The organism is Paenibacillus albidus, assembly GCF_014644435.1.
In the GTDB taxonomy this organism is placed as follows: Bacteria; Bacillota; Bacilli; order Paenibacillales; family Paenibacillaceae; genus Paenibacillus_AQ; species Paenibacillus_AQ albidus.
Genome location: NZ_BMKR01000047.1, coordinates 1 through 48,458, shown reverse-complemented (window position 1 = coordinate 48,458; position 48,458 = coordinate 1). Strand labels below are relative to the sequence as shown.

At 51.8% G+C, this 48,458-nt stretch carries 45 protein-coding genes; 6 read left to right on the top strand and 39 right to left on the bottom strand.

Annotated features, from left to right (window positions below):
- Window positions 1-56 precede the first annotated feature (56 nt).
- The 5 genes from IEY53_RS31070 to IEY53_RS31050 form a co-directional block, all read right to left on the bottom strand.
- Window positions 57-911, bottom strand: coding sequence for a P-loop NTPase family protein (locus IEY53_RS31070; protein WP_189031740.1), 855 nt, complete (start codon window positions 909-911; stop codon window positions 57-59).
- 48 nt (window positions 912-959) lie between these two features.
- Window positions 960-1,412 carry a GNAT family N-acetyltransferase gene (locus IEY53_RS31065; protein ID WP_189031744.1) on the bottom strand — a complete coding sequence of 151 codons (453 nt, stop codon included), beginning with the start codon at window positions 1,410-1,412 and terminating at the stop codon, window positions 960-962.
- 165 nt (window positions 1,413-1,577) lie between these two features.
- Window positions 1,578-3,053 (bottom strand): protein adenylyltransferase SelO, encoded by a 1,476-nt coding sequence (locus IEY53_RS31060; protein ID WP_189031739.1) that lies wholly within the window; start codon window positions 3,051-3,053, stop codon window positions 1,578-1,580.
- Window positions 3,054-3,168: 115 nt separating this feature from the next.
- Window positions 3,169-3,957, bottom strand: a complete 789-nt coding sequence (locus IEY53_RS31055) for a class I SAM-dependent methyltransferase (protein WP_189031737.1) — start codon at window positions 3,955-3,957, stop codon at window positions 3,169-3,171.
- Between the two features lie 47 nt (window positions 3,958-4,004).
- Entirely contained in the window at window positions 4,005-4,670 is a 666-nt protein-coding gene (locus IEY53_RS31050) for an SGNH/GDSL hydrolase family protein (protein ID WP_189031735.1), read from the bottom strand.
- Between the two features lie 94 nt (window positions 4,671-4,764).
- Between IEY53_RS31050 and IEY53_RS31045 the strand changes: the two genes are divergently transcribed.
- The 3 genes from IEY53_RS31045 to IEY53_RS31035 all read left to right on the top strand — a co-directional run bounded on the left by IEY53_RS31045 (window position 4,765) and on the right by IEY53_RS31035 (window position 6,822).
- On the top strand, window positions 4,765-5,739 hold the full coding sequence (locus IEY53_RS31045; protein ID WP_189031733.1) for an aldo/keto reductase family protein: 975 nt from the start codon (window positions 4,765-4,767) through the stop codon (window positions 5,737-5,739).
- A gap of 43 nt (window positions 5,740-5,782) precedes the next feature.
- Window positions 5,783-5,986, top strand: coding sequence for a hypothetical protein (locus IEY53_RS31040; protein ID WP_189031731.1), 204 nt, complete (start codon window positions 5,783-5,785; stop codon window positions 5,984-5,986).
- Window positions 5,987-6,294: 308 nt separating this feature from the next.
- Entirely contained in the window at window positions 6,295-6,822 is a 528-nt protein-coding gene (locus IEY53_RS31035; protein WP_189031729.1) for a hypothetical protein, read from the top strand.
- A 101-nt stretch (window positions 6,823-6,923) separates the two neighbouring features.
- Here the strand turns inward: IEY53_RS31035 and IEY53_RS31030 are convergent, their stop codons facing one another.
- The 6 genes from IEY53_RS31030 to arfA form a co-directional block, all read right to left on the bottom strand.
- Window positions 6,924-7,889 (bottom strand): glycoside hydrolase family 43 protein, encoded by a 966-nt coding sequence (locus tag IEY53_RS31030; protein WP_189031727.1) that lies wholly within the window; start codon window positions 7,887-7,889, stop codon window positions 6,924-6,926.
- Window positions 7,890-8,021: 132 nt separating this feature from the next.
- Window positions 8,022-9,488, bottom strand: a complete 1,467-nt coding sequence (locus tag IEY53_RS31025) for an alpha-N-arabinofuranosidase (RefSeq protein WP_373293964.1) — start codon at window positions 9,486-9,488, stop codon at window positions 8,022-8,024.
- A 44-nt stretch (window positions 9,489-9,532) separates the two neighbouring features.
- Entirely contained in the window at window positions 9,533-10,435 is a 903-nt protein-coding gene (locus tag IEY53_RS31020; RefSeq protein ID WP_189031724.1) for a carbohydrate ABC transporter permease, read from the bottom strand.
- A gap of 54 nt (window positions 10,436-10,489) precedes the next feature.
- Complete coding sequence (locus IEY53_RS31015) at window positions 10,490-11,368, bottom strand: carbohydrate ABC transporter permease (RefSeq protein ID WP_189031722.1); 879 nt, start codon at window positions 11,366-11,368, stop codon at window positions 10,490-10,492.
- Window positions 11,369-11,449: 81 nt separating this feature from the next.
- On the bottom strand, window positions 11,450-12,691 hold the full coding sequence (locus tag IEY53_RS31010) for an extracellular solute-binding protein (protein ID WP_189031720.1): 1,242 nt from the start codon (window positions 12,689-12,691) through the stop codon (window positions 11,450-11,452).
- 58 nt (window positions 12,692-12,749) lie between these two features.
- Complete coding sequence (gene arfA, locus IEY53_RS31005) at window positions 12,750-14,279, bottom strand: arabinosylfuranosidase ArfA (RefSeq protein WP_189031718.1); 1,530 nt, start codon at window positions 14,277-14,279, stop codon at window positions 12,750-12,752.
- Between the two features lie 360 nt (window positions 14,280-14,639).
- Between arfA and IEY53_RS31000 the strand changes: the two genes are divergently transcribed.
- Window positions 14,640-15,596 (top strand): ArsR/SmtB family transcription factor, encoded by a 957-nt coding sequence (locus IEY53_RS31000; RefSeq protein WP_189031717.1) that lies wholly within the window; start codon window positions 14,640-14,642, stop codon window positions 15,594-15,596.
- A gap of 103 nt (window positions 15,597-15,699) precedes the next feature.
- On the opposite strand, the gene IEY53_RS30995 is transcribed toward IEY53_RS31000, so the two are convergent.
- The 3 genes from IEY53_RS30995 to IEY53_RS30985 form a co-directional block, all read right to left on the bottom strand.
- Window positions 15,700-16,533, bottom strand: coding sequence for a carbohydrate ABC transporter permease (locus tag IEY53_RS30995; RefSeq protein ID WP_189031716.1), 834 nt, complete (start codon window positions 16,531-16,533; stop codon window positions 15,700-15,702).
- Window positions 16,534-16,538: 5 nt separating this feature from the next.
- Complete coding sequence (locus tag IEY53_RS30990) at window positions 16,539-17,432, bottom strand: carbohydrate ABC transporter permease (RefSeq protein WP_189031715.1); 894 nt, start codon at window positions 17,430-17,432, stop codon at window positions 16,539-16,541.
- A 71-nt stretch (window positions 17,433-17,503) separates the two neighbouring features.
- The gene (locus tag IEY53_RS30985) at window positions 17,504-18,838 is read right to left on the bottom strand and encodes an ABC transporter substrate-binding protein (RefSeq protein ID WP_189031714.1); all 1,335 of its coding nucleotides are present in this window, start codon (window positions 18,836-18,838) and stop codon (window positions 17,504-17,506) included.
- 222 nt (window positions 18,839-19,060) lie between these two features.
- Between IEY53_RS30985 and IEY53_RS30980 the strand changes: the two genes are divergently transcribed.
- Window positions 19,061-19,219, top strand: coding sequence for an asparagine synthase (locus IEY53_RS30980; protein ID WP_189031713.1), 159 nt, complete (start codon window positions 19,061-19,063; stop codon window positions 19,217-19,219).
- A 621-nt stretch (window positions 19,220-19,840) separates the two neighbouring features.
- On the opposite strand, the gene IEY53_RS30975 is transcribed toward IEY53_RS30980, so the two are convergent.
- From IEY53_RS30975 to IEY53_RS30885, 19 genes are all read right to left on the bottom strand, one after another.
- On the bottom strand, window positions 19,841-20,611 hold the full coding sequence (locus IEY53_RS30975) for a class I SAM-dependent DNA methyltransferase (protein WP_189031743.1): 771 nt from the start codon (window positions 20,609-20,611) through the stop codon (window positions 19,841-19,843).
- 63 nt (window positions 20,612-20,674) lie between these two features.
- A complete protein-coding gene (locus tag IEY53_RS30970) occupies window positions 20,675-21,601 on the bottom strand; it encodes a CvfB family protein (RefSeq protein ID WP_189031712.1) in 927 nt (308 codons plus the stop codon).
- Window positions 21,598-21,945 carry a ribosome silencing factor gene (rsfS, locus tag IEY53_RS30965; RefSeq protein WP_189031711.1) on the bottom strand — a complete coding sequence of 116 codons (348 nt, stop codon included), beginning with the start codon at window positions 21,943-21,945 and terminating at the stop codon, window positions 21,598-21,600. Before rsfS ends, IEY53_RS30970 begins: the two co-directional genes overlap by 4 nt.
- Complete coding sequence (gene yqeK, locus IEY53_RS30960) at window positions 21,942-22,520, bottom strand: bis(5'-nucleosyl)-tetraphosphatase (symmetrical) YqeK (RefSeq protein ID WP_189031709.1); 579 nt, start codon at window positions 22,518-22,520, stop codon at window positions 21,942-21,944. Before yqeK ends, rsfS begins: the two co-directional genes overlap by 4 nt.
- Complete coding sequence (locus IEY53_RS30955; protein WP_189031707.1) at window positions 22,492-23,094, bottom strand: nicotinate-nucleotide adenylyltransferase; 603 nt, start codon at window positions 23,092-23,094, stop codon at window positions 22,492-22,494. The genes yqeK and IEY53_RS30955 overlap by 29 nt, the downstream gene beginning before the upstream one ends.
- Window positions 23,095-23,161: 67 nt before the next feature.
- Window positions 23,162-23,455: a ribosome assembly RNA-binding protein YhbY gene (yhbY, locus tag IEY53_RS30950; RefSeq protein ID WP_189031705.1), complete on the bottom strand. Its 294-nt coding sequence runs from the start codon at window positions 23,453-23,455 to the stop codon at window positions 23,162-23,164.
- 65 nt (window positions 23,456-23,520) lie between these two features.
- Entirely contained in the window at window positions 23,521-24,378 is an 858-nt protein-coding gene (aroE, locus tag IEY53_RS30945) for a shikimate dehydrogenase (RefSeq protein WP_189031703.1), read from the bottom strand.
- Between the two features lie 18 nt (window positions 24,379-24,396).
- The gene (gene yqeH, locus IEY53_RS30940; protein WP_189031701.1) at window positions 24,397-25,524 is read right to left on the bottom strand and encodes a ribosome biogenesis GTPase YqeH; all 1,128 of its coding nucleotides are present in this window, start codon (window positions 25,522-25,524) and stop codon (window positions 24,397-24,399) included.
- Window positions 25,524-26,048 carry a YqeG family HAD IIIA-type phosphatase gene (locus IEY53_RS30935; RefSeq protein ID WP_189031742.1) on the bottom strand — a complete coding sequence of 175 codons (525 nt, stop codon included), beginning with the start codon at window positions 26,046-26,048 and terminating at the stop codon, window positions 25,524-25,526. The genes yqeH and IEY53_RS30935 overlap by 1 nt, the downstream gene beginning before the upstream one ends.
- 35 nt (window positions 26,049-26,083) lie before the next feature.
- Window positions 26,084-28,330 carry a DUF4129 domain-containing transglutaminase family protein gene (locus IEY53_RS30930; RefSeq protein WP_189031700.1) on the bottom strand — a complete coding sequence of 749 codons (2,247 nt, stop codon included), beginning with the start codon at window positions 28,328-28,330 and terminating at the stop codon, window positions 26,084-26,086.
- Window position 28,331: 1 nt separating this feature from the next.
- Window positions 28,332-29,576 carry a DUF58 domain-containing protein gene (locus IEY53_RS30925; protein WP_189031698.1) on the bottom strand — a complete coding sequence of 415 codons (1,245 nt, stop codon included), beginning with the start codon at window positions 29,574-29,576 and terminating at the stop codon, window positions 28,332-28,334.
- 1 nt (window position 29,577) lies between these two features.
- Window positions 29,578-30,534 (bottom strand): AAA family ATPase, encoded by a 957-nt coding sequence (locus IEY53_RS30920; protein WP_189031697.1) that lies wholly within the window; start codon window positions 30,532-30,534, stop codon window positions 29,578-29,580.
- A 653-nt stretch (window positions 30,535-31,187) separates the two neighbouring features.
- Complete coding sequence (locus tag IEY53_RS35800; RefSeq protein ID WP_189031696.1) at window positions 31,188-34,295, bottom strand: S-layer homology domain-containing protein; 3,108 nt, start codon at window positions 34,293-34,295, stop codon at window positions 31,188-31,190.
- Window positions 34,259-37,408 carry a phosphodiester glycosidase family protein gene (locus IEY53_RS30910; RefSeq protein WP_189031695.1) on the bottom strand — a complete coding sequence of 1,050 codons (3,150 nt, stop codon included), beginning with the start codon at window positions 37,406-37,408 and terminating at the stop codon, window positions 34,259-34,261. Before IEY53_RS30910 ends, IEY53_RS35800 begins: the two co-directional genes overlap by 37 nt.
- Window positions 37,409-37,433: 25 nt before the next feature.
- Entirely contained in the window at window positions 37,434-37,634 is a 201-nt protein-coding gene (locus IEY53_RS30905) for a hypothetical protein (RefSeq protein ID WP_189031694.1), read from the bottom strand.
- Window positions 37,635-37,853: 219 nt separating this feature from the next.
- A complete protein-coding gene (spoVAE, locus tag IEY53_RS30900; RefSeq protein WP_189031741.1) occupies window positions 37,854-38,204 on the bottom strand; it encodes a stage V sporulation protein AE in 351 nt (116 codons plus the stop codon).
- Entirely contained in the window at window positions 38,204-39,238 is a 1,035-nt protein-coding gene (spoVAD, locus tag IEY53_RS30895; RefSeq protein ID WP_189031693.1) for a stage V sporulation protein AD, read from the bottom strand. Before spoVAD ends, spoVAE begins: the two co-directional genes overlap by 1 nt.
- The gene (gene spoVAC, locus IEY53_RS30890; RefSeq protein WP_189031692.1) at window positions 39,235-39,738 is read right to left on the bottom strand and encodes a stage V sporulation protein AC; all 504 of its coding nucleotides are present in this window, start codon (window positions 39,736-39,738) and stop codon (window positions 39,235-39,237) included. The genes spoVAD and spoVAC overlap by 4 nt, the downstream gene beginning before the upstream one ends.
- Before the next feature lie 161 nt (window positions 39,739-39,899).
- Window positions 39,900-40,073 carry a hypothetical protein gene (locus IEY53_RS30885; RefSeq protein WP_189031691.1) on the bottom strand — a complete coding sequence of 58 codons (174 nt, stop codon included), beginning with the start codon at window positions 40,071-40,073 and terminating at the stop codon, window positions 39,900-39,902.
- 164 nt (window positions 40,074-40,237) lie between these two features.
- Between IEY53_RS30885 and IEY53_RS30880 the strand changes: the two genes are divergently transcribed.
- The gene (locus IEY53_RS30880) at window positions 40,238-41,311 is read left to right on the top strand and encodes a M42 family metallopeptidase (protein ID WP_189031689.1); all 1,074 of its coding nucleotides are present in this window, start codon (window positions 40,238-40,240) and stop codon (window positions 41,309-41,311) included.
- A gap of 104 nt (window positions 41,312-41,415) precedes the next feature.
- Here IEY53_RS30880 and IEY53_RS30875 read toward each other — a convergent pair whose 3' ends face one another.
- The 6 genes from IEY53_RS30875 to IEY53_RS30850 all read right to left on the bottom strand — a co-directional run bounded on the left by IEY53_RS30875 (window position 41,416) and on the right by IEY53_RS30850 (window position 48,091).
- Window positions 41,416-42,564 (bottom strand): mannitol-1-phosphate 5-dehydrogenase, encoded by a 1,149-nt coding sequence (locus IEY53_RS30875; protein WP_189031687.1) that lies wholly within the window; start codon window positions 42,562-42,564, stop codon window positions 41,416-41,418.
- Window positions 42,564-42,998 (bottom strand): PTS mannitol transporter subunit IIA, encoded by a 435-nt coding sequence (locus IEY53_RS30870; RefSeq protein WP_189031685.1) that lies wholly within the window; start codon window positions 42,996-42,998, stop codon window positions 42,564-42,566. Before IEY53_RS30870 ends, IEY53_RS30875 begins: the two co-directional genes overlap by 1 nt.
- Window positions 42,999-43,014: 16 nt before the next feature.
- Entirely contained in the window at window positions 43,015-45,084 is a 2,070-nt protein-coding gene (locus IEY53_RS30865) for a BglG family transcription antiterminator (RefSeq protein ID WP_189031683.1), read from the bottom strand.
- Window positions 45,085-45,168: 84 nt separating this feature from the next.
- Entirely contained in the window at window positions 45,169-46,629 is a 1,461-nt protein-coding gene (locus IEY53_RS30860; RefSeq protein WP_189031681.1) for a PTS mannitol transporter subunit IIBC, read from the bottom strand.
- Between the two features lie 106 nt (window positions 46,630-46,735).
- Window positions 46,736-46,885: a hypothetical protein gene (locus tag IEY53_RS30855; RefSeq protein ID WP_189031680.1), complete on the bottom strand. Its 150-nt coding sequence runs from the start codon at window positions 46,883-46,885 to the stop codon at window positions 46,736-46,738.
- 306 nt (window positions 46,886-47,191) lie between these two features.
- Window positions 47,192-48,091: an aldo/keto reductase gene (locus IEY53_RS30850; protein WP_189031679.1), complete on the bottom strand. Its 900-nt coding sequence runs from the start codon at window positions 48,089-48,091 to the stop codon at window positions 47,192-47,194.
- Window positions 48,092-48,458 lie beyond the last annotated feature (367 nt).

Below are 48,458 nucleotides of genomic sequence, written 5' to 3'. Positions count from 1 at the left end.
GCAGGCCAGAGGCAAATTGAAACATTTGTACCCTGAAATTTGATGCAGTCAAGGTACTAGCTTGTAGTCCCTAGATATTCTGATAATATCCCCCATAAAAGTTGCTTATAATTATCTATATGAGCCGGGGAGTTGTTCACTTTTTGCTTTGTTATTTTAATGCCGTTTAATATTTCTTCTTCCAACATCCTCCTTGCCTTAAGAACCTGCAGAGTTCCTTCTAATCCTTTGTAACCCTGCTCTTTCCCATACCCTTGGTTTGTATAATATTCAATAAATCCCTTTGACCATTCTTCAGGTCTTTCTTTAACTGCTTTTCTAAAAGAAAGCTCAAGATCATCCTTGTCTACGTAAAGTAACAATGGATTTAATCGCTCCACAATCGCTGCAAGTTCATTAACATAACTTAGTACCTCTTCTTTGGCTGCATTATATTTAATCATCCCGATGGTTACAGGGTTCTGTATAAAACAACAATCAAAGATAAAGAGATCCGTACCATTCGAAGCACTCCCGGTAAACTTTTCCCATCTCTTTGTTATTAGCTCCCTGTTTTGATCCAGCGGCAACTCATATATATCCTTTTTGACAATTGCACGCATCAGTTCATCCGGAAAAATCAGCTTATTTCCAGTTATTATTTTCCGGTAATGCAGGATGTATTTGTTACCCTCTTTAATAATATAAGTTCTCAATAAATCACTAAACTGTTCATGGGTTCTCAATAGTTCATCGAATTCATTTTTCTCAAAACAGGCGACCCCATCATAATCAGCAGGATGTTCCAAATCCCCCTCTAAAAACAATTGAGAGTTTATGTTCATTTCCGTAATAATTTCATGAACTAGTTGAGCAGTAGTTGTTTTCCCGAATCCCGGTAATCCCTCAATTAATACTAACTTCGGTCTCATATTAAAGTTCCTCCATTCGTAATATGAGCAGCTGGACCATATATTCACTTATAAGTCTTGTGACAGCCGTATCATATCCACAACTTGTATTCCGTTCTCAAATATCGCTTCACTATAGTGTCTTATAAAGAAGTCACGGTCAACTCCGGTTATTCTGAACCCACATTTCTGATAAAGCGCAAGTTGTCCTACACCTGAATTACCGGTGCCGATTTCAATGGTTTTGAAACCAAGTTGCTTTGCATTTTGAGTAGCATGGTTTACCAACTGTTTCCCTATCCCTTGGCCTTGGTGGTTTTCATCAACAGCTAGATTTACTAATTCTACTGTCTCAGGTCTTGTTCGAAGTAAGACATACACACCTACTATGCAATCATCCATTTCAGCGACCAAACATTGACCTCTTTGAATATATTCTTCGACAAGTTTCCGGGAAGGGTCCGCTAATAAAAGCAATTCCATAGGGGGTTGTTCATCTGCATTTAATTTTCTTATTTCCATATTTACATCTCCTTGATGAAACCGTATATTTACATATTCAGTGATAACTTGAATATCTCCTCTTTTCACACAAAAACGACAACCGTACGAACCGGCTGCCGTTTCTGGTATTGATGGAGTTCTGTGTCTTGTTGTACTGATCGACATCCTCTTTAATGTATCAAATCAGGTTCCGCAAAAGGTTCGGTAAGGCTGGTTGCACGCTTCAGGCAGTGTAGTGAAATCATCCTGTTCTGGCGAATACGTGTAAGGGTTCGACAGCGCTTCAAGCAGCCGTTCCATGACCTGGTAATCTTCTTGATTTACCGCAGCCGCAAGCGCTTCTTCTACCCGGTGATTCCGCGGGATTACAGCAGGATTACTGCTGCGCATCCGCTCTTGCACGGAAGCTTGTGATTCCTGCTGCCTGCCCAGCCTCTCCTGCCACTTCTGCTTCCACTCGGCAAATTCGGGGGTACCGGACAGAGACGTAACCTCCGGCTGACCCAAAGTTAAGGCACGGAAGGTATTGGTGTAGTCCGCCCCGTTCTTCTGCATCAGTCCCAGAAGGTCATCAATGAGGGTTTCGTCCTCCTGTTCCTCATTAAAGAGACCCAGCTTCGCTCTCATTCCGGTCAGCCAGTTCTGCTGATACAAATCATAAAAGCCGGAAATGGCAGTCTCAGCCAACTTTATAGCCTGTGTCTCATCTGCATCGAGCAGCGGCAAAAGTGTTTCTGCAAATCTCGCCAAATTCCATGCGGCAATATTCGGCTGATTGCCATAGGCATAACGGCCATTCATGTCAATCGAACTGAATACTGTCCCCGGGTCATAGGCATCCATAAAGGCGCAAGGTCCATAGTCAATAGTTTCCCCGCTCAGGGCCATGTTGTCGGTATTCATTACCCCGTGAACGAAACCAACCAGCTGCCATTTGGCAATCAGCCCGGCTTGCCGTTTGATTACTTCCTCCAGCAAACGAAGATAGCGATTCCCGTCCGCCTTAACTTCCGGATAATGTCTTTGCAGGGTGTACTCGGCCAGGGCCCGCAGATCCTCGACCGTGCCCCATGCCGCAACATATTGGAACGTGCCGACACGCAGATGACTGGCCGCCACACGGGTCAGAACCGCACCCGGCTGCTCGGTTTCCCGGATTAACAGCTCTCCGGTGGCTGCCACGGCCAGACTGCGGGTGGTGGCGATACCCAGCGCAAACATAGCTTCGCTGATGATGTATTCGCGCAGCATAGGTCCAAGTGCCGCCCACCCATCTCCCCGGCGGGAGTATGGCGTCCGGCCTGAGCCTTTGAGCTGAATATCCACCCGCTCCCCCTGCGGAGTAAGCTGCTCGCCAAGCAGCACAGCCCGGCCATCCCCCAACATAGTGAAATGCCCGAATTGGTGCCCTGCATACGCCTGGGCAAGCGGTACTGCTCCTTCGGGAACCTGGTTGCCGGCAAATACCGCTGCCCCTTCACTGCCCCGCAGTGCTTGATTATTTAGTCCCAGGGAGATTGCCAAGGGCTCATTAAATACGATCATTTTTGGTGAGCGAACAGGAGTTGGACCGAGCTTTGTAAACAATGATTCCGGCAGACGAGAATAACTGTTGTCGAAGTTCCACCCTGTATCTGTCGTTTCTTTGTTCTCCGTCATAATCTCTCCTTTGTCCTTCTCTTGGTTTTTCTTTTAGTATTTGCTGCTGCCTGTTTATTATCCCTTTTTCACCATTCGCTCATCTCCGTTAGCCCAACAACGAACATTTCTCTTCTCAGGGAAGCAATGGAGATAACTCCGTATTTATTTTATCGGTAATTAACGTGTAGAACTCCGGAAATCTCGGATCCGTGGGGCTGGGTATTTCTTCAAAGGTCCGTATAAATAATCCGGCCGTTCCAAGTGCTGTTATGATCTCGCCAACCGTCCAATTCCGCCCTAAAACCTTGCCTAGTCCAATTCGTTCCTCTTCGGGCAGCAACTTGGCAAAGGCAACTTCGCCTGCCTTAATACTGACATCAAAGTAGTTGCCGGTTGGCTGGTTCAGGTTGCGGGTATTCATCCAGGTGCGTGCGAAGGGATGGAAGTCAGTCAAGATAAACCGGCCATTCATACCTAACCTGCGGCGAACCAGAGAAAAAATGGAGTTCAGGTCCGTAAAATAATGCAAAATGCCAAACTCCATCAGCACAATATCAAATTCGCCCAAAGTTTCTTCATGGGGGATATTCAGGACGTCAGAACAGATATAGTCAAGATCTACACCCGCTGCGGTGGCGACCTGTGTCGCGTACAACCGATTTTCTGCAGAAATGTCCACCACAGTAACATCAGCACCCAGCAGAGCCAGTAAAACCGCCTTCCTTCCATTTGAACCAAGAAGGTTAATGATTCGCTTCCCGGCCGGATCACCAATGTACTTCAGCCAATAACGCAGATGATGACTGGATTTCAGCTTCAACTCTTCCGCGAGTTCATCTGGTGTTCCATATTCCCGAACCCAGGCCTGATAGGCTTTCGTTTCCCATGCAACCTTGTTTGCACTGGCCAATTTTTCTTGCATACGTAAACCTCCCCCCGGTCTCATTCTGTCCGGAACAATACAACCCTTTACCCCAGCAGCCCGCTTTTCTCCACAGCCTGCAGCCACTCTCCCGCGATGAGATCATGTCCCGCCGCAGTCGGGTGCACGCCGTCCCAGAGCCAATAAGACGCCTCAGCCCGTTCAGCGGCCGCTTCAAAAGCGCCTTGCAGAGCAACGTGAACGGCACCGAATTCTTCCGCCAGCTGTCTTACTACCTGCTGATAATGCTTGATCTTCTGCTCCCAATTCTCCCACTGCTCCGCTGGCGCTCCGGTCCGCAGGATAAACGGCTCACACAGGATCAGCTGAGTATTAGGCATGACTTCGCGGGTTTCTTCCAGGACATGGCGGTAGGCACGTTCAAAACGGTCCGTCACACCACTCGGCTCCCCTTTCATCATGCGCCAGATATCATTCACTCCGATCAGGATGCTGATTATGTCAGGCTGGAGGCTGATCGCATCCTCGTTCCAGCGTGCATAAAGATCGGACATCCGGTCGCCGCTGATGCCGCGGTTATAGAATGTTGGCTGCTGTCCAGCCAGCAGGCGCCCAAGCTTCCCCGCAAGAATAAAGGCATAGCTGTGGCCCAATATATGATTCGGGTCTTCGTTGCGCCCGCGGTTGCCATCGGTAATGGAATCCCCCTGAAATAGAATAACCTTGTTTGTTTTGGAAGCGGAAGTTGCCATGTCTTTTCATCCCTTTGAATTATAATTTTGGTTGAACGTTTCCTATAATACCAGTAAAGTTACCATATACGACCTATAGAAGGGAAGGGAAAATATGAAATACAGAAGACTTGGAAATACGGGACTTAAAATCAGCGAAATCGGCCTGGGGAGCTGGCTGACTTACGGTACGGCAGCAGAAAAGAAAGCGGCGGACACCTGTATCAGCGCTGCTTTTGAATGCGGTATCAATTTCTTCGACACAGCTAATGCGTACAACCGGGGTGAAGGGGAAAAAGCGATAGGCGCCGCACTCCGCTCCTATGAGCGTTCCTCTTATGTGCTCAGCACAAAGGTGTTTTTTCCAATGGGCGAAGGGGTCAACGACCGCGGTCTGTCCCGCAAGCATATTATAGAGCAGTGCGACGCCAGCCTGCGACGTCTCGGAACCGATTACATTGATATTTATTTCTGCCACCGCTTCGATCCTGAGACCCCGGTAGAGGAAACACTCCGTGCACTGGATGACCTGACAGCCCAAGGCAAAATCCTCTATTCAGCCGTCAGCGAATGGAGCGCGGCGCAGATTACCGATGCGGCCGGGATCGCCCGCCGCCTGAATCTTCGACCGCTCGCCGCAAACCAGCCGATCTATAATATGTTCGAGCGTTATATCGAACAGGAAGTGCTTCCGGTTTCACAGCAGCATGGCTTGGGGCAGGTTGTGTTCTCGCCGCTTGCGCAGGGAATTCTAACCGGCAAATACAAAGCGGGCCAGCAGCCTCCAGCAGGAACACGCGCCGCCGACGATTCCGTCAACGGTGTCATCCGCAGCTACTTGCGTGATGATGTGCTGGACGTGGTTGGACAATTGGACAGGCTGGCCGGAAGCCTTGAGCTCAAACTCTCCCAGCTGGCCTTGGCCTGGGTGCTGCGTCAGCCGGGTGTAAGCTCGGCGATTATCGGAGCCACCAAGCCGGAGCAGGTTCTGGAGAATGCCAAGGCGGTGGATACGGTATTGTCCCCTGATACCCTGCAGCAGATCGAAGAGATCCTGAAACCGGTAGCTGATTTTGCACCGGCCAGGTAAGCTCCGGCAGTAACGCAGCCGTACCTTTATTCCCCGGGCTGAAATGCAAGAAAAACCTCTGAAGACGGCGTTTATGGCCGGGTCAGGGGTTTTTTTACAGAATATTATCCGCTTATCCGCTTCACGCTGGGTGGGTGTGGTGAATTCCAGTGCATTTACTGCATTAGAATTGCTCCATACCCGCTTGAAACTGTCTTCTGATGCATTTAGTGCAGCAGATTATCTTGGAGTGACCACTTTGAGATGATTTCTTGTCATCCTGATGCACTAAATGCAGTCAAACCGCCGAATAACCTCATTTTCTCACATTCCGCTGCACCAAATGCACTCAAATCGCCCTACCTTCAGTTACCCGCCCTATAGAGAAGCCTTATGATTCGATTCGATGATCCGTCAAAAAGGTTGGAAGCTCTGACTCAAAAAAATAGGTGAAACATTTTCAGTTTTTTTTCGTTTATAGTGCTATAACGCGCGTTTGAGAGCTGGTCCATAGGGTAATTAACCCTATACCATGCTTTACATACTGTGCTTTACAATTGCCAAGGGGGAATGAAGATGTTGAAGAAAAAGTCAGCTTATGTATGGCCCGTTGTTGTTCTGTTGGTCTTTTCCCTGATTTTGACGGCAAGCACAGTCGGGACCCGTGCAGACGCACAAAGCGTTAGCAACACCCGGCATTTCACGGCCTACATTCATAATTTCGATTCTGCAAATGGAACGCTAAACCTCACTGCCGATGAAATGGAATGGTATGAAGGCGGGGCGGCCGATCAGGTCTTTGCAGAGAGAGAACCGGAAGCGGCGGCAGAACTGGGCGGCACACCGGACGGATACTACATTGTGAACGACAGTGATGTGCTGACGACCTATCCGGTAGCAGATAATGCTACAGTATACATGCAAATCTATGACCATACCGGGCAGCCGGAGGATATCGATATTGAGTGGAACGAAAGCATCAGCCTGGAGAAATTAATGGCCCAGTTCTCAAATACGAATCTCCTGGATATCAGCGAGTTCCCTTACCATATTACCACCCAGGATGGTGTCATCACTTCGATTGTGCAGCAATACCTGCCTTAATCTATCTTAATAACAGCAACAACGTTCAGGGGCTTTCCCATAACCATGACAATGGCTATTGGGAAAGCCCCTCTTAGGTTCAGGCCTATTCCACACGGTGATTATTTCTTCAAGGCATCCTTGACAGGAACGCCAAAATCCGGAGTGCCATCTTCGTTCCAATGGAAGACCTGAGCCCGGGTATGACGGTTCGGATCGTACAAGGGATCACCCGTAATTTCCTTGTAGCCCCGGGCATGGTAGATGAGCACATCCTCGCCCTCCTTATTCACGGTGAAGCTGTTGTGGCCCGGCCCATATTGGCCGTTCTCTTCGTTGGTCTTAAAAACAGGACCCGGCAGCTTTGTCCAGGAGACGGCGTCCAGCAGATCGCTGTTCTCATCGGCGGCAAGCAGCCCCATACAGTAGTTGTAATCGGTCGCGCTCCCCGAATAACTGATGAAGATCCGTCCGTTGCGCTTCAGGACGGCTGCTCCTTCATTTACACTGAAGCCGACGATCTCCCACTGATGCTCGGGTCTGGCAATCATCGTCTGCCGTCCGGTCAATGTCCAGGGATTGCTCATTTCAGAAATATAAAGGTTTGAATTACCCGGAATTTCCGGGTCCTTCTGCGCCCATACATAATACAGCACCCCATTGTGCTGAAACGTGGTGGCATCCAGAGCGAAGGATTCCCAGGCTGTCTTGACCTGGCCTTTTTCTACCCATGTGCCCTCCAGCGGATTGGCAGACTCGTTCTCCAGCACATACATGCGGTGGTCGAACAAACCCTCATTTGTTTCGGTTGTGCGGGCAGCAGCGAAATAGATATACCATTTGCCATGGATATAATGGATTTCCGGCGCCCAGATGTTGGCGCTCAGCGGCCCGCTATCGTATTTGCGCCACGCTACAACAGGTTCAGCCTCGGCCAGCCCCTCAATCGTTGCCGCTCTCCGTACCTCAATACGGTCGTATTCCGGCACGGAAGCGGTGAAATAATAATAGCCGTCTGTATGAAGATATACCCAAGGATCTGCACGTTGTTCGATCAGCGGATTGTTGTACTCTCTATTTGTATTCATGAAGGTTTCTCCTTTGGTCTGTTTGCAAAAATGCTTTAGTTACACTGGCTCCGTAAGTAACAATCCCAGCTATTCCAGCCCGTCGAGGGCGTCGCTGCAACTACTTGGTGTGTACTGTTCTCCACCTCTTTCCTATTCCAGCGTCAGCACTACCACCGAAGCCGGCGGAAGGCAACACTCCAGCATGCCGTCCTTCAATTCAGCCCCATGGTAGGCAGAGGGAGCCACGGTATCCGGAGCCTGGAAGGTGTTATGTGCCCCCAGCTCCGTATGGGTCAGGATTTGTCCGGTAACCTGACTTGGAGACATTCCCCGGATGTCGATACGAAGACTCGCTTCATCCTTGTGGCTCAAGTTGCAGACAGATACATAGACCTTGCCCGCTCCGTCACGGGAAGCGGATACGCTGAGCTGCGTTATGGATTGTTCGCCTTGGGTATATTGCGGACTCTCAAAGGCAACTTCTAGCAGTTCATTATCCATATGCACTTTATACATCTGAAAGACGTGAAATGTTGGCGTCAGCAGCAGCTTGTCGCCTTCGGTCAGAATCAGCGCCTGCAGTACGTTGACCATCTGGGCCAGATTAGCCATATGAACCCGCCGGCTGTGATTCTGGAAGATATTCAAATGGATGCCTGCAACAAGCGCATCCCGCAAGGTATTCTGCTGGTACAGGAAGCCCGGATTGGTACCCGGCTCACTGAGGAACCAGGTGCCCCACTCATCTATAATCAATCCTACCCGCTGCTCCGGATCATATTTATCCATGATGGCGGAATGACGGGTAATCAACTCATTCATGTGAAGTGATTTCTGCATCGTTTCGAACCATTCTTCAGCATCGAAACCAAGCGCGTAACGTTTCTCTTCCCAACTGCCGGGAATGGTATAAGAGTGCAGACTCAGCCCGTCCATGAAACGTCCGGCTTCCCGCATCAATACCTCTGTCCAGTTGTAGTCATCCACGTTCGCTCCGCCGGCAATCTTATACAGCTTGTTGTCGCCATAGTTTCTGGAATAGGTCTGATAGCGGCGGTACAGATCCGCATAATATTCAGGACGCATATTGCCGCCGCAGCCCCAGTTCTCATTGCCGACGCCGAAGTATTTCAGCCGCCAAGGCTGCTCTTGTCCATTGTCCCGCCGCCAGCCGGCCATGGGTGATTCGCCGTCAAAGGTCATGTACTCTACCCATTCCGACATCTCCTGCACAGTGCCGCTGCCGATATTGCCGCAAATATACGGCTCGCACTCCAGCAGCTCGCACAGGCGGAAGAATTCATGGGTGCCAAAGTGGTTGTTCTCCACTACCCCGCCCCAGTGCGTATTGACCATACGTTTGCGTGTTTCCTTTGGCCCAATGCCATCTTTCCAGTGATATTCATCGGCGAAGCAACCTCCCGGCCAACGCAAGATGGGAATATCCAGTTGCTTGAGCGCTGCCAGCACATCGTTACGAATGCCATCTGTGTTCGGAATCTCCGAGTCTTCACCGACCCAGAGTCCCTCATAGATGCATCTGCCGAGATGCTCGGCGAAATGCCCATAAATATTTCTGTTGATTACACCTTTGGGAAGATCCGTATTTAAAATCATATAATCAGTCACAGTTCTCTCTCCCTTATAAATCTATATATGGGTTAACCTTTAATACCGGAATTCAAATTAATAGATTGCACAAAATATTTCTGCGCAAACAAGAACAACAGCATCGTTGGGATAATCGCAAGAATCGCCGACCCCATTAATTGTCCAATCATACGGTAGTTTCCATAAATATCTTGTAACAGGAGCAGTCCGGCAGTAACCGGCATTTTATCAACATCGGTATAAACAATTACCGGCCAGAGGAAATCATTCCATGATCCAGTAAAAGAAAAGAGTGCACAGACAATTAATATGGGCTTAATCAAAGGTACGATAATCGACAAATAGATTCTAAAATCACTGGCACCATCTACACGGGCAGACTCATCCAGTTCCTTGGGCAGGCCGTTCATGAATTGTCTGACCAGAAAGATATTGCCCATACCCGCTAAACCGGGAATAATCATAGCCCAAGAGGTGTTTACCCATCCCAGTGCATCGATAATTTTATAGGAAGGAATTAAATTCACCACGCCCGGAAAAAAGGAGATCCCCAGCAAAGTGAAAAACAAAGTGTCTCTTCCTTTAAAATTCATCCGGGAATACCCGTACCCGGTAATCGATATAACAATTACCACCAGAAAGGTATGCGTAGTTGCAATGAATAAGGAGTTCATCAGCCAACGCAGAATAGGTGCTGTTGATGTATTGTTCAATATCGCAACATAGTTTTCGAAGATCCATTGTTCAGGGAATAGTCTAAAACCCGAAGAAACCACTTCCGTTTGCGATCTGAAAGATGTAGAAATTCCGAATATGACTGGAATAACCCAAACTACACAAAGACTAAGTAAAAATAGATATGATATATATTTTGATATGCTTCTGTCAGAAGCACCTTTTCTTTTGCCTGTTCGATTTTGAAGGGGCTGATCCAACTGAACCTGGTTTGACATTGTGGCCACCTACCTTTTCCGTTTCCATTCTTGGCAGACTTTATTTCATGCAACTCAAGCTGCATTTCGATTCATCACATAATATTGCAATGCAGAGATCACCAATATAATCAACCCTAGCAACACTGCCATAGCAGATGCCATTCCCGCAATGGATTCCCCGTTGCCAAAAGCCAGCTGGCGAATGTACATCATTAACACATGTGTGCTTTGTCTGGGCCCGCCATCGGTCATCATTAACGGTTGGCCAAAGACATTAAAGGCACCGGCAGTTGTCATAACAAATGTGTAAATTAGCGGAAAACGAATAGAAGGCAGTGTAATACTGGCGAATCTCCGGATAGATCCTGCACCGTCAAGCTCTGCCGACTCGTATAATTCTTTCGCTACACCACTGATGGAAGCACGGTATATAATCATATTCCCGCCAACTCCACCCCACACCGTAATGACAATAATGATCAGCCAGGCATAAGGCTGATTGGTCGGCCAAGCGATTTGTGAACCGAAGATATTCCCGGTAATCCCCAGCTGCTTGTTAAAGATCAGTAGCCAGATCAGCGCAGCTGCGGATATTGAAATCAATCCCGGAATATAGAGGATCGACTGGATAACGTTTTTCATTTTTACCTTTTTATGTTCCAAGGCTACAGCAATCATCAACGGGATCACGATCAACAACGGAACACTAAGCCCAACAAAGATGAAGGTGTTCTTCAGACCATTCTGAAATTGCGTATGAAAAGTAGATTCGGTGTTGAATAGAATCGTTTTATAATTATCAAGTCCTACCCACACCGGCTCATTCATTAAATTCCATTTTGTAAATGAAGCGTATATCCCATAAATAGTCGGTAATAACACGAAGACAGCGAATAAAATAACATGGGGACCCACAAAGAAAACAGGTGCCAAATTCAGTTTCTTTTTCATAGGCAATCATTTCTCCTTTTGAACAAAGTAATGTGCCCCAGTCTTTCGCACATTACTTCGTTCAATCTATTCGGTTCAGGGTTACTTAGCGCCACTGCTGCCTTCGGCAATTTTATCTTCTACAAATTTCTGCATAGTCTGCAAAGTTTCATCGATATCCACATTACCGCGAACAATATCCCCGCAATAAGTGTCTACTGCTTCCGCAATATATGGATAATACTCATAGGTGTAAATGTAAAGCGATTGAATTTCTTTTTCATTGGATGTAAAGAAGGATTGCATATAATCTTTGTATTCAGGACTTTCATTGACTTGCTTACTGGCTACAATTTGTCCGGCTTTGGCCCATTCCAGAGAGTTTGTCCGAATAAATTCCAGGAAATTGCCGATACCCGCTACCTTTGCTTCTGTTCTATCCTTATTCTTCAGCATAGTGAACAAGTGTGATGAGGATCTGTTCGTAAACTTATCCGGTGCAGCAGAATAAACATTGGTTACTCCAAAGTTCAATCCTTCCACGCCCGCATGCGCCGTAGAGCTCCAGGTTCCGTCCGTAGAGAACAGGACATTTCCTGATTGGAACATTAAATATCCGTCTTCACCAAATGGCGTCATCAGTCCCGCATCGGCAACTTTTTTAACGCTTTCCAAAGCCTGCTTCATTACCGGTGTATTAACAGCCGGCTTGCCATTCTCCTGAATGTCTCCGCCAAGGTTCTGAATCTGGGCCAGAATTACCCAACCTAGCAAGGCGTCATTGACAATATAATCGCCCTCGTCTAATTTGCCTTGTAAAGAAAGCATTTCATCAATCGTTACCACATTATCGTCAAGGAAAGATTCCGCATTGTATTTTTTAAGCAAATCCTTGTTGTAGTACATTACATTACTATGAATGTCCAGAGGAATTGTATATTGTGTTCCATCTACAGTCCCGGTTGACCAGGCTTGCGGCAGGTAATTGTCTTGTTTTAGTTCAGGCTGCGCCTTTATCAAATCTGTCATAGGCTCCAATACACCTTGTTTAACAAAGCCCGGAACACGGTCAGCATGGATGATCGCCAAATCCGGTACACCTTTGCCGGAGTTCAACACAGTAGAGACTTTGGTATACATATCTGCTGTGATTACATGCTTGACCTTCACTTCAGGATTCGTAGCATTGTAATCTTTCACAAGTTGATCCATATAAGCGCCGTCATCCCCGGTTAAGGGCGTCCAGAATGTAATCATATTCTTGTCTTCATTACTGCATCCAGCCAACACCGTCGTTAATGACAATACAAGTACCAAAGATGAAAACAACGTCTTTTTCTTCAAGACCTATTCCCCCAATATGAATTTATTTAGAAAGCCATCTATTTAAAAATGTACTTTTCTAACAATTTGAACTGTTTGTCCGTCCCAAACGAATGACATTCCAGGATGCCTTGGACAAAAGAGTCTCTACAAACCCGTCTTTGCATACGGTGCCGGAGGCTTGACGGGGTTTCACTTGCTCATCCCGCGCTGTATTTATCGCTTTCAAATCCTCATGATGCAGCACAATATGCTCAATCAGCCGGTAGCCTTCAAATCCGCGGACGTCGCACGTGAGCTGCAAACCTTCCTCCAAATGGCGGTTCACCGCAAAGATGGTCAGCTCCTCACTCTCTTCGTTGTAGACCAGAGCGCTATCCAGATAAGGAACATCCGTATAATCCTGGGCATCGTATTTCGGCGAGTTCACAATCGGTTGAAGCGAAATGCCGCGTCCGTAGGCGGAAGCATGTTGATAAGGATAAAAAATCGTCTGCTTCCAGGCCGCACCGCCGGCTTCCGTCATAATCGGAGCTATCACATTCACCAATTGGGCCAGACAGGCTATCTTGACCCGGTCCGCATGTCTCAGGAACGTAATCAGCATGCTGCCGACAAGCAGCGCATCCTCGAAATTATAGTGGTCCTCCAACTGTGGCGGTCCTACACTCCAGGGCTCCAGGCGGCTGTCTGCATCATTGGAGTGGTACCAGACGTTCCACTCGTCGAAGCTGAGATACATCGTCTTTTTGCTGCGTTTCTTGGCTTTGATATAATCGCAGGTCGAGGTGACTGTCTTGATAAAATGCTCCATGTCCATCGTCCGGGCCAGGAAATTGGCCGAGTCGTTGTCACGGTTGCCGTAATACTGATGCAGAGACACATAATCGGCTACATCATAGGTATGGTCGAGTGTAACTGCTTCCCATTCCGGGAAAGTCGGCATTGCGCTGCTTGAGCTGCCGCAGGAGACCAGTTCAATCTCCGGATCAATCAGACGCATAGCCTTGCCGGTCTCATAGGCGAGTCTTCCGTATTCCACCGCTGTCTTTTGCCCGATCTGCCAAGGTCCGTCCATTTCATTGCCAAGACACCAGGTCTTGATCCGGTGGGGCTGCTCAACGCCATGTTTGCGCCTAAGGTCGCTCCAGTACGTTACACCGGGATGATTGCAGTATTCCAGCAGGTTGCGGGCTGCATCGACCCCACGGGTACCCAAATTGACCGCCATCATGACCTCGGAGCCGACTTCCTTGGCCCAATCCATGAATTCATTGGTACCCACTTCATTTGGCTCCACCGTTCTCCAGGCCAGCTCAAGACGTTTGGGCCTGAGCTCCAGCGGACCTACACCATCCTCCCAGTTGTATGCGGATACAAAGTTGCCGCCGGGATAGCGGATAATTGGCACATTCAAGGCCTGGACCAGAGCTTGCACATCTCCTCTGAATCCTGCAGCATTCGCTTCGGGATGGCCCGGCTCGTAAATCCCTCCGTATACGGCCCGTCCCAGATGTTCAATAAAGGAGCCGTAAATCCGCTTGTCTACTTCAGCAATTACAAATGACTTATCCGCTACAAGGGTCGCTTTTAATGTGTCTGATGCCATGATTTCTCACCATCCATTTTATATATTTATAAATAGTTTAAAAATAGTTTGAATGTATTCGCTTTCAGATATAAAATAACATATATAAACCTTGTTGTAAATATAAAAGATTAAAACTATTCAGCTTTATATAAAACTAAAGGCATAAACGATTGTTTTTCTATAAAAATAGACTGATTTTCTGAAATATTCATGAATTAATGTTTATTATTAGTTAAATCAAAAGCAGATTTTCTTTAAATATTACCTTAATATTAAGTGGATTCTACAAAATTAGGAAGTTTGCTTTATTTTACAGCTCAATTAGTTTATAATTTTATAAAATAGTTTTTACTTTCGTTACGGAAGAAGGTTATAGGCATGATTTATATTAAAGATCTAATGAGTGGAATCGATATTTTCAAGGCATTAAGCTCGGAAATCCGCATCCAGATCCTGGAGCTCCTGGCGACCAACCAGGCTCTGAACCTGAATGAAATCGCCAAGAAGCTGAATCTCAGCAACGGTGCCATCACCATGCATATCAAGAAGCTGGAAGAAAGCGGACTGATCGAGATCAATACTTCAGTAGGCAAACACGGCATCCAGAAGGTCTGCTATCTCAATAAGGATAAGCTGATGGTGGATTTACGGAGCAAGGATGTCGATAACCTCTATGAAGTGGAGATCCAGGTGGGCCACTACAGCAACTATCAGGCCGTGCCTACCTGCGGACTTGCGACCAAGGACAGCATTATCGGAGACTTTGACGAACCCCGTTATTTCGCTGATCCCCAGCGGATCGATTCCGAGATCATTTGGCTGAGCGAGGGGTTTCTCGAATACCGGATTCCCAATTACCTCAAAGCCAACCAGACCTTCCGTGAGATCCAGTTCTCCATGGAGATCGGCTCCGAGGCTCCCGGCTTCAATGACAATTATCCTTCGAACTTGTATTTCTATGTCAACGGGATCGAGATTGGCTTCTGGACCAGTCCCGGTGACTTCGGGGATGCCCGGGGCACCTTCAATCCCGACTGGTGGCCGCCCCACCTGAACCAATACGGGATGCTCAAACTGATCCGGATCAACAATGAAGGCAGCTTCATCGACGGCTGCCGAATCTCGGATGTAACTCTGGACGACATTCAGCTGGATTACAAAAGCGAGCTGACCTTCCGCATTGCGGTCACCGACAAGCCGGTCAACAAGCGCGGGTTGACCATCTACGGCAAGCACTTCGGCAATTACAGCCAAGACCTGCTGGCGCGTGTGCTCTATAACGTGCATGAAGTCGGGGAAACGTCCCAAAGTACATCTGTCAAAGCTAAAGTATAAGCCCATCCGAGAAAGAGGGTGCCCATCAGCCATTTGTGTGAACCTGGCTGGATCGGCACCCTCATTTTTTGTTGCTTTAGCAGCTTCGGAAACATTTAGCCCCTTAACCTTTTACCGCGCCTGCCGTCATTCCTTCAATAAAATATTTTTGAAAAGCCATAAACAAAGCAAAGATCGGCAGGATGGAGAAAAAGGAACCTACGATAAGCAGATCATAATTGTTCCCATAGGGGGTAAGTAGCGTCTTAAGGCCTATCGGGAGAGTATATTTGTTCTCATCGCTGAGCACCATAAACGGCCACAGGAAGTTATTCCAGCTGTTCATTCCGTTCAGAATAGCCATCGCCCCAAACGAGGGCTTCATAATGGGCAGGATCAGCCGGAGGTAGACTCCGTATTCAGTAGCCCCGTCCACTCTGCCGGCAGCGATAATCTCCCTGGGAATGCCGCTTAAATACTGCCGGAAAAAGAAGATGGTCGCGGCACTGGCCACTCCGGGCAGAATAATGGCCGAATAGCTGTTCATCAGGCCGAGATTAAAGGTCAACGTATATAAAGGGAGCAGCAGAATTTCAAAAGGAACCATCATGATCAGCAGTACACACAGAAACAGCAGGTTTTTCCCTCTGAAATCATAGGCGGCAAAGCCGTAGGCAACCATGGCACTCACGAACAGGGTTAAGGTGACCTGAACGAGCGTCAGCAGCAATGAATTGAAGAACCAGGTGAAATAAGCATGCTCCCCCGTGAACAGATAGACAAAGTTATCCAAATTCATGACCGAGAAATCAAACCGCAGGTTGAGCCCATATCGGATCAAATCCTCGCCGGGTTTAAACGAAGCCACAGTAACTGCGTAGAACGGGATCAGAATCAAGATGCACAACACGGCAAAGAAAACGAATAGGATGATTCGGGCAGCAGCTTCTTTTGTCATCTTGATTAATCCTCCTTCTTGAACAGTCCGCTGAGCGCCAGCTGGGTCAGGTTGATCGCCATTGCAATGATCAGCAGTACAATGCCTACGGCAGCCGCATACCCCAGGTTGTTCTTCTCAATCCCCTGCCTGTACAAATAACCGACAATGGTCAGACCGATATTCTTGGGAGAGTTATTCCCGTTCCAGAGCATCATACTTTCGATAAACATAGCCAGACCTGCATAGATACTGATTGTTAATACATAAATAGTAGTGGGCTTTAATAAAGGCATGGTAATCCTTGTGAACTTCTGAACAGCGGAAGCGCCGTCGATGGAGGCCGCCTCATAATAGTCTTTGGGGATATTTTGCAGGCCGGAGAGAAAATACAGCATATTCACTCCGAGCCAGCGCCAGGATGCCAGCGCGATTAAGGCAATGAAGCCGGTGGTCTGCCCTTTCAGAAATTTGATCGGCTCCACGCCAAAGGTGCCCAGAATACTGTTGATCAGCGAGCCCTCCATTTCCCCGAACATCAATCTGAAGACCGTACCCGCCACAACCACCGAAGTCAAAGCAGGGAAAAAGAAAGCGGACTTGAACCATTCCCTGCCCCACATGAATTTATTATTCATCCACACGGCAAACAGCATGGGAAAGGGAATCAGGATCACCAGGGTCAATACCATATAAAGAGCACTGTTGCCGACCGCTTTAAAAAATACGGTATCCCCCATTAGCTTCGTGTAATTATCTATCCCCACCCAGGCCGCTTCCTGCCCCAGCGTTACTTTCTGAAAGCTCATGCCAAAGGAGCTGGCCAGGGGATAAACCCAGAAGATCACAAAAACAAGCACAAAGGGCAGGACGAACACGTAAGGAGCAACCTTTTGTGAATATAGAAAGTTTTTTAACATGGCGAATGACTCCTCTTTTGGCAAAAGCCGCCCGGCCGTCATGAGCGGCTCAGCACATTTGTACGGTTTATTTACTTTAGTTCCTGCTCAATCTGCGCCTGGGCATCGTCCAGGGCTTGCTGAACATCTTTGCCGTCTTCAAAAATCTCGTTAAGCGTAACCGTACTGAGCACATTGTTCAGGGTTGGCGAAGTCGAAGTGGATTTGATAAGCTGAATCTCCTCTTTAATGCTGTTCAGCACATCAAACGGGTTGTTGACAAAATACTTCACAAATTGATTCTCCGGATTATGGGTCACCTCTTTCATATCCCAGACACTCATGTTGATCGGGTCAAACCCCAGCGTATTCCAGATCTCGACATTGGCATCCAGCGACAGCTTGGCATAAGCGATAAAGTCTTTGGCCAGCTTGATATCTTTGGCTTTTTGGGTGACAACCGTTCCGGTGCCTCCGCCTCCGTAGGATCTTGGCATCCCTTCTTCAAAGACGGGAAGCGGCGCCAGCGCGATTTTGCCTGACAAGTCCGTCATATAATTCGTGTACCGGGACATCTGCCACAGGGGCATAAAGGCGGTAGCATAATTCCCGGCATTGAATTCCCCATAGGCTTCTTCCGTGTCCGGCTGCCCTCCGGCAATGGTCGCGATGACCTCATTCTCCTGCAGATCCTTCAGCATGCTCAGACCTTTGACCAGCTCGGGGGAGTTGACCTTTGGCTGTCCATTCTCATCTGTAAAATCGGCTCCTTGCTGCGCGAGCAGCAGGGAGGCCTGCCAGGAAGCGCTGGTATCTGCGGTGCCCATGTATTTCCCGGTTTTTTCATGAACCTGTATGCCTGCCTGCTTGAAGTCCTCCCAGGTCTTAATCTGTTTATAATCCACCCCCGCCTGCTCCAGGATCTCTGTGTTGTAGAAGGCGACGGTCGCTCCAACATGCGTGGACAGTCCGTAAATGTTGCCTTCTTTGCTGTAAAGATCCAGCTGGGACTGGACAACAGTCCCTTTATACGGCTCGGCGACATCATTCAGCGGCTCCAACTGCGGAGTCCCTGCCAGAAAGTCCGGAAATTTGCCCAGCTCAATATCTGCAATGTCCGGGGCGCCGACCCCGGTCTGAACGGCAATGGACAACTTATTGTGCATATCATCATAGGGCATGACCGAAACATTCAATTTAATCTGGCGGTCCGGATTCGCCGAATTCCATTTCTCCAGCATTTTCTCAAAATGCTGCCCATGCAGCTCCACAAACGTCCAGTACGACAACTCCGTCGCCTTCTCTCCTGCCCCGCCTTCAAGTACCGAAGTTTCCCCTCCACTGTTGCCCTTTGAAGCTCCACCACAACCGGCCAGTATCAGCACCAAACACAGCATTGTTAAAGTGATCAACCTCTTTCTGCTCATTGTTGCCCCTCCCCTAATTTCAAAACTATGTTAATCAGTTTAAAAACTTATAAATATGTATCCGTTTTCTTAGTAACTTATGCCTTTTTCGTGGAAAAAATTACGTATGTTCTTTACCAATCCGTAAAGTAAATAAGCAGTAACAAGGTACTTCTGTATATTTGTCCACCTTTTGACTCACACTATCTTCGTCTCCCAAACCACCGAGAAGGAGTGTTTCGAATGCGTGAAGGTATGATACCCGCCGTACTAGGAGCCGTAGTCACCGCTTCCGGCGCCGCTTTTCTTGGAAGCAAGTATAAGCTGGCCGCGACAGGCGTTCTTGGATTTGGTCTAGCGCACATGGTTCTGGGTGCGATCGATCTCTTTGAGCATCGGTAAGGATTGGAAGATACCGGGCAGCGCGGACAAAGGTCCCTGCCCGGTTTTTTTTGATCCAGAACAAAATCACCCCTGGCGGGTGAATAACAACCCGGAGCTTAACTAGGCCCGGATTATTGTACAATAGGCAAGATTATCGTCATTTGGCTTGAATAGACTCACATTGTTGTACAACGTGCACATCTCTCGCCAATATGGCGTAGTTAAGACAATTGTTGACTGTGCGATTTGGCGTGGGTCCCTCTGCGGACACGATGAGGTCCCTTTTCACGATCTATCCGCGGCTGATGCGGACAGGAAATCCGTTAATTGGAGAGGATTCGTCTATTCAGCAGGACAAACGGACTGAGATTCCGCTAATTGTCCCATCTCCCCTCATTCTAGGCTCAAACGTACGATATAACGGCTCCTGAGTCCGAATTCGCCAGGAAAGCACACTTTTTCGCAAAATAGGGTCTTCTCTGTCCGCTTCATCCGCTGATGAAGCCCACCTTCCTGCACCGCCTATTTCATCTGAAGCTTCCAAGATATCCACATTTTTTGGCAATGCATAATTTCCAAAACGACAAAAAAAAGGCCCACACCCGCTTCCGGGTCCGGACCGCTACAATTATGATTATTTCATTTCACTGCTACATAGAAAAGCCGTTCGGCATCCTCGCCCGCTTCCATCCACTCAAAATCGGCGTAGATCAACACCTCGCTGAAGCCCGCCTTCCGCAGTTCCTCAGCGAGCCATTCAGGTTCATAAGCACGCTGGATATGCGTTTCTTCAAAACGGCGGTACAGACCTCCCTGGCCCTCATCACACGCAAAAATGGACAGGTGATGTTCAATCTCACGGCGCGGGACATCCACTTGACAAGTCCAGATATAAGAGACGGAGGGTTCATCCAGAATAAACGGCTGCTCTTCCTCATAGCGGATCAGGGTATTCGGATGATGCACATCAAACAGAAAAACACCACCCGGCTTAAGCCCGGCATAGGTCCGGGCAAATGCCGCCTGGATGTCTTTTTCCTCAAGCAGATAGTTCAGGCAGTCACAGAATGAAATCACCGAATCCACCGGCTCCGGCAGCTCCCATTCCGTCATATTCTGCATGATCCAGCGGACACTGCCTTCCCGCATAAAACGGCGGCCCTGCGGCTGCTCTTCCATCTTGCGCTGCGCCACCGACAGCATGTCCGAAGACAGGTCGATTCCCGTCATATGATAACCTGCCGCAGCAAGCGGAATGGTAATGCTGCCCGTTCCGCAGCCAAGCTCTGCCACCGTTGTTGGCTTGCCGTATTTCTGCCAGGCGCCCTCGGCAAAGGCCAGCCAGTCCGAATAAGGCATATCGGCCATCAGCTCATCGTACACATAAGCAAATTTCCCGTAGGATGACACTACGCACACCGCACTTTCTGTCACAGCATTTAGTAATTTTCACTTCGGGGCCATGATCCCCGGTTAATCCCGGGACTCTCCTTCATGGCCGTCTGCCGGCACTTCGCCTTCCGGGCGGGCCAGATAGGTCCAGTTCTCCTTCTGGGTCACCAGACCTTCCTTCAAGAGCTTGCCAAGTGCACGCTTGAAGGCAGACTTGCTGATGCCAAAACGCTGCTTGATGATCTCCGGCGGTGTGGCATCGGAGTAAGGCATTCCCCCACCAGGCCGTTCATTAAGGAAATCCAGCAAAGCGGCAGAATCGACATCCCGCCCGACTTCCTTCCGATGGGACATCGACAGGTTCACACGTCCATCCTCACGGATATGCGTCACACGCGCTTCAAACTGCTCGCCCAGCCGCAGCAGGCGGTTGCGTTCGGAGGAATGGACCATGCCAATGATCCCAAATCCAAGCACACCGGCATCAACAAGGACAAAAGTCCCCATCTGCAGCGGCTTGTATACCCGCGCCGTCACAGCCTGGCCCATCCATGAGGAGGGTGCAGGAATTGCAAGCGGAGCGAGCTCCTGTTCACCGGCCAGCTTGGCGCGCAGACGTCCCTGCTTGTCATGCTCCATGATGACAAAAACCTTGTCCCCAACCTGTGGCTTCAGCTCCATAAGCTCCGGAAGCTCACGTATCGGCAGCAGCAGCTGGCGCCCCAGACCCATTTCCAGAAAGCAGCCCAGCCGCGGGTGAATATCGGCTACTTCGAGCAGCGCCATTTCGCCGAGGGTCAGATAAGGTTTTTTCATGGTTGCGGCCAAACGGTCCTCGGTGTCAAAAAAAATGAAGACTTCCACCTTATCGCCCGGCTTTATTTTCTTCTCGGTCAGCTCCGTGTAATGCAGCATGACATCCTGGTCACCCGCACTCAGGAAAAAGCCGTAAGGAGATACCTCCCGCACCACATCAAGCGTTACAACCGTGCCTGCAATCAGACTCATACAGACTCCACAACCTTGGCGTCAGACCACAGACGCTCAATGTTGTAGTATTCACGTTCATCACGATGGAAGATATGAACGATAACATCGCCCAGATCCATCAGAACCCAGCGTGCGGCGTCCATTCCCTCGATACCGCGGATTAAACCGCCGGCTTCGTGGACAACCTTGCGGACTTCAGTCGCAATGGACTGTACCTGTGTATCCGAATTACCATGGCAGATTACAAAAAAATCACTGATCGGTGAAACATTGCGCAGATCCAGCGCGACAACATTCATCGCTTTTTTATCTTCAACCGCTTTTAAAGCCATTTGCAAAAGCTTATCTGATTGTACACTCATATTTTATCCTCCAGTATTCGAACAAGATCATTACGTGCCAGCACGGTCAGCGGGAACACGATCCGCCGCTTCGCAAGCAGCAGGCTGATTGTGGAATCAAATCCGGCAATCAGCCCTTCTTCCAGGCTGTTCAGGGCCTTCTGGCGGATATGCTCCACCCCGGGAAAATCCCGGCCAGGCTCGATATAATCGGCCAGACAGACCACTTTCTCCAAGAGGCCCATGCCTTCCCGGCCGGAGGTATGGAAGCGGATCGCATCCAGCACCTCAGCATCGGTAATACCATAGTCCCTCTCCGCTACAAAAGCCCCTACTTCAGCATGCCACAGCTGTTTGTCATGCTTCAGCAATTCAAGAGACAGTCCATTCTGCTCGATCACCTCGCGCATTCGATCGACCGGCCAATATTTGGCTACATCATGGAGGATGGCCGCCGTCTCCGCACGGACAGGATCAGCGCCATATCGTTCCGCGAGTGTTATGGATGACTCCATGACACCCAAAGTATGCTTCCAGCGCTTGTCGGGCATCTGTGCCGAGACCGCTTCAATCAGCTGCTCGCGGCTGTACGCCATATAATCCACCCCTCTGCACATAATCGAACACGGCGTCAGGCACCATATACCGTATGGATTTCCCTTCGGCAGCCCGCTCTCTCAGCATCGTCGAAGAGATGTCCACCTGCGGCATATCCGCCAGCATTACCCCCTGCGCAATGGCTGCGGGCAAGGCCCCCAAATCAAGCGGTGTCCCCGGACGGCCTACACCGATGAACGTAAGAATCTCTACGAGCTCTTCAATCCCTTCCCATTTGGGCAGGTACTCCACCATATCCGCTCCGATGATAAAGTAAAATTCAATTTGCGGATACTTCTCTTTCAATTCCCTAACGGTATCTATCGTATAAGAGACACCGCCTCTGTTAACTTCCCAATCCAGTGTGCGGAAAGCTTCATGTGTCCGCACCGCTTCTTCCACCATGGCCAGTCTTTGCGCACCCGACACTCCTGCCTCATGTTTGTGAGGCGGGATATGCGAAGGCATAAACCACACTTCCGCAAGCCCGTAGGCATCGCGCGCAGCTTCAGCCGCCATCATATGGCCGATATGAAGAGGATCAAAGGTTCCGCCCATTATTCCGACTTTCAAGAGGTCCACCTCCCCCGAGTCCTGCCTGATGTCCTGACAAGGCAGGGAATGTTGTGTCATCCCGGTCTTAACGGGGCAGCTCGATAGTCTTGTTATCACGGGATTCCTTGTACAGGATCAGGGTCTTGCCGATGACCTGTACCAGCTCGGAACCAGATTGCTCAGCCAGTGCCGCGCCGATTTCTTTGGGATCATCAGCATTGTTATTCAATATGCTGATCTTCATCAGTTCACGCTTCTCAATGGCTTCTTCAATGTGACGGACGAGATGATCGTTCACCCCGCCTTTGCCAACCTGAAAGACCGGGTCCAGATGATGTGCCAAAGAGCGAAGGTAGCGTTTTTGTTTTCCAGTTAACATAAATGAACAAACTCCTTAATTAACATATATTATTACCCTAAATTCCCGAATCCATTTGCCATCCATTAAGTGCTGAGGGAATCCAGAATGGTCTGCCGCATCAGTTCTACCGGTGCAGGCCGTCCCGTCCAGTATTCCAGTGCATACGCTCCCTGATACACGAACATGCCAAGCCCGCCATGAATGGTACAGCCGCGTTCCTGCGCCTCCAGCAGCAGACGGGTATGCAGCGGATTGTAAATCAGATCGCTGACTACCATACGCTCATGCAGAAGCAGGGGGTCCAGAGGGGAGGCTTCCATGTGGGGATACATCCCCACAGAGGTTGTATTAATCAGCACATCCACATCCTCTGTCTTGCCGGGCATTTCATCCAGACTGATACCGCTGACTCGGCCTTTGTCCCTGCATTGCTCCGCCAGCTCCTGGGCTTTGTCCCTGGTGCGGTTAGCGATCAGAATCGAAGCGGGATTCTCCCGCAGCAAGGCGGCAATAATCCCTCTGGCCGCACCGCCGGCCCCAATGACCAATATTCTTGCACCGGATAGCTCGGATATGGCTTCCGCTTTCAGTGAACGCACATACCCGATGCCATCCGTATTATAACCGGTAAGTCTGCCCTCATCGTTGACAATCGTATTGACTGCACCTACAGCCACTGCACTTTCATCCAGCCGGTCAAGATATTCCATCACCGCCACCTTATGCGGAATGGTCACGTTCACCCCACGGAAGCCGAGTGTACGAATGGCTTGTATGGCGTCTCCAAGCTTATCGGGAGTCACGTGCAGCGGCACATAGGCTCCGGGAATCCCCAGCGCTTGCAGAGCTACACCATGCATCAGCGGCGACTTGGATTGTGCGATTGGATCACCCATTACGCCAAGCAGAAGTTCCCCCGTGTTGTTAACAGCTTCAGTCATTTGTGAAACCCTCCTTCGTCAGATCAGCGAAGGACGGGTAAGTACCTTCACCCCACGCGGCACATGAATCGCCAGGACCGCACCTTCGGTTCCGTTCACCTTGATCCATCCCAGTCCCGAGATGAACAGGTCGGTTTGACTGCCGCGGCTGACCCGGAATTCATGACGCTGCCACTGCGGCAGCTTATCCATCCGGTCCGTTCCCGGCGGCGACAACATCTCGCCGCGATGCTCCGCATACAGGGAATCCGCACGTTCGAGCTTTGTTCTGTGAATCTTGAGTGTACCACTGACGAAGCAGGTAAAGGATTGGCGTTCGCCCTGCACAAAATCAAATCTTCCCAATCCGCCGAAGAAAAGAGTCTGTCCTTCGTTCAGCTGATACACCGCCGGCTTCAGGGGATTGGAAGGCATCACGGCCTCCAGATCCTGACGTTCCACCAGTTCGCTGTAGCGCCAAGGATAGACAATCCCCGGGGTATCGATGATATAGTGTCCGTCATCCAAAGGAATTCTGACGGTATCAAGCGTGGTTCCCGGATAACGTGATGTGGTCAGCTCCTGCTCCAGATCACTGTAATCCGAGATCAGGCGGTTAATCAGTGTTGACTTCCCGACATTGGTTGCTCCGACAACATAAACATCCCGCTGTCCCCGCAGAGAGGTCACAGCTTCCAGCAAATGGTCAAAGCCCTGGTTGCGTTTGGCGCTGCAGAGAACGATCTCAGCCGTACGCAGGCCATGCTCCTTGCAGCGCTGCTGCATCCAGTTGCGCAGCTTGTTCCAGTTAGTCACCTTGGGCAGCAAGTCACACTTGTTGACGGCAAGAATAACGGGGTTATTGCCTACAAAACGCTGCAGGCCGGAAATCAGACTGCCTTCAAAATCAAACAGGTCCACAATATGGATCACAAGCGCATTCTTCTCTCCCACACTGCTTAGCAGACGTAAGAATTCATCCTGGTTGACGGATACCGAAGAAGCTTCATTATAATTCTTAATCCGGAAACAACGCTGGCATATGACCGGGTCCCGTTCATATGCGACCTCCGGAATAAATCCCGGCTGGTCCCGGTGCCCGGCCTGCAGCTTGATGCCGCAGCCGCTGCAATGCACCGGGCGCTGTGTTTCGCTTTGTTCTGTCATTAGGGTTTATCCTCCTCGTGCCACAATCCTTTTTTGCGCAGCCGAAACTTTGCAATCCGCTCTACCCGGCGGTTAATTCTTGTTCCAAAGCCCTCATCCTTCACGGATATAGGCAGAACCAATACCGTATACAGACCGAGCCGGTTGCCTCCATATACATCGGTAAGCATCTGGTCGCCGACCACAATCGTCTGCTCAGGCTTCAGGTCCATCTGCTTCAAGGCCCGGCGAAAAGGCGCATTGCTCGGCTTGCGGGCCTGATGGACAAATTCGATATCCAGCGGTGTGGCAAAACGCGACACCCGGTCCATGTTGTTGTTCGATACGATGATAAGCTTGAAGCCAAGCTCCTTTACCTTCTGGAACCACAGCAGCAGTTCCGGTGTCGCCAAAGGAGCCTTGGCACCGACCAGCGTATTATCCAGATCCGTGATGATCCCGCGGTAGCCCTGTCTGTACAGGTCTTCCAGCGCAATATCAAATACCGTGTCCACCTGGAGTTTGGGAATCAGCATTTCAAACAATACGTTCACCTCAATTTAAAAACTATATCATATTCTTACTTCCTGGGCTTCATGTTTTTCCGCAGCCGCAAAGCTTCAGTATACACGCTGCGCCAATCTTTGTCTTCTATAACCTCAGGACTGTATTTTGCCTGCTCGAACCTGCCCAGCAGGGTTGAAAGTGTCCCGGCCGCCTCCGGCCGTTCACTGCTCCAGCGGCTGGCCGCTTCGCGCAGCGTCTCATGTTCTGCCTTCATCATTCCCTTACGGCGCATAAATCGTACCCACCGTTCGGTTTCTACTATAATCTTCTGGTCCGGTGACAGCGGATGCCCACTCCGGATGCGCTGCATCAGGAAACGCAGGTTGAACCGGTGATGCCATACCAGATAGATCAGCCAGGCCGCCAATATTGCCGAAGCTCCCCATACCATCCACAGTCCCAGGCGGAAACCGCCTTCGTCATTTTGCTTGTTCGCCGGAGCCGGATCCTGCTCAGTCTGCGGTTCCTCTTCATCGACAGGATCAGGCTCAGGAGCCTCCTCATTTTGTGTCAGCAGCGGAGCATTGAAGCCCGGTGTCGCTTCCACCGGAATCCAGCCGTACTCCCCGAAATAGACCTCCGCCCAGGAATGGGCATCGGCATTCGTAATCGTATATCTGTTATTGCCGGCACCGCCCTGCTGCGCTACCAGACTATCAGGAAGCTCAGCCTGCTCCCCGGGCGCATATCCCTTGACCCAACGTGCCGGAATATCCAGCGAGCGGGCCATGGTAACCAGTGCCGTGGAATAGTAATCACAATACCCTTCCTTGATCTCAAACAGGAAACTTTCCACAAAGTCGGAGCTTTCACTGCGCGATAGATCGGGTTGATTGGTGTACGGAAACGTTTGTTGTAGATATTGTTGCAAAAGCATTGTTTTTTCATACGGAGTTTGCGCCCCGGCCGTAATCTCCTGCGCCAGATTCTCCACTGTCTCCGGAAAATTATTGGGAAGCTTCAGAAACTCCGAAACCGTCTTATCATTCCCGTACAGCTCCGCATAAGTCTTTTTGCTCAGCTCTTGCACCGGAATGACCGGAACCTCGGCAGTGAGCTCATAGGACTGCGGATAAGCACGGCCGTTGTCGGCATTGTTCCACAACAGCTCGCTGTCCCGGCTTCTCCAGAGCAAGCCGCCGCCGCTCTCCTCCCCGTTGATCAGACTAATGGATGAAATAGAGTAGGCCCCGAACAACACAGGATAGCTGTTGTTGTTGTTAAGCAACTTTACGGTCTGCTTCAGCGATTGGGTCTGAACTTTGCCGCCTGTGGTATTCGGCAAATTCTTGCCGATCTCCGCTCCGGCCAGAGGGCCGCGGGAGAACGTGTCATTGTCGCTCCAGCCCTGTCCGGAATACACAGTACGGGTCTCTCCGCGCATATAGGTGCGCAGGTCTGAGGTCACTGTCATTACGGGTGAGTAGTCAAAATTAAAGCCCCCGCCCAGATCATCATTGTCCAGACTGTAGCCCGAGGAGGTACTCCCCGCCGCTGTTGTCCCGGTACCCGACTCGTTTGTGCCAACGGGGGCTCCTTTTCCAAAGGAAGGGGCTCCCGTTCCGTTCCATTCTCTCCATGCGGTATAAGGATCTGTCAGTGTGGGTCTGACTTCAGGCATATTGACGCCGGTAAGAATAACAAGTGAAAAGATGATGGCAATATTGACCAGTACCTTAAAAGGATAGTGAAGCAGATACGACCATCCACGCGGATAACGCATCTGAAAGTTTCTTAAATGCTGGCTGACCAGCCACGCCATCCCCGCGAAGACCGTCCAGGCAACCTCCTCCCAAAGAACTGCGGTGGTAAATGAATCCAGTGCGGCGAATGCCGCAATGTTGGTCCCGATAAACATCAGGATGCGTGACTTGGTGGAGACCCACCAGGAGGATAGCAGCAGCAAGACGCTTGCCCCAAGCGCGAACCAGATATAGGGACTCATGTTAGCCGCAATCTCCGGCAGCCGCTGTGTTAAGGGTAACCAAGGGTCTGACATATAGACACCCTGCTGCCCAAGGGTCCGATATACAACCAGGCTCACCGCCACAACCTGCAGAAGCAGGCGAAGGAACCATTTGATCGGAAAAAGAATTTCAATGACCGCAACCGCCGCCAGTGCAAGCAGCACGGAAGCCGTTGTCTCCTCCAGCCAGATCGGAGTGGTGTAGGAGAGCCATTGGAGGGCAATGATCATAATCCACAGCAGGCTTGCCGACCGGTGCCAGGAGGATTTCAGCAGATGCCACCAGCTTCTCATCTCAGACTTCACCCCCCAATACGGCAGGAAGCTCTTGCAGAGAGCTGATACTGTAGCCGGTGATGCTGCGGGATCTGAGCACGTCCATCCATTTGCTGCTGCCGTCCATCGCTGCCGGATTACGCACATGAATATGCGAGGGGGTCAGCCCATGGCTGTCCGCCCAGCGCATGGCATCCAGCACAGGCTGTCCGCTCTGCGGACTGATCAGTACAACGTATGACCCTTTGGGGAACATGCGGTGTGCCTTTTCCAGTCTGGACATGAGCGGCCCTTTGCCTTCCGCATTGATATCAATCAAATAGTGGATCATTTTCTGGCGTTCCGCCCCGCTTTCGGCAGGAGCGAACACCTTGGTATTCTTGTCCAGACAGCACAGGCCGATTCCTATCCGTTCCCGGATGCCGAAACCAAGCACCGATGCCGCTATGGAGACCGCCAGCTCGAACTGCTGCGAGGTTCCGTAAGCCGCAGCACTGCCATCGAGGACGACTACCGTTTTGGGAATGGACTCATGCTCGAACTCCTTTGACTTCCAGGCGCCCGTTTTGGCCGTGGCATTCCAGTGAATACGCGTCAGCCGGTCTCCATAGACGTAATCACGGACACCGTTGATTTGTGTGGTCTCTCTGCGGGATTGAACAAGAGAGGCCTGCGGTCCGGCCAGCCGCGCTCTCCGCTCGTACAACTGCCAGCGCGGAATGAACACGGAGCGGGGCAGTACCCGGAATTCACCTTCGGCCATAAATGTGCCTTTATGCTCCAGCAGTCCGAAGATATCTTCGCTGACTATATCCGTCTTGGAGAACGTGTAGCTGCCCCGTTCAAGCGCAGGGGTCTGGAACCTCAGCTCTCCCCGCCCTCTCAGACTCGGAATCAGGCTTTCTTCAAAGACCCAGGTCTCTCCGTTATGCCGTTTGAGCGTTTCCCTGACGACCACATAAGGCAGCGGCAGGAAACCGGGAATGGTGATGTCCAGGCTTACCCGAAGGAAACCGCCGGCATACAGAAGTTCGGACTTGTCCCGCTCGGAATACAGTTCGCGTACGCCCTTCGTCCGGCGGACACCGCTCAATCCTCCGGCAATCAAATACACAATAAGTACAGATACCATTACAAACAGCATAAAGGAAGTTTTGCCGCCTTGGAACAGCACATACAGCAGGGTAACACTCCATATCGCGAGAACACCAGCAAGCTTCGCCGGCTGAACGGCTGCTGCTGCCGCAGACAAATGACGTCTCATTTTATTGCCTCATCGTAACAGGCACATGGATGCTCTGCAGAAGCTTTTGCAGCAAGGAATCCACACTTACATTATCCAGTCGCGACTCCGGACGCAGCAGAATGCGGTGGCCAAGGGCAAAAGGTGTGAGCACCTTCACATCATCGGGCAGCACGTAATCGCGTTCCTGCAGGAAGGCATAGGCCTTGCAGGCCATCATGAATGACAGTGAAGCCCGCGGGCTTGCCCCCAATAATACAAGCGGATGCTCTCTGGTGGTTCGGACAACATCCAGCAGATAATTCAGCACGGGATCGCTGATATAGATATCGCGGATCTCCTCCTGAATTACCGAGATCTGATCCATGCTGGTCACCGGAGTGAGCCTGTCCACCGGCTGGCCTTCCTGATGGCTCATCAGCAGATTTTTTTCGGTCTGCGCATCCGGATAACCCAGGCTGATTCTGAGCATGAACCGGTCAAGCTGGGCTTCAGGCAGTGTATACGTGCCCTCAAAGTCAATCGGATTCTGGGTAGCACACAGCATAAACGGATGCGGCAGCGGATAAGTCTCGCCATCCACCGTAACGTTACGTTCCTCCATTACCTCAAGCAAAGCCGACTGGGTCTTGGTGGTCGCCCGGTTAATCTCATCGGCAAGCAAAATATTGGTCATCACCGGTCCCGGCCGGAAATGAAACAGTTCATCCCGCGGGTGGTACACGGATACACCTGTAATATCACTTGGCAAAATATCCGGATTGCATTGAATCCGCCGGTACTCCCCGGACATGGACCTGGAGAGGGCGCGAATGAGCTGGGTTTTGCCGGTACCCGGTACATCTTCAATCAGGACATGCCCACCAGCCAGAAGCGCTGTCAGCAGCAATTGTATTTCAAATGATTTACCCAGTATGCAGGATTCCAGATTGGTGCGTACAGCATTCATAATCTGCATCGATTCTTGACGAACAGGCATATATTGTAAACCTCCTATGACAAAATAAGCAGTATTATTTATATTTTACATGATTCGGGGACCCAAAGTACATTATTGAAGCCGGTGAAATTAAATACTGGGCTTTCAGAGCTGGGGATCGGCAGGCAGACAGCATTTTTGCCTTCCAGTCGCGCCAATTCGGCCAACTCCGGCATATTCTAAGGCATTTTTGCCTTTCAGTCGCCCAATTCGGCCAACTCCGGCTCATTCTAAGGCATTTTTGCCTTCCAGTCGCCCAATTTGGCCCACTCCGGCTCATTCTAAGGCATTTTTGCCTTTCGTTCGCATCATTCCAGCCTACTCCGGCACATTCTAAGGCATTTTTGCCTTCCACTCGCCCAATTCGGCCCACTCCGGCACTTTCTAAGGCATTTTTGCCTTCCAGTCGCCCAATTCGGCCCACTCCGGCACTTTCTAAGGCATTTTTGCCTTTCGTTCGCACCATTCCAGCCTACTCCGGTACATTCGTTCGCACCCATCCGGCCAACTTCGGCACGTTCTAAGGTCATTGATTTGCCTCTTCTTGTTCCCTGCCCCTTACACTGTTGCAGCAAGAAGAGCTGGGAGTGCCGGTTCACAGCAAACAGACCGCAATCTCAATGAGACTGCGGTCTGTTCGCTGTGCTCTAAATTTACTTCAGGATATCCAGCAGATTGAGGATCATCTGCGCACTTTCGGCCCGGGTGCCATTCAGGGCAGGCCCAAACCGCCCTGCTCCCCGGCCCTTCATTAATCCGAAGCCTGCAGCTTCTTCGACAGCCATTTTGGCCCACTGTGGAGTGGCCCCAAGGTCGGCAAAAGCTACACTTTGCGGTGCGGAAGTGTTCTGCACAGCCGCTCCTGCCGCATACCGGTAAGCACGGACCAGCATGGCGGCCATCTCTTGCCGCGAAATCGCCTCCTCCGGTCCAAAGCGGGAATCCGACCGGCCGTTGACAATCCCGGCCTGCTTGGCCTGACCCACTGCCTCCGCGTACCATTTGCCCGCCTTCACGTCATCATACACGGATGGCGCCTCACCGCTTAGTCCCAGCGCACGGACCAGCATGGCCGTGAACTCGGCCCGGGTTACCGCCCGGTCCGGATCAAAACGTCCGGCCGCGACTCCTTGTACAAGCTGCCTTGCAGCCAGCTTCTTGACAGCTCCCTCTGCCCAGTGGCCCGGCGGAAGGTCATTAAAGCGTTTGTCGTATTCCAGTACAGCATATTTGCTGAAATGGGTGACTGGGGCGGACCATTTGCCTTCCGCCCACTCTCCGCCAGCGTATTGCAGCGTCCCGTCCTCTTGTACATGGTACAGTGCCAGCAGATCGTTTGGAGCTGCTGATCCCATATCATACGCTACAGTAATCGGTGACTCAAACTGCGTCAACGTAACGGTCTGGCCTTGACTGGTTGTGAGGCTTAGCGACCAGTCCCTCATGTCGCTGACCAGCCGGATCTGCGCTCCGGTAAGTCTCGCTGCACGGTCCACCAGGTCCGCTGCTGCTGAACCAGGCACTTCGGCAGCACGCAGAACAATTGTGCTGCTCGCCGCATTGCCGCCAGGGGCCAGGCTGCTTAACTCCGCCAGCACTCCGGCCGGGATTCTCACTTCCAGGCCGCCTTCACGCACCACCAGTACCGCATCGCCCAGCAGTCCGGCCGCATTCCCCGGCAGCACCAGCTCCGACCACTTCTTACCGGCGGAGATTAGCACTTCGCCCTGGGCATTCCGTTTTCCTGTCAGCTGGGTTTCCGTTATCGTCACCACTCCCGGCTCCGGCGTGGCCGCAGGCGATGGAGACTGTGCAGGGGCTGTCCATCCCCCAGTTGCCGGCTCCGGTGTTGGTGCTGGACCCGGAGATGGAGATGTCCCGGGGTCCGGAGACGGCGCAGGGGAAGGCTCCGCTCCAGCACTCCACACCTCAAGCCGGTATTCGGCCCTCATCCCCTGATATTCCGCGCCAAGCAGGGCCGTGCCTGTATTCAAGGCTTCAATAACCCCCTCGTCACTGATCAAGGCTACCGAAGCATCGGAAGTATCGTACCGCAAACCCTCCGTCAGCTTCCAGAGACTTCCGTCACTGTAGACCGCCTGAACGACCACGGTATCCCGGCTTCCTTTTTCCAACCTGTCCGGTCCATCAATCTTTATCCCTGTCCTGACGGCAGTGCCGTCGCTGGACACAATAAGATCATATTGGGCAGTGAACTCCCGGTAAGTTACCGAGATCACCGTCGAACCTTCGGCACCGGCCTCAACCAGTCCTTGATCCGTAACTGTCGCAACCTGCTCATTTTGACTTGAATATTGCAGTCCTTCTATTACAGGAATCCGTTTGCCGGAAGCATATACCGCTTCTGTAACGGTCTGATCCTGCCCGCCCGGCTGCAGCACGCTCTTGCCCTGCAATGAGATTGAAGCCACGGCATCTACTGTAATGGTACTTTCCGCATAGATTTCCGGGTATCCTTCAACCGCCGCCCTGACTTTGGCTGTACCCGGCCGTTTTGCAGTAACCAGCCCATAGGTGTCAACAGTAACTGTATTCTCCGGCTGGCCGGGTAGTACAGACCAATTCACTTTAAGATTGGCGGCCTTATCCGGCAGTACCTTAGCCTGCAGCCGGACGGTTTGGCCGGGCTCCAGCTCCGCTTCCGTCCGGTCCAGCGTAACCGATTCCGGTTCGGGCTTGGAGATCACCAAACGGTCTATTTCGGTTCCGTTATTAGTCCTTGCAACGATAGTGATTTCATCCTCCGTAATCTGGACCGCAGTAAAGATCTGCTGATCTTCATCATAGATCTTCTCCTGCCAGAACCTTGGAGTCAGGGCATAGAACTTGGGACCCGATGAACCTCCGATTACATAACGGGTTCCTTCTTGCTCCGGGACCTGCTCGCCGCCTTTCATCGGATACGAACGCATGTAGATATGATCATGGCCGTTCATGACCAGATCTACCTCATGTTTGTCGAACACCGGCACCCATGCAGACTGCACCCGCTCATTGGAGTAGATGCTGCCATAAGGCCCTTGGTGGAAGAAAACAACCTTCCATTTCTTGTCTGTAGCCGAAAGATCCTGGTCCAGCCACAGAGCCTGCTCCGTGAACTCGGCCTCCCCATGTTCCGTATTCATGACCACAAAATGGGTATCCTTGATATCAAAAGAGAAATTGGTTCCCTTGACGCTGGCCGCGCCATTCTGCGGATTATGGAACTGTGCCAGATAATCCCCGTCACCGTTCGTGCCCATGACCTCATGGTTCCCGATGATCGGAACCAGCGTTGTATTCATTAGCTGCTCTTGTGCGGCACCGAACCACCAGTTCCATTGCTCCTGCTCAAACCCTTTGTCCACCATGTCTCCGGCATGCACAAGCATATCCGCATCCGGAAGGAAAGCGAAGGCTTCCCGTACAGTGTTGCGCCAGAGTTCAAAACCTGCCTGGGAGTCGGCTTGCGAATCCCCGATGAACAGGAATTCGGTCGTCTCGCTGTCTCCCCCGCTTGTTGTGAATGTTCCCTGGCTGCTCACATGGGTTATGCCGTCACCCACCCGGTACACATAAGCTGTGCCGGGCTCAAGACCGCTAGCCTCTGCCCGGTGCACACGTATTGTCCCGTCATTGTTCGTATTGTAAATCGAGCTGTGCCCTCCGATTCGAAGCACATTACCGCCCTCGAAGCTTGTAAATCCAGACTGCTTCACCAGCTCTACAATTGTTTCCGCAGTTTGCGATCTGTCTGCCAAGCAAACTGGCGCGAAGTGTCTGCATCCGGCCCCATAGTGACATTGATATTGCGTGGCTCCGGCGTGCCGGCAAAGGCCGCTACCTTAAACGTCATCACTGGACTGTAGGCGTTCTCCTTAACAGCCTGCAGTTTAAATGCACCCTCGGTGAGGGTTGCCGCTCCCGTGGCCAGCAGCCCGTCTTGTGCCGACACGGCATTCTGCACCTCCACTCCGTCAATCAGCAGCTTTGCCCCCTGCAGGGCGGCACCGCTCTCCTGATCGCTTATATAGAAGGAGGCCTCATAACCCTTTGCTGTCTCATAGTGATTCCAGGTCAGCTTGAGCTGTGTCTTGACCGTTCTTTCCAGCGGACCACCCATGAAGCTGATCGGGACTCCATTGCCTTCTGCAGAAGTCACTGAACCCGAGACATTCTCAATGACCAGCGGCTTGACCGCGTCTCCGGGCGCCGACTCCAGCGTCAACGGACCGATGTAATCATTACGGACGGTATATTGAATCTGGCCGATAAGATCCGTACTGCTCAGACCGGCTGCATCAATATTGCTCAGATTCAGACGGACAATCCCCTGTGCTGCGTCAATGACCGGCACAAGCTGTTCATCGGTCAACCGGCTGCCCTTATTGACCCGCAGATCCGTAACGGCAGCAGGATCAAAGGCAAAAGCAATATGCCCTTCCTTCAGCTGCGCAGCTTTCTCGGCAGTTACATCCACTGTGTACGTATTGCCGGCATACAGGGCTTCCGGGGTTTCGTATTTATAGTAGGGCGAACCCAGATTCACTGTGAAATACCATTCCTTCAGTGTCTGATTGCCGCTCATGTCGCGGATCGCCACCTTCACCTTGTGGCGCCCTTCTGCAAGTGCTACCTTCGGCTTATAAGTGATCTGCCCTTTAGGTGGATAAAAGCCATGCTCCACCAGTTGTCCGTCCACATACATACGGACCTTGGCAGGATCAATCAGGGTGGTCCCCGGATGGGCCACCGGATCGTACCCGTCATCTTCACCGGTAACCGACAGGGTCGGCGTTGCCGTCTTGATCATTTCATTGGCTGCCGGATATTCATTTTTGATAACCGGAGGCAGCCGGTCCTCATCCAAAGGCCCGTAAACCGCACGAATATCATCTACATATATGGCGCCAGCCGTTTTCTTCAAATTGCTGGTCTCCATGTAGCGGACAGGCATGTCCATGGTCAGCGGCGTTGCTTTCCCTTTGGGAACGGCCACTTCAACGTATTTCCACCCCGTCCAGTCCACACCTTTGACTTGATCGGTGAAATCGACCGGCACGGCTGCATTATTCCCGTCACGGATCTGCCCCCGCAGCCAATGCTTTTGCCCGTCTCCATAAATCCACATGCTGATTTTCTCGGGATAACCCGGAATCTGAATCCGGTCTTCGGCAGATACAGCGGCAACGTATGCGCCCGAGGTACCCGTTTTGCCGACAAAATCATATTCCAACTTCAAAGCCTTGTCTCCGCTGCGGACAAAGTCCTGATCCGTTACTTCCGTAACCGCTACACTATTGGCAGCAGCGCTGGATGCCTTGTATTTGGCAATGCCGCTCTCGAAATCCTCAAGCAGCACAGGAGGCAGGCCTACATTCACTTCAAAGGAGGTCTCCACTTCGCCGTATTTGGCGAAGATTTTGCCATTTTTCCCGCTTTCCTCTGTGGCCCGGAACACCCCGTTCTCATCGACCGTCCCAATCCCGCCTTCAACACGCCATTCCAGGCTGTGGTTGTCGGCCTGAATAATCTGGCCGTTTCGCAGCGCTTTTAGGGTCAATTGCGCGGTGGCTCCGGAAGGGTAGGTCTTGATCTGGTCGGGAAACTTCAGCTCCGTCAGCTGTTCGACCACTTCAACAGACGCGTTTCCTTTGACGGCTCCGGCAGATACGGTAACATCGCCCGTTCCGGCTGAAGAACCGGCTGTAAACACCCCGCCTGCATCTATCGTGCCAATGGACGGATCAACCTCCCACTGGAGTGCACCTGTATACGGAGCGGGATGGCCGTTCGTATCTACTCCGGCAGCAGCAAAGGTATAGCTGGAGCCTTGCAGAATCCGCTCGGTACCCGGCTGAACAGCGAGGCTTGCGGCTGTGTTCAGCTCGGGAGCCGTGTTCACAAGCAGCAGCCCGTTGCCGGTCTTCCGCTCATAGCCGTCCGATCCTTGATTCAGCATCTTCACAGCGCTGGTTCCCGGCATTCTGGCGGCAAAGGTTGAAGAACCCCCGCCGTCCAGATTCATGGCATACTGGGCACCCATATCCTTCATAATTTGCGCCAATTCGTCTGTTTCGACACCTTCACTGAAGCCGGGTGATCTTCCGTCAATCTCAAAAAGAACAATGCTGCCGTCCGCCTTGGTTCCGATCGCTGTCCGGGGATGGATGCCTGCAGGCCCGATCCCGGTTTGCACAACGCCAGCCTTCACCAGCGGACCTTGACCGCCGATTGCAAGGGTCACGTCCTTCCACTCGCCTTCAAGGGCAAACGCCGCTGTCACTTCATCCCCCGGCTCCAATCCTTCCAGAGCGGCTCTGGAAGTTCCGTGTGCAGAGAGCACCACCTTGCCAGGGGCAAGCGGGGTATCGCCCTGCTGGGTGCGGATATCCGTCACCTTAAGCTGGATCGTTCCGCCGCTTTTCACTTCACCTTCGACGATATCCAGCACAACTTCGTCGCCTTCGCCCGTCGACTTGGTTGACGTATAATAGTCCTCCGTATACAGAACCAGCTGATTGGTGTTCCGGTAACGGTTAATGCTGCTTAGCGGGTGGTCTGTCCCGTTGATGTTCACATTCATGGACAGCTTCGGCGTACCATAAATGGATGTGCCGTCCGCTTTTAATCCAAAGGCATAAGGTGAGCTGCCACTGTTCAGAATCACACCCCCGTCCATGAACAGTCCATTCGGCACACCGGTGGCAAAGCCCGAAATTTCATAGAAATCGCCATTAATGCCGGCAATCACCCGATTGCCGGGGCCATCCGCATACGAAGCCATTTCGGTTAAGGCCTGCATGCCATAGACCTTTCCGCTTTTGGTGCCCGCACGCAGCGCAAGGTTCGGATTCTTGGGGTTGAACTCCACGGTATGTATCTTTTGCTGGCCTCTTTCACTTCTGCAAATCCATCCAGGTATACATTGCACCCTGAGCAAGTTCTGTTTTCCTTAGATCTATTACATTTCCGTACTCGGGTGCCGGCAGCTCGGGAATGGCCGCGTGGACTCTTAACCCCGGCTGCAGCAAGGATGCCAGCAATACAAAAATGACTGCCATATTAATGTGTTTAATGTGTTTAAGATGCCTTCTCAATTTGTTGTACCCTCCCAGTCGCAATTGTCGCTTTTTGTCTAATTTTGGACAAGTTCATAGGGTACATCTTATTGGCTGAAGTTCATGAGAAGATTAAATAGAATCAGGAATCATGTCAACAAGCTCTGGCGCATCAAAAAATGCCCCGCTAACCGTAAAAACCGGTTGAGCGGGGCATCCCGAAGCATACCTTTCAAATACCTGTCTGCTATTAAGGTTTTATCCCTTGGCCCTTACGAACAGTGCCGCCAGGAATGAAAAAACAATGGCCGAGGATATTCCGGCGCTGGTCAGATCGAAAATACCGGTAACCACTCCGACCCATCCATCCCGCTCTAACTCGGTCAGCGCACCGTGCACGAGGGAATTCCCGAAGCTGGTAATCGGTACCGTAGCGCCGGCCCCCGCGAATTTCACAAGCGGATCATAAAGGCCAAAGGCATCGGCGATCGCCCCGGATACTACGAGTGTACTCATGGTATGCGCAGGAGTCAGGCCCAGCACATCCATCAACAGCTGGCCGATGACGCAGATGGCCCCGCCAATCAGAAAAGCCCACAAATAGATCATCACAACCCTTCACCTCCGCTCTCCAGAGCTACCGCATGGGCTACACAGGGAATGCTCTCTCCCTGCTGGTACGACAGCGGCGACATTAAGGCACCGGTGGCCACAATTAGCACCCGCTTCAATTCTCCTCTTTTCATTCTTCTCAGAATATGGCCATAAGTCACGACCGCTGAGCAGCCGCAGCCGCTGCCGCCCGCGATGACATATTTCTGCGTGTCCCGGTCGTAAACCAGCAGGCCGCAGTCATAAAAGGTTGTTTGCTCCATCGGAATGCCTTCTTTGGCGAGCAGGGCTTGGGCGATCGGTAACCCTACAGAAGCAAGGTCCCCGGTCACAATCAGATCATAATGGCCCGGGGAGAGCCCGGTATCCCGAAAATGAGCCGTAATCGTATCTGCCGCCGCCGGGGCCATCGCCGCCCCCATGTTAAAGGGGTCTGTAAGCCCCAAATCCATAATGCGTCCAAGTGTCGCCGAGACAACAAACGGCCCTTTGCCTGTCCCGTCGTTGCGGGCGATAACCGCACAGCCTGAACCTGTAACGGTATACTGGGCGGTCGGCGGTTTTTGGGACCCGTATTCGGTGGGGTAGCGGAATTGTTTTTCTACGGTACAGTTATGGCTCGATGTGCCTGCAAGCGCATAGCTCCCCCCGCCGGAATCCACGATCATCGATGCGATAGCGAGACTTTCCATCGAGGTGGAGCAGGCGCCGAATACCCCCAGATAAGGAACCCCCAGTTTTCTTGCCGCAAAAGAGCTGCTGATAATCTGATTCATCAAATCCCCGCCGACAAAAAACTCCAGCTTCTCCTGATCCAGGCCTGCGTCGATCAGGGCCAGCTGCGCCGCCTTCTCAAAAAGTATACGTTCCGCCTTCTCCCAGGTCTTCTCGCCCATCTCCAGTGAATCAAAAATAAAATCAAAGTCTGCCGCTAAAGGTCCTTCGCCCTCTTCCGGTCCAACTACGGCCGAAGCGCCCAAAATTACGGGACGCGTAGTATACTCCCAGGTCTGGCTGCCGAGTTGCTTCATAGTGGATGTGACCCTCCCCAACCCATTACGGCATAGATTACCCCTATTACAAAAGCGGCCACCGCCCCGAATACAAGCACTGAACCGGCCAGCTTGAACATGTTGCCGCCTACGCCGAGCACAAGACCTTCAGCACGGTGCTCCAGCGCGGCCGAGCACATACTGTTGGCGAACCCGGTGACGGGAACCGCTGTACCGGCTCCGGCCCATTGGGCCATTTTGTCATAGACGCCAAAGCTGGTAAGAATGACCGAAATCAAAATCAACACAGCCACAGTAGGACTTGCAGCTTCCTTGGAGGTCATATCGAATATGGCCATAAAAGCCTCCTGGATGCCTTGTCCAAGTACACAGATCAACCCACCTGACAGAAATGCGCGAAGGCAGTTTTTTAAGACCGGGCGTGACGGCACGAACGGCTTGGACAATTCTTCATAATCCTGCGGGGTCAATGAGTCGAGCCTCAGCTTTACCCCGGAACGTTTGGTTTTTGCCGGCAATAAGGACACCTCCTGAATAGTTGGGCGAATCGAAGCAGAGCGGAACCTGCCTGAACGGCAGCTGAACCGGTTCGCCCCCCCGGCAGGCTCCTGGTTCGTTCTTCGCTTAGAAGTTTTTCCTTATTGTTCGCGATCCTGCCTGAACTTATGTCTTTCCCGGCTCAGGAAAAATACAACAGGATAACAACCAGCAGCATAAAGAGCATCAGAATAAACACCACTTCATTCTGCTGCCTGCCGCGCTTCATAACCCTGCCCCGGTTCAACCGGTAACTTGGCCGGCCATGATTCTTGACCCGTCTGTTGTTCTGGGGGAGACTCCCCGCTATTCTCATTGTCCTTCGCTCCCTTTCCCAACCCCTTGCATTCAGAGCTGCTACAGCATTATATTCGCCAATACATCGCCCGGTGTCCGTTTTGTCACAGCGATGGACAAGCTGGCGGACAATGTTCATACTGTATAAGTGAACTTAAGCCGTTAGTGAGGAGTGTGCCGTCAATGAACCAAGAAACTCTGGATTTATTCCAAACCCTTACCGAATTCCCTTCAGCCCCTGGCTTTGAACGTGAACTGCGCGCCTACGTCAAAAATGCCATGTCCCCTTATACCGATGAATTCGTTCAGGACCGTCTCGGCAGCCTTTTCGGTGTGCTGCGCGGCGAAGAGAACGGGCCCCGGATTATGGTGGCCGGACATTTTGATGAAGTAGGCTTTATGGTTACCGGCATCACCGACAACGGGATGATCCGCTTTCAGCCGCTGGGCGGCTGGCTGGCTTCCGCCGTGGCTTCGCAGCGGCTGCAGATCATTACCCCCAAAGGAACGCTGACCGGTGTTGTGGGCAGCACGCCGATCCACTTGCTCAGTGATGAAGAGCGGGGCAAAACCGGCGATATCCGCAAGATGTATATTGACATCGGTGCAGACAGCCGGGAAGAAGCCATGGGCTTCGGTGTCGCTCCCGGGCAGCAGATCGTACCGATCTGCCCGTTCACGCCGCTGGCTAATCCCAAAAAAATCATGGCCAAGGCCTGGGACAACCGCTACGGCGTAGGCCTGGCGATTGAGCTTATGCAGGCGCTGCATGGCAAACAGCTGCCGAATACGGTCTTTGCCGGCGCTACCGTGCAGGAGGAGGTTGGCCTGCGTGGCGCGCGCACAGCGGCAAATCTGCTGCAGCCGGACATTTTCTTCGGCCTGGATGCCAGTGCCGCTGCGGACATGACCGGTGACCGCCAGGCATTTGGCCATCTGGGTCAAGGCGCACTGCTGCGTATCTTTGACCCGACGATGATCACCCACCGCGGTCTGATCGAATATGTACAGGATACGGCCGATACCCACCGGATCAAATATCAGTATTTTGTGTCCCAGGGAGGCACCGATGCCGGGCAGGTTCATGTGAGCGGCATCGGCATTCCTTCGGCGGTCATCGGTATTTGTTCCCGTTATATCCATACCGCCACCTCGGTGATCCACAGTGATGATTACGCAGCCGCCAAAGAGCTGCTGATCAAGCTGATTGAAGGGCTGGACCGGACAACGCTGCAGACCATTCTGGAGAATTCTTAAGCTTCGCTTCATAACACAAAGTCGCAATCCTCCGAGCAACCGGAGAATTGCGACTTTTTTCATCTAGCAAAATCTGCTTATGGGGCAGCTTTATTGCGGCTTGCTCACTTTTTCAGCTCGTTGTACTCCGTCATCACCGAGCGGTGTACAGAATGATCCGCTGCAAGGCCAGTGTACCGGGTCACTGTGGCTCCCGGACCGTTCGCGGCGATGGAGGCCTGAAGCTCCGCCGACTCCGGATCATCCTGCACGTCAAACCGCAAGGCCGCTGCCATAGACCGGGCCAGGGCTGCATATCTCAGCCCACGGTCATACGCCTGAAGCGCCGGCGAGACCAGGCGGTCGTTCGCCGACAGCTTGCGGATCGGAGAGCGGCCTACGCGCGACGTTTCATCCGTCAATGCGGGATTGCGGAACCGCTCCAGAATTTTGTCAATATATTTGCTGTGACCAGCTTCGTCAAAGCCATGCTTTTGGATGAGGACGGCTCCGGTCTCCTCCAGCACTTCACGCACCTGCGAAGTCAAGCGCTCATCGGCCATTGCTTGCTGAATGGTCTCGTATCCCCGCAGCTCCCCAAGATAAGCCGCCGAGCAGTGGCCGGTATTCACCGTGAACAATTTACGCTCAATGTAAGGTTCCAGGTGATCCACATAATGCACGCCTGGGATGGGTGTATATCCGGGAATCATTTGCGACGAGTCCACGACCCATTCGTAAAAAGGCTCCACGACAACCTTAAGGATATCATCGTGTTGCTGCAAAGGCACAATCCGGTCTACAGCCGCATTGGGGAAAGCCGCAAAGCTGTCCGCGCTGCTTCGGGATTCCTCATCCAGCTGGGCGTATACCAGCTCTTTGAGCTGGGCGCTGCCGCCGATGGCATTCTCACAGGCGATGACATGCAGCGGAGCTGCCGAACCGGCGGCCCGCAGGCGGATGCCCCCGGCCAGCACTCCGGCAATATGCTTCAGAATGGAAACACCAACCGCTGTGGTGACTATATCCGCTTCGGCAATCGCCGCTGCCACCTCAGACGCTTGCGTTACGCTGCTGAGCGCCGTTACATGCTGTACGGTAACCGTCTCGCGGTCTTCGCTGGCCAAGGTTACCGGGTATTCCCCGCGCCGCTTCAGCTCCGCAACTACCGCCTCATTCACATCCACAAAGCACACTTCATATCCTGCCTGTGACAACAGCAGCCCGATGAATCCTCTGCCGATATTACCCGCTCCGAAATGGACTGCCTTCATTACGCAAGGCCTCCTTCAAAGATAGCAATGACGTCGGCTGGGGAAGCGGCATTCATAACCCGTTCGATGGCATCGTCTTCCGAGAAGATCATCGCTACATTGGTCAGAATCTCCATATGCCCGTCTCCCGCAGCAGCAATGCCGATCACGACAAATGCGGGTTCATCGCCGCCAAAATCCACGCCGTCCGGAAAACGGACGATTGACAGTCCCGTTGATTTGATAAAAGGTCTTGCCTCCTTGGTCCCGTGGGGAATCGCCAGCCCTTCCCCCATATAGGTGGACACCACTTCTTCGCGCTCCAGCATCTTCGGTACATATTCTTCAGTCACATGTCCTGCATCCACCAGCAATTTCCCGGCAAGCGTAATTGCCTCATATTTATCTTTGGCTACCGCATTCATAATTACTTTATTCTCTGACAGTATACTCATATGGATTCTCTCCCTCTCATCTTTTATTCTCAAAAAAGCGCAGCAGCTCCGACGATAAATACCGCCTGATCTCCGGCTCCGAACGTTCCTCCAGCAACTGGACCATTTCGGCATTCAGCAGCAGCGCACTGATCTCGCTGAGCACTTCCAGGCTTTCCTTGGAGAGCTTGCGCGGAGCAAGCATCAGCAGAATCACCGCAACCTCGGCTTCCCCATTCAGCACAACCGGCTCATGCAGCCGGTATAACGTTAGCGACGACAGGCGAATATGGCTGCTTCGGGTGTGAAAAAGCGCCAGCTTTGTATCCGGAATGAGCTGGCTGGCCATCCGTTCCCGCTCGAGCAGACGGTCCAGCAAAATGTCCGCATCCCCAATCACACCGGTGCCGTTCAGCGTTTCCAGCATGGCGGATAAGGTTCCGGCCAGATCCTGACCGCTGTTATCGAGCGGGTAAAGGCGAAAACGCTCCAGCAAGCGGATGATCTCTTCCAATACCCCTTGGTAGCTCTTCATCCGGTCCATCGCGGCTTCATCCCGCAGGACCGGCTCCGTCTCCCCGGGAGAAGCAGCGGGTCTTCGTTCACCCAGCGTGATCGTCTGGATATAGTTCAGCAGCTTGTCAATTTCTTCGCTTGTCAACAGAGGACTGATCTTGATATACCGTTCCTTCTCCAACGGCAAATCAATGGTGGAAATAATCAGATCATAATCCTCCTCCGGCAGCCGGGCCGCCTCATACCAGGAAATATTCCGGAGAATCTCAATCTGCGGCATTTCTTTCGTAAGCCGGGTAGCGAGCAGCCTTGAAGAGCTTAATCCGCTGGCACACACCAGAATCGCCCGGACACTCCGCCTAAGCTGGCTCAGCCTTTCCACAGAAGCCCCGAAATGCATCACGAGAAATCCGACTTCTTCGTCGGGAATTTCCAGATCAAGCTCCATCTCTTCCACAGCAGCCCTGACGACCTGGAACAGGTAATCGTAGTCCTTGCGGATGGGCCCCAGCAGCGGATTGCGGATGCGGGTGCCTTCGCGGATTCTTCTCAGCGCCGGATCGATATGCTCCAGCAGGCCTTCCCGCAGCGCACGGTCGCTTTGGAAGGATAGACCCGTCCGTTTCCCCACATTCTCCGTCAGCCTGTAGACAATCTCCATTAACGCGATATCGCCATACGCAAACCCTGCTGAAGAAAAAGATTCCTGAACCCGGTCAAACAGACCGGCCACATACAGAATCTCCGTGCGCGGGAACTCCAGCCCCAGCGTGTCGCTGAGCCGCCGTACAAAATGCTCCGCCCCGGCGATATTCCGGTGGTCGGACAATCTTGAATAGCCGGCCTCTTCGGCACCGTCAATTCCTTTACCCAGATCTATCCGCCTGACTGTCACCGATAACCCGAGCAGCAGCTCCATATAGACGATTTCCGGCAGCTCGGCTGTCCATTTCCACTCCATGTCCCAGAGCAGATTCTCGATATCCAGCAGCTTGTTTTTGCCTACGGCGGTCAGCAGCATGCGAAACACCGGATTCCCCTTGGGCTGCTGCAGATGCCCGACCAGATCCGACTGGTCGAGATGCTCTGCGGCCAGCCGGGCAATCGCCCGGCGTTTGTCAAATTCAGTGCCCGTGATTTCTACACCATATCCTCTTCTGCGGACGAGCTGCAGGCTGAATTTGCGCACCCAGGGCTCCAGTTCATCCAGGTCATAGCTGATGGTAGCCACAGTCACTTTCAAGGTATGAGCCAGAAAGAATAATTTCACCGGCTCCGAAGCCTCCAGCAGCAGGCACAGCGCATAGACCTTGCGGTCTTCTCCCGAGTAATCCGCCGGCTTCTCCTCCAGCAAATACAGACGCAATTCTTCAAGCGCAGCATCGGGACCGCTCAGTTGAATGCCTTTGCCCGATTTCCTGATCAGTGTGAGCCCGAAATCCTGCAGGATAACCTCAAGGTCCTCCATTTCCCGGTGAACCGTTCTAACACTTACTCCTGTATCCGCAGCTATTCCCGCGGCGGTAATTTCTCCGCTTGCGCTTAACAAAAGCGATAACATTTGGCGCTGCCTGGCTGTTATTTTCCTCATATCAGGAGCCCTCGCTCTAACCGGAGACAAACGCTGGCCCCTGAGCCAGCGTCTCCTTTTTTTAGAATCATATCCGTTTGAGGATTATTTCAAGCGTTCTACCAGCTCATCATACTTTGGACTTTTCAGGAAGTTGTCGATGGAGATATGCTCTGCTTTCGGATTAACAGCAACAGCGCGTTCGGTCAAGGTCTTCTGGGTCACGACGATATCGGCATCCCCCGGAATTTCACTGACCGCCGAGTTCACCACCGTGATGTTCACCCCGGCATTCTGCAGCTTTTTCCGCAGTACGGAGGCGCCCATTGCACTGGAGCCCATTCCGGCATCGCAGGCGAAGACGATTTTGTGCACGTCGGCTTTGTTGCGGACATTGGAAGCTACTTCTGCAGTTCCCACTGTGTTCGCTGCGGAAGCCGCTGCAGTTGGTGCCGCTGTTCCTGCCGCTTTCATATCTCTCATTTTGGCCGCTGCGTCTTCCAGATCCGCTTCCTCTTCATTGTTCTTGCCTGCCTTCAGCAGTACAGAAGCAATCAGGAACGATACGACAGTTGCGGCAATGACCCCGGCCAGCATCGGCAGGTATCCGCCCTTGGGCGTCATGGCGAAGTAAGCCAGAATACTGCCCGGTGACGGTGAAGCGGTTAGGCCCGCGCCCAGCAGTTGGAAAGTAAAGGTACCGGTAATACCGCCCCCGATGACCGCCAGGATCAGGCGCGGATTCATCAGAATGTACGGGAAATAAATTTCGTGAATCCCGCCCAGGAAGTGAATGACAACCGCACCGGGAGCAGAGGATTTAGCCGACCCCTTGCCGACCAGCCAGTAAGCAAGCAGGATGCCCAGACCCGGACCCGGGTTGGATTCCAGCATATACAGAACGGACTTGCCCAGTCTCAAGGACTCTTCAGTAGCAATTGGTGTGAGAATGCCGTGATTGATCGCATTGTTCAGGAACAGCACTTTACCCGGTTCAATAATGATGTTGACGAGCGGCAGCAGGTGGTTGTTGACCAGGAATTCCACACCGCTGGACAGAATATTCGTCAAGCCTTGAATGACCGGCCCAATTCCTTTGAGTGCGCCGAGAGCCAATAATGCGCCGATGATGCCGATCGAGAAATTGTTGACCAGCATCTCGAAACCCGCTTTAATTTTGCCTTCCACCGCACGGTCGAACCCTCTAAGGATCCAGCCCGCCAGAGGACCAACGACCATGGCACCGAGGAACATGGGAATGTCGGCTCCGACAATAACCCCCATCGTTGCTATGGCACCGATTACCCCGCCTCGCTTGCCGTTAACCATCTGTCCGCCGGTATACCCGATCAGAAGCGGAAGCAGATATTTAATCGTTGGATCTACCAGCGCTGCCAGGCCCGCATGTGGAAACCAACCGGTTGGAATAAATAATGCCGTAATTAACCCCCAGGCGATAAAGGCGCCGATATTCGGCATCACCATACCGCTTAGCATCCGGCCGAATTGTTGGACCTTCACCCGTGTACCGCCGGATGAGCTTTGCTTATTTGCCGTTGTGGCCATTGTATAATGCCCCCCTTAAATGATTGATGGGACTCCCTAAAGTAAATTAATTAGAATTTGAAGGTTATCCCCTATGAACACATCCTAAATCAAAGCGCTTTCTCTGTCACCAAATTGAAAATGCGATTTCGTCATGAATGTTGTTGACATCATTTAAGAGCTGCTGCCACGCCTTCTTCCACGCTTTTAGCTTGCCCAAAAACGGCAGCTTGCATATTGCTGCAAGACTGCCGTTTAAGGTTACATCCATTTTCATTTTAGGTGCGGCTGGAAATCTAAACATTCGGCGTAAGACTGATCCAATCCCCATCAGAATATAAGTTCAATCTATATAGTTGGGACTTTTCCCCATTAGAGTGCATTTTACACATCAGAATAAACAGAAAGAGCCCAAAGGTGCCTTTTCCAATGTACGAAATACATCGAAATGGACTTTTGAGCCCTCACAGAGGGTTTTGGATGTACAAAACACAGTTGAACCGCAATCCTCCCTGCCGGAGACGGCACCCTGGAAAACTGGAGTTACGTTCTCCCCTTCATTGGCACGGTGCAAGGAGCGGCCTTAAATCATATCAAGCGGCACCTTCCAGGAAGGCGGCGGAAACGCGGCATCCAATTGCAGCCGCTCCTCCTTGTCCAGCGTAATCAAGCTTGCAGCTGCGTTCTCGGTCACATGCTCCCGGGAGGAGGCCTTGGGAATCGCAATGATGTCCGTGTCCCGCAGGGTCCAGGCCAGCAGAATCTGAAGCGGAGTCACACCGTGGTTGGCGGCGGCCCTTTGAACCGTCTCGTTCTCCACCAGCCCTTTTCTCAAAGAACCCGCCTGCGCCAGCGGTGAGTAAGCCATGACCGGGATTTGCCGGCCTCTGAGCCAAGGCAGCAGCTCATATTCAATGCCCCGCGAACCCAAGTGATAAAGGACCTGATTCGTCACGCAGTGACCGCCGTCCGCAATCTGCAGGAGCGCCTTCATATCGGCGGTGTCCAGATTGGACACGCCCCATCTGGCTATTTTCCCCTGGTCCACCAGCTTCTCCATCTCAGCGACGGTTTCCTCGAGGGGAATGTTGCCCCGCCAATGCAGCAGATAAAGATCAAGCCGGTCTGTATTCAGCCGCTTCAGACTGCCTTCACAGCTGAGCGTAAGCCGTCCTTTCCCGGCATTATGCGGATACACCTTGGATACCAGAAACACCTCATCACGAATGCCGCGGATGGCTTCGCCCACCAGCTCTTCGGCCGCACCTTCCCCATACATCTCGGCCGTGTCAATCAGATTCATGCCCAGTTCCACACCCAGCCGTAAAGCGGCTATCTCTTCTTCCCGGCGGGCAGCATCCTCTGCCATATTCCAGGTCCCCTGCCCAAGCTGAGGGACGGAAGTTCCATCCGGCAGCAGCACCCGTTTCGAGCGGTTCCCCTGTTTGATACGATCCAGAGCTCCTTCTGTTGAACGATTCATCGCAAAGTCTCCTTGGCTGACAATTTGTGTATTCTCTTTATATTACCCTTAAAACCCTGCATCCGCCCCTAGGATCCTCAGAACAAAATCACCCTAACGGGTGAATAACAACTCGGAGCTTAACTAGGCCCGGATGGTTATTGAACAATAGGCAAGATTATCGTCATTTGGCTTGCATAGAACTCACATTGTTGTACAATGCGCACAACTCTCGCCCATATAGCGTGGTTAGGACATGCATTGTTGACCGTGCGATTTTGCGTGAGTCCCTCTGCGGACATGATGCGATCCCTTCACGATCTATCACCGGCTGATGTGGACAGGAAATCTATTGGGGAGGATTCGGCTATTTAGCAGGACAAACGGA

Coding starts and splice junctions, on each gene's coding strand:
- IEY53_RS31015 (WP_189031722.1), bottom strand. CDS start 11,368: ATGAAAAAGAAACTGAATTTGGCACCTGTTTTCTTTGTGGGTCCCCAT.
- IEY53_RS31055 (WP_189031737.1), bottom strand. CDS start 3,957: ATGCAAGAAAAATTGGCCAGTGCAAACAAGGTTGCATGGGAAACGAAA.
- IEY53_RS30850 (WP_189031679.1), bottom strand. CDS start 48,091: ATGAATCGTTCAACAGAAGGAGCTCTGGATCGTATCAAACAGGGGAAC.
- IEY53_RS30925 (WP_189031698.1), bottom strand. CDS start 29,576: ATGAGACGTCATTTGTCTGCGGCAGCAGCAGCCGTTCAGCCGGCGAAG.
- yhbY (WP_189031705.1), bottom strand. CDS start 23,455: ATGTTAACTGGAAAACAAAAACGCTACCTTCGCTCTTTGGCACATCAT.
- spoVAD (WP_189031693.1), bottom strand. CDS start 39,238: ATGAAGCAACTCGGCAGCCAGACCTGGGAGTATACTACGCGTCCCGTA.
- yqeK (WP_189031709.1), bottom strand. CDS start 22,520: ATGGCGTACAGCCGCGAGCAGCTGATTGAAGCGGTCTCGGCACAGATG.
- IEY53_RS31025 (WP_373293964.1), bottom strand. CDS start 9,488: ATGATTTTAAATACGGATCTTCCCAAAGGTGTAATCAACAGAAATATT.
- IEY53_RS30860 (WP_189031681.1), bottom strand. CDS start 46,629: ATGGCCACAACGGCAAATAAGCAAAGCTCATCCGGCGGTACACGGGTG.
- IEY53_RS30980 (WP_189031713.1), top strand. CDS start 19,061: ATGCGTGAAGGTATGATACCCGCCGTACTAGGAGCCGTAGTCACCGCT.
- IEY53_RS30920 (WP_189031697.1), bottom strand. CDS start 30,534: ATGCCTGTTCGTCAAGAATCGATGCAGATTATGAATGCTGTACGCACC.
- IEY53_RS31030 (WP_189031727.1), bottom strand. CDS start 7,889: ATGAATACAAATAGAGAGTACAACAATCCGCTGATCGAACAACGTGCA.
- IEY53_RS31070 (WP_189031740.1), bottom strand. CDS start 911: ATGAGACCGAAGTTAGTATTAATTGAGGGATTACCGGGATTCGGGAAA.
- IEY53_RS31050 (WP_189031735.1), bottom strand. CDS start 4,670: ATGGCAACTTCCGCTTCCAAAACAAACAAGGTTATTCTATTTCAGGGG.
- IEY53_RS30855 (WP_189031680.1), bottom strand. CDS start 46,885: ATGAAAATGGATGTAACCTTAAACGGCAGTCTTGCAGCAATATGCAAG.
- IEY53_RS31035 (WP_189031729.1), top strand. CDS start 6,295: ATGTTGAAGAAAAAGTCAGCTTATGTATGGCCCGTTGTTGTTCTGTTG.
- IEY53_RS30930 (WP_189031700.1), bottom strand. CDS start 28,330: ATGAGAAGCTGGTGGCATCTGCTGAAATCCTCCTGGCACCGGTCGGCA.
- IEY53_RS30885 (WP_189031691.1), bottom strand. CDS start 40,073: ATGAGAATAGCGGGGAGTCTCCCCCAGAACAACAGACGGGTCAAGAAT.
- IEY53_RS30880 (WP_189031689.1), top strand. CDS start 40,238: ATGAACCAAGAAACTCTGGATTTATTCCAAACCCTTACCGAATTCCCT.
- IEY53_RS31000 (WP_189031717.1), top strand. CDS start 14,640: ATGATTTATATTAAAGATCTAATGAGTGGAATCGATATTTTCAAGGCA.
- arfA (WP_189031718.1), bottom strand. CDS start 14,279: ATGGCATCAGACACATTAAAAGCGACCCTTGTAGCGGATAAGTCATTT.
- IEY53_RS31045 (WP_189031733.1), top strand. CDS start 4,765: ATGAAATACAGAAGACTTGGAAATACGGGACTTAAAATCAGCGAAATC.
- IEY53_RS30865 (WP_189031683.1), bottom strand. CDS start 45,084: ATGAGGAAAATAACAGCCAGGCAGCGCCAAATGTTATCGCTTTTGTTA.
- IEY53_RS30990 (WP_189031715.1), bottom strand. CDS start 17,432: ATGTTAAAAAACTTTCTATATTCACAAAAGGTTGCTCCTTACGTGTTC.
- IEY53_RS30995 (WP_189031716.1), bottom strand. CDS start 16,533: ATGACAAAAGAAGCTGCTGCCCGAATCATCCTATTCGTTTTCTTTGCC.
- aroE (WP_189031703.1), bottom strand. CDS start 24,378: ATGACTGAAGCTGTTAACAACACGGGGGAACTTCTGCTTGGCGTAATG.
- IEY53_RS31060 (WP_189031739.1), bottom strand. CDS start 3,053: ATGACGGAGAACAAAGAAACGACAGATACAGGGTGGAACTTCGACAAC.
- IEY53_RS31020 (WP_189031724.1), bottom strand. CDS start 10,435: ATGTCAAACCAGGTTCAGTTGGATCAGCCCCTTCAAAATCGAACAGGC.
- IEY53_RS31040 (WP_189031731.1), top strand. CDS start 5,783: ATGCAAGAAAAACCTCTGAAGACGGCGTTTATGGCCGGGTCAGGGGTT.
- yqeH (WP_189031701.1), bottom strand. CDS start 25,524: ATGACAGAACAAAGCGAAACACAGCGCCCGGTGCATTGCAGCGGCTGC.
- rsfS (WP_189031711.1), bottom strand. CDS start 21,945: ATGAGTGTACAATCAGATAAGCTTTTGCAAATGGCTTTAAAAGCGGTT.
- IEY53_RS30985 (WP_189031714.1), bottom strand. CDS start 18,838: ATGAGCAGAAAGAGGTTGATCACTTTAACAATGCTGTGTTTGGTGCTG.
- IEY53_RS31065 (WP_189031744.1), bottom strand. CDS start 1,412: ATGGAAATAAGAAAATTAAATGCAGATGAACAACCCCCTATGGAATTG.
- IEY53_RS30875 (WP_189031687.1), bottom strand. CDS start 42,564: ATGAAGGCAGTCCATTTCGGAGCGGGTAATATCGGCAGAGGATTCATC.
- spoVAE (WP_189031741.1), bottom strand. CDS start 38,204: ATGATCTATTTGTGGGCTTTTCTGATTGGCGGGGCCATCTGCGTCATC.
- IEY53_RS30870 (WP_189031685.1), bottom strand. CDS start 42,998: ATGAGTATACTGTCAGAGAATAAAGTAATTATGAATGCGGTAGCCAAA.
- IEY53_RS30970 (WP_189031712.1), bottom strand. CDS start 21,601: ATGAGTCTGATTGCAGGCACGGTTGTAACGCTTGATGTGGTGCGGGAG.